Source organism: Pseudonocardia adelaidensis, from assembly GCF_039543345.1.
Taxonomy (GTDB): domain Bacteria; phylum Actinomycetota; class Actinomycetes; order Mycobacteriales; family Pseudonocardiaceae; genus Pseudonocardia; species Pseudonocardia adelaidensis.
This window is the reverse complement of record NZ_BAABJO010000029.1, coordinates 1-57,671: the sequence shown is the minus strand read 5'-3', so window position 1 is coordinate 57,671 and position 57,671 is coordinate 1. Positions and strand designations below refer to the sequence as shown.

Annotated in this window: 47 protein-coding genes (1 of these 47 running past the window's edge); 23 read left to right on the top strand and 24 right to left on the bottom strand. The window is 74.5% G+C overall.

What is annotated here, in order from left to right; translation table 11 throughout:
• The 5 genes in view from ABEA81_RS30785 to ABEA81_RS30765 are tightly spaced (at most 45 nt apart) and all read right to left on the bottom strand, a layout consistent with a single transcriptional unit that may run on beyond the window.
• Nucleotides 1-633: the 5' portion of an iron-containing redox enzyme family protein gene (locus ABEA81_RS30785; RefSeq protein WP_345609857.1), read on the bottom strand. The gene continues 390 nt to the left of window position 1, outside the view; the window shows 633 of its 1,023 coding nt (coding positions 1-633); the start codon lies at nt 631-633; the stop codon falls past the left edge of the window.
• Nucleotides 630-839 (bottom strand): CDGSH iron-sulfur domain-containing protein, encoded by a 210-nt coding sequence (locus ABEA81_RS30780; protein WP_345609855.1) that lies wholly within the window; start codon nt 837-839, stop codon nt 630-632. Before ABEA81_RS30780 ends, ABEA81_RS30785 begins: the two co-directional genes overlap by 4 nt.
• Nucleotides 832-1,479, bottom strand: a complete 648-nt coding sequence (locus ABEA81_RS30775; RefSeq protein WP_345609952.1) for a HemK2/MTQ2 family protein methyltransferase — start codon at nt 1,477-1,479, stop codon at nt 832-834. Before ABEA81_RS30775 ends, ABEA81_RS30780 begins: the two co-directional genes overlap by 8 nt.
• A 45-nt stretch (nt 1,480-1,524) precedes the next feature.
• Nucleotides 1,525-2,562: a ferritin-like domain-containing protein gene (locus tag ABEA81_RS30770; protein ID WP_345609853.1), complete on the bottom strand. Its 1,038-nt coding sequence runs from the start codon at nt 2,560-2,562 to the stop codon at nt 1,525-1,527.
• A 44-nt stretch (nt 2,563-2,606) separates the two neighbouring features.
• On the bottom strand, nt 2,607-3,563 hold the full coding sequence (locus tag ABEA81_RS30765; RefSeq protein ID WP_345609851.1) for a hypothetical protein: 957 nt from the start codon (nt 3,561-3,563) through the stop codon (nt 2,607-2,609).
• Nucleotides 3,564-3,769: 206 nt separating this feature from the next.
• Between ABEA81_RS30765 and ligD the strand changes: the two genes are divergently transcribed.
• Together ligD and ABEA81_RS30755 are read left to right on the top strand one after the other, a co-directional pair.
• Nucleotides 3,770-4,738 carry a non-homologous end-joining DNA ligase gene (gene ligD / locus ABEA81_RS30760; protein ID WP_345609849.1) on the top strand — a complete coding sequence of 323 codons (969 nt, stop codon included), beginning with the start codon at nt 3,770-3,772 and terminating at the stop codon, nt 4,736-4,738.
• 144 nt (nt 4,739-4,882) lie between these two features.
• Complete coding sequence (locus ABEA81_RS30755; RefSeq protein ID WP_345609847.1) at nt 4,883-5,815, top strand: polysaccharide lyase family 7 protein; 933 nt, start codon at nt 4,883-4,885, stop codon at nt 5,813-5,815.
• Between the two features lie 198 nt (nt 5,816-6,013).
• On the opposite strand, the gene ABEA81_RS30750 is transcribed toward ABEA81_RS30755, so the two are convergent.
• Nucleotides 6,014-6,514 carry a MarR family winged helix-turn-helix transcriptional regulator gene (locus ABEA81_RS30750; RefSeq protein ID WP_345609845.1) on the bottom strand — a complete coding sequence of 167 codons (501 nt, stop codon included), beginning with the start codon at nt 6,512-6,514 and terminating at the stop codon, nt 6,014-6,016.
• Nucleotides 6,515-6,626: 112 nt separating this feature from the next.
• Between ABEA81_RS30750 and ABEA81_RS30745 the strand changes: the two genes are divergently transcribed.
• On the top strand, nt 6,627-8,063 hold the full coding sequence (locus ABEA81_RS30745) for an MFS transporter (RefSeq protein ID WP_345609843.1): 1,437 nt from the start codon (nt 6,627-6,629) through the stop codon (nt 8,061-8,063).
• A gap of 4 nt (nt 8,064-8,067) precedes the next feature.
• On the opposite strand, the gene ABEA81_RS30740 is transcribed toward ABEA81_RS30745, so the two are convergent.
• Genes ABEA81_RS30740 through ABEA81_RS30725 form a run of 4 tightly spaced genes read right to left on the bottom strand, consistent with a single transcriptional unit; the run spans nt 8,068 to nt 10,137 of the window.
• On the bottom strand, nt 8,068-8,238 hold the full coding sequence (locus ABEA81_RS30740; RefSeq protein WP_345609841.1) for a hypothetical protein: 171 nt from the start codon (nt 8,236-8,238) through the stop codon (nt 8,068-8,070).
• Nucleotides 8,225-8,569 (bottom strand): DUF3618 domain-containing protein, encoded by a 345-nt coding sequence (locus ABEA81_RS30735; RefSeq protein ID WP_345609839.1) that lies wholly within the window; start codon nt 8,567-8,569, stop codon nt 8,225-8,227. The genes ABEA81_RS30740 and ABEA81_RS30735 overlap by 14 nt, the downstream gene beginning before the upstream one ends.
• Nucleotides 8,566-9,066: a phage holin family protein gene (locus ABEA81_RS30730; protein ID WP_345609837.1), complete on the bottom strand. Its 501-nt coding sequence runs from the start codon at nt 9,064-9,066 to the stop codon at nt 8,566-8,568. The genes ABEA81_RS30735 and ABEA81_RS30730 overlap by 4 nt, the downstream gene beginning before the upstream one ends.
• A 30-nt stretch (nt 9,067-9,096) precedes the next feature.
• Entirely contained in the window at nt 9,097-10,137 is a 1,041-nt protein-coding gene (locus ABEA81_RS30725) for an aromatic acid exporter family protein (RefSeq protein ID WP_345609835.1), read from the bottom strand.
• A gap of 216 nt (nt 10,138-10,353) precedes the next feature.
• Between ABEA81_RS30725 and ABEA81_RS30720 the strand changes: the two genes are divergently transcribed.
• Together ABEA81_RS30720 and ABEA81_RS30715 are read left to right on the top strand one after the other, a co-directional pair.
• Nucleotides 10,354-10,800: an ATP-binding protein gene (locus tag ABEA81_RS30720; protein ID WP_345609833.1), complete on the top strand. Its 447-nt coding sequence runs from the start codon at nt 10,354-10,356 to the stop codon at nt 10,798-10,800.
• A gap of 26 nt (nt 10,801-10,826) precedes the next feature.
• Nucleotides 10,827-11,123 (top strand): hypothetical protein, encoded by a 297-nt coding sequence (locus ABEA81_RS30715; protein ID WP_425570741.1) that lies wholly within the window; start codon nt 10,827-10,829, stop codon nt 11,121-11,123.
• On the opposite strand, the gene ABEA81_RS30710 is transcribed toward ABEA81_RS30715, so the two are convergent.
• Nucleotides 11,120-12,571, bottom strand: a complete 1,452-nt coding sequence (locus tag ABEA81_RS30710; RefSeq protein WP_345609831.1) for a pyridoxal phosphate-dependent decarboxylase family protein — start codon at nt 12,569-12,571, stop codon at nt 11,120-11,122. The two genes, ABEA81_RS30715 and ABEA81_RS30710, sit on opposite strands and share 4 nt — an antisense overlap.
• A 78-nt stretch (nt 12,572-12,649) precedes the next feature.
• Between ABEA81_RS30710 and ABEA81_RS30705 the strand changes: the two genes are divergently transcribed.
• Nucleotides 12,650-13,870 (top strand): MFS transporter, encoded by a 1,221-nt coding sequence (locus ABEA81_RS30705; protein ID WP_345609829.1) that lies wholly within the window; start codon nt 12,650-12,652, stop codon nt 13,868-13,870.
• Nucleotides 13,871-14,009: 139 nt separating this feature from the next.
• On the opposite strand, the gene ABEA81_RS30700 is transcribed toward ABEA81_RS30705, so the two are convergent.
• A complete protein-coding gene (locus ABEA81_RS30700) occupies nt 14,010-14,345 on the bottom strand; it encodes a histone-like nucleoid-structuring protein Lsr2 (protein ID WP_345609828.1) in 336 nt (111 codons plus the stop codon).
• 694 nt (nt 14,346-15,039) lie between these two features.
• Here ABEA81_RS30700 and ABEA81_RS30695 point away from each other — a divergent pair.
• Together ABEA81_RS30695 and ABEA81_RS30690 are read left to right on the top strand one after the other, a co-directional pair.
• Nucleotides 15,040-16,614 (top strand): acyl--CoA ligase family protein, encoded by a 1,575-nt coding sequence (locus ABEA81_RS30695; protein WP_345609826.1) that lies wholly within the window; start codon nt 15,040-15,042, stop codon nt 16,612-16,614.
• A 93-nt stretch (nt 16,615-16,707) separates the two neighbouring features.
• A complete protein-coding gene (locus ABEA81_RS30690; RefSeq protein WP_345609824.1) occupies nt 16,708-17,037 on the top strand; it encodes a DUF3817 domain-containing protein in 330 nt (109 codons plus the stop codon).
• 463 nt (nt 17,038-17,500) lie between these two features.
• Here the strand turns inward: ABEA81_RS30690 and ABEA81_RS30685 are convergent, their stop codons facing one another.
• The 5 genes from ABEA81_RS30685 to ABEA81_RS30665 are packed head-to-tail and all read right to left on the bottom strand — an operon-like array spanning nt 17,501 to nt 25,678.
• Nucleotides 17,501-18,709, bottom strand: a complete 1,209-nt coding sequence (locus ABEA81_RS30685) for a trans-sulfuration enzyme family protein (RefSeq protein WP_345609822.1) — start codon at nt 18,707-18,709, stop codon at nt 17,501-17,503.
• Nucleotides 18,710-18,718: 9 nt separating this feature from the next.
• On the bottom strand, nt 18,719-19,534 hold the full coding sequence (locus tag ABEA81_RS30680; protein WP_345609820.1) for an SWIM zinc finger family protein: 816 nt from the start codon (nt 19,532-19,534) through the stop codon (nt 18,719-18,721).
• A complete protein-coding gene (locus tag ABEA81_RS30675; RefSeq protein ID WP_345609818.1) occupies nt 19,527-22,673 on the bottom strand; it encodes a DEAD/DEAH box helicase in 3,147 nt (1,048 codons plus the stop codon). The genes ABEA81_RS30680 and ABEA81_RS30675 overlap by 8 nt, the downstream gene beginning before the upstream one ends.
• Nucleotides 22,674-22,717: 44 nt before the next feature.
• On the bottom strand, nt 22,718-24,322 hold the full coding sequence (locus ABEA81_RS30670) for an arylsulfatase (protein ID WP_345609816.1): 1,605 nt from the start codon (nt 24,320-24,322) through the stop codon (nt 22,718-22,720).
• Nucleotides 24,323-24,340: 18 nt separating this feature from the next.
• The gene (locus tag ABEA81_RS30665) at nt 24,341-25,678 is read right to left on the bottom strand and encodes an MFS transporter (protein ID WP_345609814.1); all 1,338 of its coding nucleotides are present in this window, start codon (nt 25,676-25,678) and stop codon (nt 24,341-24,343) included.
• A gap of 115 nt (nt 25,679-25,793) precedes the next feature.
• Between ABEA81_RS30665 and ABEA81_RS30660 the strand changes: the two genes are divergently transcribed.
• Nucleotides 25,794-26,567: an IclR family transcriptional regulator gene (locus tag ABEA81_RS30660; RefSeq protein WP_345609812.1), complete on the top strand. Its 774-nt coding sequence runs from the start codon at nt 25,794-25,796 to the stop codon at nt 26,565-26,567.
• Nucleotides 26,568-26,633: 66 nt separating this feature from the next.
• Entirely contained in the window at nt 26,634-27,617 is a 984-nt protein-coding gene (locus tag ABEA81_RS30655; protein ID WP_345609810.1) for a mannonate dehydratase, read from the top strand.
• 168 nt (nt 27,618-27,785) lie between these two features.
• Here ABEA81_RS30655 and ABEA81_RS30650 read toward each other — a convergent pair whose 3' ends face one another.
• Nucleotides 27,786-28,514, bottom strand: a complete 729-nt coding sequence (locus ABEA81_RS30650) for an MBL fold metallo-hydrolase (RefSeq protein ID WP_345609808.1) — start codon at nt 28,512-28,514, stop codon at nt 27,786-27,788.
• A 100-nt stretch (nt 28,515-28,614) separates the two neighbouring features.
• On the opposite strand from ABEA81_RS30650, the gene ABEA81_RS30645 reads away from it, so the two are divergent.
• From ABEA81_RS30645 to ABEA81_RS30625, 5 genes are all read left to right on the top strand, one after another.
• Nucleotides 28,615-29,046, top strand: a complete 432-nt coding sequence (locus ABEA81_RS30645) for a TIGR03668 family PPOX class F420-dependent oxidoreductase (protein WP_345609806.1) — start codon at nt 28,615-28,617, stop codon at nt 29,044-29,046.
• A gap of 126 nt (nt 29,047-29,172) precedes the next feature.
• Nucleotides 29,173-30,501 (top strand): ABC transporter substrate-binding protein, encoded by a 1,329-nt coding sequence (locus ABEA81_RS30640; protein ID WP_345609804.1) that lies wholly within the window; start codon nt 29,173-29,175, stop codon nt 30,499-30,501.
• Nucleotides 30,492-31,454, top strand: a complete 963-nt coding sequence (locus ABEA81_RS30635) for a carbohydrate ABC transporter permease (RefSeq protein ID WP_345609802.1) — start codon at nt 30,492-30,494, stop codon at nt 31,452-31,454. The genes ABEA81_RS30640 and ABEA81_RS30635 overlap by 10 nt, the downstream gene beginning before the upstream one ends.
• Nucleotides 31,451-32,278 carry a carbohydrate ABC transporter permease gene (locus ABEA81_RS30630; protein WP_345609800.1) on the top strand — a complete coding sequence of 276 codons (828 nt, stop codon included), beginning with the start codon at nt 31,451-31,453 and terminating at the stop codon, nt 32,276-32,278. The genes ABEA81_RS30635 and ABEA81_RS30630 overlap by 4 nt, the downstream gene beginning before the upstream one ends.
• Before the next feature lie 19 nt (nt 32,279-32,297).
• Nucleotides 32,298-35,093: a glycoside hydrolase family 78 protein gene (locus ABEA81_RS30625; protein ID WP_345609798.1), complete on the top strand. Its 2,796-nt coding sequence runs from the start codon at nt 32,298-32,300 to the stop codon at nt 35,091-35,093.
• Here ABEA81_RS30625 and ABEA81_RS30620 read toward each other — a convergent pair.
• From ABEA81_RS30620 to ABEA81_RS30610, 3 genes are all read right to left on the bottom strand, one after another.
• The gene (locus tag ABEA81_RS30620; RefSeq protein WP_345609796.1) at nt 35,071-36,297 is read right to left on the bottom strand and encodes an MFS transporter; all 1,227 of its coding nucleotides are present in this window, start codon (nt 36,295-36,297) and stop codon (nt 35,071-35,073) included. The two genes, ABEA81_RS30625 and ABEA81_RS30620, sit on opposite strands and share 23 nt — an antisense overlap.
• A 211-nt stretch (nt 36,298-36,508) precedes the next feature.
• On the bottom strand, nt 36,509-37,261 hold the full coding sequence (locus ABEA81_RS30615) for an IclR family transcriptional regulator (protein ID WP_345609795.1): 753 nt from the start codon (nt 37,259-37,261) through the stop codon (nt 36,509-36,511).
• Nucleotides 37,258-38,691, bottom strand: coding sequence for an APC family permease (locus ABEA81_RS30610; protein WP_345609793.1), 1,434 nt, complete (start codon nt 38,689-38,691; stop codon nt 37,258-37,260). Before ABEA81_RS30610 ends, ABEA81_RS30615 begins: the two co-directional genes overlap by 4 nt.
• Nucleotides 38,692-38,906: 215 nt before the next feature.
• On the opposite strand from ABEA81_RS30610, the gene ABEA81_RS30605 reads away from it, so the two are divergent.
• The 7 genes from ABEA81_RS30605 to ABEA81_RS30575 all read left to right on the top strand — a co-directional run bounded on the left by ABEA81_RS30605 (nt 38,907) and on the right by ABEA81_RS30575 (nt 49,399).
• A complete protein-coding gene (locus tag ABEA81_RS30605; protein ID WP_345609791.1) occupies nt 38,907-40,883 on the top strand; it encodes a primary-amine oxidase in 1,977 nt (658 codons plus the stop codon).
• The gene (locus tag ABEA81_RS30600) at nt 40,873-42,414 is read left to right on the top strand and encodes an APC family permease (protein WP_345609789.1); all 1,542 of its coding nucleotides are present in this window, start codon (nt 40,873-40,875) and stop codon (nt 42,412-42,414) included. Before ABEA81_RS30605 ends, ABEA81_RS30600 begins: the two co-directional genes overlap by 11 nt.
• A 198-nt stretch (nt 42,415-42,612) precedes the next feature.
• The gene (locus tag ABEA81_RS30595; RefSeq protein WP_345609787.1) at nt 42,613-43,818 is read left to right on the top strand and encodes a hypothetical protein; all 1,206 of its coding nucleotides are present in this window, start codon (nt 42,613-42,615) and stop codon (nt 43,816-43,818) included.
• Nucleotides 43,815-46,313: a serine/threonine-protein kinase gene (locus tag ABEA81_RS30590; RefSeq protein ID WP_345609785.1), complete on the top strand. Its 2,499-nt coding sequence runs from the start codon at nt 43,815-43,817 to the stop codon at nt 46,311-46,313. Before ABEA81_RS30595 ends, ABEA81_RS30590 begins: the two co-directional genes overlap by 4 nt.
• A gap of 57 nt (nt 46,314-46,370) precedes the next feature.
• Complete coding sequence (locus ABEA81_RS30585; protein WP_345609783.1) at nt 46,371-47,396, top strand: serine/threonine protein phosphatase; 1,026 nt, start codon at nt 46,371-46,373, stop codon at nt 47,394-47,396.
• Nucleotides 47,393-48,685 (top strand): vWA domain-containing protein, encoded by a 1,293-nt coding sequence (locus tag ABEA81_RS30580; protein ID WP_345609781.1) that lies wholly within the window; start codon nt 47,393-47,395, stop codon nt 48,683-48,685. The genes ABEA81_RS30585 and ABEA81_RS30580 overlap by 4 nt, the downstream gene beginning before the upstream one ends.
• Nucleotides 48,686-49,399 carry an FHA domain-containing protein gene (locus tag ABEA81_RS30575; protein WP_345609779.1) on the top strand — a complete coding sequence of 238 codons (714 nt, stop codon included), beginning with the start codon at nt 48,686-48,688 and terminating at the stop codon, nt 49,397-49,399.
• Here the strand turns inward: ABEA81_RS30575 and ABEA81_RS30570 are convergent.
• Both ABEA81_RS30570 and ABEA81_RS30565 read right to left on the bottom strand, forming a co-directional pair.
• Nucleotides 49,387-50,355, bottom strand: coding sequence for a glutamate ABC transporter substrate-binding protein (locus tag ABEA81_RS30570; RefSeq protein ID WP_345609777.1), 969 nt, complete (start codon nt 50,353-50,355; stop codon nt 49,387-49,389). The two genes, ABEA81_RS30575 and ABEA81_RS30570, sit on opposite strands and share 13 nt — an antisense overlap.
• The gene (locus tag ABEA81_RS30565) at nt 50,352-51,692 is read right to left on the bottom strand and encodes a hypothetical protein (protein ID WP_345609775.1); all 1,341 of its coding nucleotides are present in this window, start codon (nt 51,690-51,692) and stop codon (nt 50,352-50,354) included. Before ABEA81_RS30565 ends, ABEA81_RS30570 begins: the two co-directional genes overlap by 4 nt.
• Nucleotides 51,693-51,844: 152 nt before the next feature.
• Here ABEA81_RS30565 and ABEA81_RS30560 point away from each other — a divergent pair, with 152 nt between their 5' ends.
• Nucleotides 51,845-53,902 carry an acyltransferase family protein gene (locus ABEA81_RS30560; protein ID WP_345609773.1) on the top strand — a complete coding sequence of 686 codons (2,058 nt, stop codon included), beginning with the start codon at nt 51,845-51,847 and terminating at the stop codon, nt 53,900-53,902.
• A gap of 86 nt (nt 53,903-53,988) precedes the next feature.
• On the opposite strand, the gene ABEA81_RS30555 is transcribed toward ABEA81_RS30560, so the two are convergent.
• Nucleotides 53,989-57,501 (bottom strand): ABC transporter ATP-binding protein, encoded by a 3,513-nt coding sequence (locus tag ABEA81_RS30555; protein WP_345609771.1) that lies wholly within the window; start codon nt 57,499-57,501, stop codon nt 53,989-53,991.
• Nucleotides 57,502-57,671 lie beyond the last annotated feature (170 nt).

Sequence of the window (57,671 nt, the reverse complement as noted above, 5' to 3'; positions counted from 1 at the left end):
GGTCTCGGCGGGTGCGGCGTCGAGGTACGCGCCGTAGCCGTCGTCCAGGTCCAGGGCGCGCATCATGTCGGCGAAGAGCCGCGCGTGCATCCGGTCGGGGTCGCCCGCGCCGTACTCGTCGTGCTCGACGGTGACGAGCGCGGCCTTCGCGGGCCCGTCGAGGCGGGCGATCACCCAGGCCTGCGGGTCGGCCTCCTTGAGGTGGTAGAGGGACCGGTGCGCCACGTACTCGCGGACCTGCCAGCGCTCGCCGTCGCGCGCCAGGTGCCACGACGGCCCCTCGCCCTCCACCGGTTCGACGAGCAGCGCCTCGATCTCGCCCCGCACGTCGTCGGAGGCGGGCACGTCGGCGCGCAGCGCGTCCAGGAACAGCCGCTCGGCCGCGACCCGCGTGGTGAGCAGCCCCAGGTCCCATTCCCGCTCGTCGGGGACGCCGGCGAAGCCGCGGTAGTGCGTCTCGTAGAGGCAGTAGAGCGCGAGCTGCAGGTCGTCGCCGTACGGGTCGGCGCCGTCGACGGGTGGGAGGATCTCCGTGCCGCGGCGCAGCGCGCTGATCACGGCGGCCGAGAGCGGGCCGCGCGGCTCGGGCAGCGGCGGCGGCTCCACCGGGCGGACGGCGCTGCGGCCGATCACGAACCGTCCTCCCTCGGGGTGCGGACCTTGCGCCGGTGGCTGGTGTCGCAGAAGGGCCTGCGGCGGCTGCGCCGGCAGGTGCACAGCGCGGTGACCGGACGCTCGGACCGCACCCGGGTCCCGTCGGGCAGCACGACGTCCACCGGGCCGGGCACGAGCAGCGGGCCCTCGTCGGTGAGCACGACCTGCGGCACGCGCTCACGCATGGCGCGCACCCACGACGACGAGCTCCTCCTCGCGCTGTCCCGGCCCGATGAGGCCCCGGGACTCGAGCAGCGCGGCCCGGGCCCGCATCACCGGCCCGAACGGCACGGTCGCCTTCGCGATCACCTGGGGCACCAGGCCTGCCCGGTCGAGCGCGTCGAGGGTGAGGTCGGTGTCACTCACCGCGGAATGGACGAGCAGCACCTCCCCGTCGGGGGTGAGAACGTGGCCGACACCGGCGCAGATCCGGTCGAGCAGGGCCCGCCCGTCCGGGCCCGCGTCCCAGCACCGCGCCGTCCGGTGGCGGGGGAGCCGGGCCGTGGCGGCCGGGACGTACGGGGGGTTCGCCAGCACCAGCCCGAAGCGGCGGCCCGCGACCGGGTCGAACAGGTCGCCCCGGTGCACGGTCACCGAGACCCCGTGCAGCCGGGCGTTCACCCAGGTCGCGGCCACCGACCGCAGGGAGAGGTCGACGGCCGTGACCGTCGCGGCGCCGGCCCGTGCGGCGGCGACGGCCAGCGCCCCGCTGCCCGTCCCCACGTCGAGCACGTCCCGGTCGAGGGCGTACCCGCCCCGGCACATCACGTCGGTCAACATCGCGGTGTCACCCTCGGCCCGGTACACGCCGGGCGGGCAGAGCATCGTCACGAGCGGTTGATGCCCTGCCCGGAGCGGGTCAAACGTGCCTCACCGGCCGTTCTGCTCCGCGGCGAGGGCCGCGTAGTGGGTCTGGGCCGCGCTGATCACGCCGTCGCGGTTCTTGTGGCTCTCCTCGAACGCGATCAAGGTGCGCAGCTCGTCAGGGTCGGTCAGCTCGCGGATCGCGGCGATCGCCTTCTGGGCCGTCATCTCCTCGTAGTGCTTGATCGGCAGCTCCGCGGCGGCGATCGTGCCCATCTCGGCTCGGGTCTCGTGCACGGCCGCGGCGACGGTGTCCGCCCCGTCGCGCCGGGCCACCCGTTCGGCCCGCTGCAGGGCGGCGTCCCGGCCCGCGGTGGCGACCTCGCGCGTGCCACTGCCGAGCTGCGCCGCCCGGCCCGCGACGTCCCCCACGACCCCGCTGACCTGCTCGCCGGTGCGGTAGACGGTGTGCACCGCGCGGTTCACCTGCTCCACGGCGAACCGCGTCGGCAGGCCGACCGCGTGCGCCACGGTTCCCGCCACGCGCTGCAGCGGGGTCGGGCTCAGGGCCGCCGGCCCCCCGAGCGCCTCCTCGGCGAGGACCGTGGTGAGCCAGTCGACGGTGGCGGAGTGGGCGGTGACGAGGTCGTCGGCGAGCCGCTCGACCGCAGGCTGCCCGGAGCGCCGGGCGAGGACGCGCAGGTACCGGGCGCGGTCGAGGAGCTGGTGTTCGAGGGTGAGGTCGCCCAGCAGCGCCTCGTCGATCGGCTGTGCCTGCTCGAGCGTGCTCTTGACCAGCGCGATCACCCGGCCGATGGCGGGTGTCACGACGTCCGGCACCGCGTCCAGCTCGCGCAGGGCCTCGCCGATGCGGCGCGCGCGGCGCACCGCGTTCTCGCCGTTCTGCCGCAGCTCGCGGCCCACGGCGTCGGTGCGGGCCTGGCCCGTGCGGAGCCGGGCGATCTGCGCCTCGGTCTGCGTGAGCTGCTCGAGCGCCCGGAGCTGGCCCACGACGCGGTCGGCGGCGGCGGTCTCGGGTGCGGTCGGCAGAGCGGTGGAGGAGTTCGCCATGCCGGCCGGGTGCCCGCGGTCCGGGATCGACACGCACGGCGCCGGGGTGAATCGGCCCACGGCCGGTGCGCCGCGGCCTATGCCTCCAGCTCCTCGAGGCGGGCCCGGGCGCGCGCCGTGCGCGACGCCGCGACGCCCACGGCGCGGGCGGAGGACCTCGCCGCGTTCTCCGCGTCCCGGGCGGCCGCGGACGCGGTGCGCTCCTCCTCGCGGGCGGCCTCGAGCTCGGCCGTGAGCTCGGCCACCCGGCGGCGGGCGTCGTCGCGGGCGGTGACGGCCTCGTCCCGCGCGGTCTCGTCGGCGTCCTGCTTCTCCCGCGCAACCGACTCCTCGTCCTCGGCGGCGGTGAGCGCCTGCGCCCGCCGGTCGCGCTCGGCCCGCAACCTCTCCTGCCGGGCGCGCTCGGCCACCCCGCCGTCCTCGGCCTCCGGGGCGTCCCCGGCGGGCTCCGGACGTGGCTCCGGTGGTGCCGGACGGGCGGCCGGCACCGCCACGGCGTCCGGGTCGGCCTCCGGCCCGAAGCCGGTGTAGCTCAGCGTGCGCGTGAGCCGGCCGGACCGGACCTGCTCGGCGATCTCCGGCCGGGCGAGTGCCGCGTCGAGGATCCCCTGCAGCTCGCGCAGCACGCTCTCGGCCGCCGGGTCGCCCGCCTCCTGCGCCAGGCGCCCCGCCTCGCGGGCCATCGCGGCCACGAGCTGGTGGCGCTTGCTGGACAGCTGTCGCAACGCCGTGCCGTCGAGGGTGCGTTGCGCGTCGGCGAGCCCGGCGGCGAGCCCCAGCAGCCCCTCGAGCTGCGCCGCCCGGTGGCGGGCGAGGAGGTTCGCCAGCCACGCGGCCTTGGTGGGCCTGCGCAGCCTGCCGATGGCCTTGGCCAGGTCGCGGTCGCCCCGCTCGCGGGCAGCCGCGACGGCGGCGTCGCGCGCCCCGATGAACTCGTCGGGCGGCACCCCGTAGAGCTCGTCGGCGGCCGCGCTCAGCCCGGCGTCCGATTCGGCGTCCGTCCCCGCGGCGGCCTCGGCGGCGTGTTCCGGCACACACGAAGCTTAGTGGGCCGCGCAGGCCCGAAGATCCGCACGATTGCACACGCAACAGTTACCGTGGGGTAGCACGGCTGGCGGAACCCCCGGCCGCCCCCGTGCCCCCGGCGGCCGCCTCCTTACCCCTCGAGGGGCGGCCGCCGGTCCACCCGATCGGGATCCCGCGCGTGCGTTCCCGCGCCCGTGCGGGCAGGCTGCCGGGCGTGGCCCCGACCGTCCCGCTGCCGCCACCGGTGTCGCCGATGCTGGCCACCGCCGGGGAGCCGCCCGCGGGCGCCGGGTGGTCGTTCGAGTTCAAGTGGGACGGGGTGCGGGCCGTCACGGCCGTGGCGGGCGAGCGGATCCGCGCGCAGAGCCGACGCGGCAACGAGGTCACGGCCGCGTACCCGGAGCTCACCGACCTCGTCGCGCTGCTGGACGGCCGGCCGGTGCTGCTCGACGGCGAGGTCGTCGCGCTCGACGACCAGGGGCGGCCCGACTTCGGGACGCTGCAGCACCGGATGCACGTCCGCTCGCCCGACCCCCAGCTCGTCGAGCGCATCCCGGTGTCCTACGTCGTGTTCGACCTGCTGCACCTCGACGGCACCTCGTTGCTCGGCGAGCCCTACGACCGGCGGCGCGAGCTGCTGGAGGGGCTGGGGATCGCCGGCCCGCGGGTGCGCGTGCCCCCGGCGGCCGTGGGTGTGAGCGGCGCGCAGCTGCTCGAGGTCGCCAGGGCCCACGGGCTGGAAGGCGTCGTCGGGAAGCGGCGCGCCGCCCGCTACGAGCCAGGGCGCCGCTCGGCGGCGTGGATCAAGACGGCGTTGCTGCACACGCAGGAGGTCGTGATCGGCGGCTGGACGGCGGGGGAGGGGCGGCGCGCGCAGAACGTCGGCGCGCTGCTGCTGGGCGCCTACGACGCGAGCGGGTCGCTGCGCTATCTCGGGCACGTCGGCACCGGCTTCACGGAGGCGGCGCTGCGTTCGCTGCTGGTCGAGCTGCAGGCCCGGGAGCAGGCGACGAGCCCGTTCGACGAGGAGGTCCCGCGGGACGAGGCCCGCAAGGCCCGCTGGGTGCGGCCGGAGCTGGTCGGCGAGGTCGTCTACCGGGTGCTGACCAAGGAGGGGCGGCTGCGGCACGCGGCGTGGCGCGGGCTGCGCAGCGACAAGGACCCGGCCGACGCGACGATCTGAGCCGCGCCGGATACCCCGCGACCAGGTGATCCACATTCGAGTGACTCAGCACCACGGATCGCAGCACCGTGATTACCGTTCGACAGCGTCCGCTCCCGCACCACTCACGCCGACCCCGCGTGAGTCCGGCCGATGGGAAGTCCGATGACGTTCAGCCACCCGCTCGTCTCGACCGTGATCACCGCCGGGCTCACGACCGGGCTCGCCGTCGCGCTGTCGGCCGCCGGCGTCTCCGGAACGGCGCTCGGTGCGGTTCCGCTCCCCCCGGCGCCCCCGGTGCCTCCCGCGGCCGCGGCCGTGCCGCCCCCCGTGCCGCCCCCCGTGCCGCCGCCCCTTCCCGGAGTGCCCGAGACGGTCACCGGGCCGCCGTCCCAGGAGGGCCCGCTCGCTGCCGGGAGGGCGAACGTGCCCGCCGACCTGCTCGACCTCAGCAACTGGAAGCTCACCCTCCCGACCGGCGACGTGGGCAGCCCGCAGGAGGTGCTCGCGGAGAAGCTCTCGAAGTTCTCGAACGAGTTCTTCAAGGTCAACGACTCGCGCGACGGCGTCGTCTTCACGGCGAAGGTCGGCGGCGCCACCACGAAGAACAGCCACTACCCGCGGTCCGAGCTGCGGGAGATGCAGGGTGGGGAGAACGCCGCGTGGTCGAACCCGGGTGGCACGCACACGCTCGAGGTGCGCGAGGCGATCCTCGCCGTCCCGAAGGTCAAGCCGGAGGTCGTGGCGGCGCAGATCCACGACGGCGACGACGACGTGCTGCAGATCCGCCTCGAGGGGGAGCGCCTGACCGCGCAGGCCGACGACGGGAAGACCGAGATGGTCCTGGACCCCGCCTACCGGCTGGGCACGCCCTACGACCTGAAGATCCTCGCCGAGGACGGCCGCATCGACGTCTTCTACAACGGGGCGAAGAAGGCGGAGCTGAACAAGAGCGGCACCGGCTGGTACTTCAAGGTCGGCGCCTACGTGCAGTCGAGCCCGGAGAAGGGCGACGCGGAAGGCACGCCGGGCGCCGTGGCCGTCTACGCGCTGGAGGTGAGCCACACCGGCGACGAGGAGTCGTCCCGGCTCGGATGATGTCCGGGTCGCCCGGGCCGGCTTCCCGCAGAGCTTGCCCGGATGCTCCGAGCAGGACGTCGCGGGTCTTGCGCGCACCCGCGAGGTACCGCCCGGCCAGGAAACCGGAGCATCCGCGCGCGTTATTCGCGAGCAGGATCGTTGCTCCGGCGCGAGAACGGGAGGATCCAACCGGAGAACGCGCTGAATCGTCGGCCGTCACGTGCCGATGCTGGTGCCGGGGAACGGCTGGGTGTCGAGCTCGTCGAAGTACGCCTCGATGTCGTCGACCCAGCGGGTGACGAGCCGGCACACCTGCTGCCGGTCCTCGGCGGGCCAGCCGGCCACCGCCTCGCGCATCCAGTTCTTGATCACCGCGTGGTAGCGGTCGATCAGCTCGACCCCCTCCGGTGTCGGCGAGAGCCGTGCCACCCGCCGGTCGCCGGGGTCGACGGTCTTCTCGAGCAGTCCGCGGCCGACCAGTCGCTGCACCTGGCGGGTAGCGTGCGGCCCCTCGACCTGCATCGCCTCGGCGAGCTCCTTGACGCTGAGCGGCCGCTCCGCCTTGCGCACGAGCCCCAGGATCTGCAGGCCGATCCGGTCGAGCGTGATGCCGGCCTCGGCGCAGGCGCGGTCGGACAGCTTGCCGCGCCGCAGCATCCGGGTGAGGCGGCTGATCGATGTCGTCGCCTCCAGCAGGTCGTCGCCGTAGTCCTCCACGACCATCTCCCCTTGACGGTTACCTAAGTTAGGTAGGTAGTCTCTCCGGCAGGTTACCTACCCAAGTTAGCCAGTTCGAAGGGTTGAGATGGCACAGGCTCTCCAAGCCGCCGTGACCGATGCCGGACCGAGACCTCCCCAACCCCCACCCGCGCAGGGCTGGTCGGTCGTGGCCGCGGCGGCGTTCGGGGCGGCGGTCACCGTCATGCAGCAGAGCGCCGTGCTCCCGCTCCTCCCGCGCCTGCAGGCCGAGCTGAACGTCGGCGTGACGGCCGTGAGCTGGACGTTCACGATCAGCATGCTCGTGGGCGCGGTGGCGACGCCGCTGTTCAGCCGGTTCGGGGACATGTACGGGCGGCGGCGCATGCTGTTGGCCTCGTTCGTCATGCTGCTCGCCGGTTCGGTGGTCGCCGGGCTCGCGACCACCCTCCCGGTGCTGCTCGTCGGAAGGGTGGTGCAGGGCTTCTCGGTCGCGGTCATCCCGCTGTCGATCGGCGTCGTGCGCGGCGTGCTGCCGCAGGAGAAGCTGGCGACCGGCATCGGCACGATCAGCGCGACGATCGGCATCGGCAGCGGGATCGGCCTGGTGCTCAGCGGGGTGATCGCGGAGTACACCACCGGTTTCCGCGTCGTGTTCTGGGTGATGGCGGCGCTCGCAGCGGCCGCGCTCGGCACCGGCATGATCTTCCTGCGCGACCCGACGCCGCCGCAGGGCGGGCGCCCGGACATCCCGGGCGCGGTCCTGCTGGCGGGCGGCCTGGTCACGCTGCTGCTCGCCATCACGGAGGGGCAGAGCTGGGGCTGGGCGTCCGCCCGCATCCTCGGGCTCTTCGCCGCATCGGCCGTGCTCTTCGCGGTCTGGGTCGCCGTCGAACGGCGGACCGCGGAGCCGCTGGTCGACATCGACCTGCTGACCCACCGCGGCACGATCGGGGCGAGCGTCGCATCGATGCTGCTGGGGTTCGCGATGTTCGGCGGGTTCTCGCTGGCGCCGCAGTTCGTGCAGACCCCGGCGTCCGCGGGGTACGGGTTCGGCGCGTCCGTCCTGGAGGCCGGCCTCTACCTGCTGCCGGCCTCGCTCCTGATGATGGTCGTCTCCCTGGCGTCCGGCGGGCTGATCCGTCGCCTGTCCGCGCCGTACGTCGTCGCGATCGGGGCCGCGCTCACCGGGGTGTCGGAGCTGTGGCTCGTGGTCTCCCACGCGCACGTCACGGACGTGCTGAGCTCGATGACGCTGCTGGGCCTCGGCATCGGGCTGGCGTACTCCGCGTTGGCGACGATGGCGATCGAGCACGTCGACCCGGCGAGGACCGGGGTCGCCAGCGGGGTGAACAGCCTGGTCCGCATGCTCGGCGCGAGCATCTCCGGGGCGGTGGCGGCGGCCCTGCTCGCCGGGCACGTGCCGCCGGGCGCGGCGCTCCCGTCGGTCACGGGCTATGAACTCGGGTTCGGGCTCACCGCGGTCGGGGCCGCGGTCGCCGCCGTGTTCGCCGTCGGCTTCGGCCTGCGCGGCGGCGGCCCGGGCGGGCGGCACCGGGCCCGGCGTTGAGGGGTCAGCGCTCAGTGTCGTCGCCGTCGGTGCGCTCGGGCGGGTCGTCGTCGGCCGGTGGTTCGGCGGCCGCCCACTCCTCGCGGTTCGACCCGCCCGGGCCGAGCTCGCCGGAGACCTGGTCGGCGAGCGCCTCGTCCTCGCGGGGGCCGTGCTTGGCGCTACCGCGTTCCATCGGTGTCCTCCTTCCGGTGCGTGCGCCGGCGGCGCAGGCTGCGCAGGGACAGCAGCAGGAGGGCCGCGAGGACCCCGCCGACGACCAGCGGACGCTGGCGCACCGCGTTCTCGACGGCCGGCGCCTTCTCCGTCACGACCTCGCGGGCGTGCGCCACCTGCGCCTGCACCCGCTCGGCGGTCTCGGCGCGCTTCTCGCGCAGCCGCTGCGGCACGTCGGCGCGGTGGACCAGCTCCTCGACCGTGTCACCCAGCTCCGCTCGCAGCTGCTCGACGTCCCGTTCGACGACCTCACCCTCGCGCGGGGTGCCCTCGCCCTCCGGCCCGGTCACCGGTGCACCGCGTTCCGGACGGCGGACACGTCGCTCTGGACGCCCTGCACGGCCTGCTCCGGCACCGGGGGAGTGGCGCGGCGCAGCCTGCCCCGCCCGACGAGGGCGAGCACGCCGGCCACGAGCAGCAGTACCACCCCGATGATCAGCGCGGACAGCCACACCGGCACCACCGTGGCGAGCCCGGCGACGGCCGCCGCGATCAGCGTGGCGACCCCGAGGAGCGCCACCACGCCGCCGGCTCCGGCGAGCCCGGCCCCGGCTCCGGCGCGCTTGCCCTTGGCGGTGAGCTCGGTCCGCGCCAGGTCCAGCTCGCGGCGGAACAGCTCGGACAGCTGCGTCGAGAGCCGCCGGACGAGCTCGCCGGTCGGGACGTCGCCCAGGTCCGTGCCGACCGTGGCGGGCTGCGGCCCTCCAGGATGCGGCGCTCCAGGATCCGGCGCTCCGGGAGGGGGCGCCGAACGCTGCGCCGGCACGTCCGTCGAGTGCGTGGTCATGACCAGGGCCTACCCCGCGATCCGGGCCTGCTAACGCGTGACCGCCTCGAGCTCGGACACGGCGTCGGACACGGCGATCACGCACGCCCCGCGCGCTGCCTGCTCACCCGCGCCGTCCCGCAGCCTGCGCACCTCGGCGCCGTGGACGTCGAGCGCCGCGGCGAGCTCGTTCGGGTCCTCGGCGAGCACCTCGACCGCGTCGGCCAGTCGCTCGAGCAGGTTCGCCAGCTCGGGGTCGCCGGATACCGAGTCGTCCGGCGCGGCCACGTTCGCGAGCAGGACGCTCACCTGCAGCACCCCCTCGCACACCCGGCTCAGCCGGTTCACGACGTCGCGCCCGGCGAGCGGGGAGTCGAACCGGCGGATGTGGCGCCTGCGCGGGTTCCACCGCGCGCTCTCGCGGCCGTACCAGACGGCGTCGTCGGCGACGCGCACCGCGTGGCGCAGCCCGCGGGCACCGTCGACCCACCGGCTCGCGTCGGCCGTCGACCACCCGTCGCGCACGGATCCGGCCATGTCGCGCAGCGTGGCCGCGACCTCGGCGGTGAGGGCGGTGACCGCGTCGCGGGCGTCGCGCAGGTGCACCGGGGGCAGGAGCAGCGTGTTCACGAGCGCTCCCGCGACCGACCCGCAGAGGCTCAGCGCCACCCAGCCGGCCAGGTCGAGCGCGTTCGACGCTGCGCCGTTGAGCACCACGATCAGCCCGGTGATCGCGATCCACCACCCGTCCGGGCCGAACTGCCGCCACCGCCCCGCCAGGAGCCCGAGCACGACCACGACCGGCACGGCCGCGGTGCCGACCGGGACGAGCGTGCTCACGACGTACGCCAGCACGACACCGGCGAGCACCGTGCCCGCCTGCCGGGCGGCGCCCGTCCACGACCCGCGCACGGTGCTGGTCACGGCCAGCACCGCGGCGTACGGCGCGAGGAAGGCGTGGCTCCCGGCCCACGGCTGCGTCAGGCCCAGGGCGGCTCCGGCCGCGAGCGCCGCCTTGACCGACTGCACCACGATCTCCCGCTCGCGGCTGGGCCGGCACAGCAGGCGCCACCGTTCCCACAGGTTCGACACGTCCCACAGGTTCGACACGTCTGCGTGTGCCCGGTGCCGGGCGTGGCATGCGTGATGGTGGGGCGGCTCTCGCTCCTGCCGGGACCGTCGTGCGGCGGGTGAACCGCAGGTGAACGATGCGGTCGCCGGTCCGCGGGACGCGGCGAGCGGGCCACCGGCCGGATGGGGGCGCCGGGTGACGTTTGCTTCTCCGCAGATCGGTGGAACGTGACGGGCATGGAGGTTTCGCGCCGGCCCGCCCCCGGCCGCATCGAGTTCGTCCACCGCAGCTGGCCCGCGGACCCGGAGCAGCTCGCGCTCATCCGGCGGGAGCTCTCAGGTTGGCTCGCACCGCTGGCGCTCAGCGAGGTGGAGGTCGCCGACGTGGTGCTCGCCGTCGACGAGGCGGCCGCGAACGCCGTGCGCCACGCCTACGGCCCGGACGAGGCCGGGGTCGTGGAGCTCACGCTGTGGACCGAGGAGGCGACGCTGTGCATCGAGGTCGTCGACCACGGCAGCTGGCGCCCGCCGTCCGACCGCTCCCCGGAGGGCGGCCGCGGGATCCCCTTGATGAACCACATGTCGGAGTCGGTGCTCATCCGGTTCGACGACCGCGGTAGCCGCGTGCTCCTGCGGCACCGGATCCCGGGCAGGGACGGTGAGCGGGAACACGAGGAGGCGTGACGGCGCCGGGCGGGTACCCCGGCGGCATGATGACGCGGCGACACGAGGGCAGGCCGCACCGGACGCGGGCCGACTACGAGCGGGGCCTGCCCGACTACCACGACCCCACCGCCGGTTTCGGCGGCGCGGCGCCGACCTACAGCGCGCTGACCCTGCGGGCCGTGCTCGCGGCGTTCGGTCTCGTGTTCGCGGCGGGCGCTGCGTGGATCGGTTTCGCGAACGCACTGCCGGTGCTCGGATGGGCGATGGTGGTGGTGGCCCTGATCGCACTGGCCGACCTGGTCTGGGTGCTGTACCGCAAGTGGCGGGGTGAACCCGGCTAGCCGGTGCCTGCGACGGCGGCCGCCTCGGCGCGCAGCCGGTCCCACAGCTGGTCGACGTGCTCGGGTCCGGTCGTGACGGAGCCGATCGCCACCCGGATCACGTAGCGTCCGCCTGCCACGGTGTGGGTGAGGAACGCGGCACCGGAGGCGTTGACGCGGGCGAGCACCTCCCGGGACGCAGCGTCGTCGGCGTCCGGGCCGTCGCCCGTGACCACCCGGAGGCAGACCAGCCCGAGCGACGGCTCGGCCGCCAGCTCGAACGCCGGGTCGGCCCGCACCCGGTCGGCGAGCCCCGCGGCGAGCGCGACGTGCCCGCGGATGTGGGACCGCAGGCCCGACAGACCCGTGCCGTGCACCACGGCCCACAGCTTGAGCGCCCGGAACCGGCGCCCGAGCGGCACCTGCCAGTCGCGGTAGTCGACCACCGCCCCCGACTCGGACGCGGTGTTGCGCAGGTACTCCGGGGTGATCGACAGTGCCGCCGGGAGCGCCGCGCCGTCGCGCACCCACAGCAGGGACGCGTCGAACGCCGTGAGCAGCCACTTGTGCGGGTTCGTGGAGAGCGAGTCGGCGAGCTCCACGCCGTCGAGCAGGTGCCGGAACTCCGGGCACAGCGCGGCCACGCCCGCCCATGCCGCGTCCACGTGCACCCACACGCCGTGCTCCCCGGCTGCCTCGGCCACGGCCCGCACCGGGTCGACCGCGCCGGTGCCCGTGGTGCCGACGGTCGGGCAGACCAGCACCGGCCGCAGGCCGGCCGCGACGTCCGCCTTGAGCGTCGCGGCCAGCGCGTCCGCGTCCATGGCGAGGGACCCCGGCGCACTGTCGACAATGCGCAGCGCCTGGGCGCCGAGGCCGGCGACGCGCACGGCCTTGGCCAGCGAGGAGTGGGTCTCGGCCGTGACGTACACGCGCTCGTCGCCGGTCACCCCGCTCTCGCGCCACCCCGGGGCGGCCCGGTGGAGGGCGGCGAGCAGCGCGACGAGGGCCCCGGACGACGCCGAGTCCTGGATGCAGCCGCCCCCGCCGCCCGCGAACGTGAACGCCGGGTCGAGGCCCAGAGCGCCGGCGAAGGCGTCCATCAGGACCTGCTCCACCTCGGTGGCGGCGGGCGATGTGGACCACAGCATCCCCTGCGCCCCCAGCGCGCCCGAGAGCATGTCGCCGAGCAGGGAGTGCAGCGATGCGCTCGCGGGGAAGTAGCCGAAGAACCGCGGGTGCTGCCACAGGGTGCTCGCCGGCACCACGACCCGGTCGACGGTGTCGAGGAGATCCTCCAGCGGGGCGGGGTCGTCGGGCAGGTCTGCAGGCAGCTGCGCGCGCACCCAGCCGGGGGCCACGCCGGGCTGCACCGGAAGCTGGTCGAGCCCGGCGCGGTGGTCGGCGATCCAGTCGACGACGGCGTGGCCGAGCCTGCGGAACTCCTCCGGGTCGAGATCGGCGGTCACGGTGGTCACGCTAACCAGTGGTAGGACTCACGCCCAACACCGGCAGCGGACGGGGCCGCCGGGGCGCATGGTCGAGCGGTGACGACCGACACCGGCAGAGCCGCCGAACGGGCCCGGCTGCGGCTGCTGCAGCTGACCGCCCTCACCAGTTCCTGCGACCGCTTCGCCCTCCCCCCGATGCTCGTCGTCATCGGCCTCGACCTCGGGGAGCCCCTCGTCGCGGTGGTGGCCGTGGCGAGCGCCTACTTCCTGGCCTACGGGCTGATGCAGCCCGTGTGGGGGTTGGTGAGCGACCGCATCGGGCGCGTCCGGGTCATGCGGGTGTCGCTCCTGGGGGCGGCCCTGGCCGGGGTGGTGTCGGCGCTCTCGCCGAACCTGCTGGTCCTGGGCGTCTCCCGCACGGTGTCGGCCGGGTGCGTCGCCGCGCTGGTCCCGGCCACGCTCGTGTACGTCGGCGACATGTGGGAGGTGCGGGTGCGGCAGCGCCCGCTCGCGGAGGTGCTCACGGCGTCGTCGCTGGGCATCGCGGTGGCGACGGCCGGGGCGGGGGTGCTCGCGCAGGTGATCGGCTGGCGCGCGGTGCCTGCGCTGACCGGGATCGGTGCGGCCGCGCTGTGGGTGGCGCTGCGCCGGCTGCCGGAACCCGAGCGCGAGCCGACCACCGGGAGCCCGCTGCAGTCGATCACCACCGTGCTGCGCCACCGGTGGGCGCTCGTCGTGCTCGTCCTCGTGCTCGTCGAGGGCATGGTCGTGCTGGGCGTGGTGACCTACCTGGCGCCCGCCGTGCAGGCGCTCGGCTCGTCGGCGGCGGTCGGCGGGCTCGTGGCGGCGTCGTACGGGGCGGGCGCGGTGGTGTTCTCCCGCCTCGTCCGGGTGCTGGTCGGACGCCTCTCGGCGGCCGGGCTCGCGACGGTCGGTGCGGTCATGCTCGCCGCCGGGTGGGCGCTGCCCGCGGCGACGGTGTCGATCGCCACCGTCACCGCCGCGGGCGTGCTGCTGGGCGGGTCGTGGGCGTTCCTGCACACGACGCTGCAGAGCTGGTCCACCGAGGTGGTCGCGGGGGAGCGGGCGACGATGGTCGCCCTGTTCGCCGCCCTGCTGTTCCTCGGCGCGGCCGTCGGCACCGCCGTGCTCGCCCCGCTCGCCGACACGGGGGCCTTCGAGGAGGCGTTCCGCGTGGCGCTCGCGGTGGCCGTGCCACTGGCGGTCGCGGCCGTGCTCGCCCGCCGCCGGTACGGCGACCGCGGTGACGACCGCGGTCGCGACCCGGAGGGCGTCGACCCCGCCCCGGGCACCTGACGGGGAGCGCCGGCGCCGGTCGATCACGCGAGGCGGGGTGGCCGCTCGAGGCGCAGATCGTTGCCGAACCGATGCCGGGGCGGAGTGGTCGGCAATCAGCCGCCGGGATGGCGCCGCGGCGTTGTCGCCGCGGGTTGTGTCAGTGCGACTTGTGGTAGGCCTCGAGCACGTTGGACGGGATCCGGCCGCGCTCGGAGATCTTCATGCCCTGCTGCTGGGCCCATTCCCGAATGGCCTGGTTCTGCTCGCGGTCGGTGCTGGGCCGGGCCGTGGCGACGGGACCACCCGAACGGCGGCGTCCACTCGTGCGACGAGCTGCGGAAATGAAGGGCGCGAGGGCGTCGCGCAATCTGGCGCTATTGGCGGAGGAGAGGTCGATCTCGTACGACTTGCCGTCCATCGCGAACTCGACCTGCTCGTCGGCGACGCTGCCGTCCAGGTCGTCGACCAGGGTGACGGTCGTCTGCTTGGCCACTGGTGCTGCCTTTCAGAACTGCTCCGGGTACGCCGGACAACCCGCCGGGGCGGGCTTCGGCGCTGGAGAACGGTGGGCACTAATTTCGGGATCGATGATAAAGGAGGTCCGAGCGCATTGTCGATCCGGGTCCGATCCCTGGGTGTGTCGGGGCCGGAATGGATCGCGCGCCCGGGGAAAGGGTGCCTCCGGGCGCGGCGCGGGCCGGTGGCGGCTTCACGGCGATCTCACCGCCCGGCCGTAACGGGTGCGCGGCCGGATCCGTCGCCCGTCCCGGAACGGGGTGGGGTCATACCGGTCCGGGCTGCGATCCGGCGGCAATAACCCCATCTCCGGCAACCCCATCTCCTGCTGGATCCCGGAAGTGGGCCGGACGCGGCGGCTCGGGAGGAGGCGGCGCCGCCGCGCTGATCGTCTCGGTGACGCGCGGGGCCGGGCAGACCCACCCGCAGCGGGTGTGGTCCCAGTAGCAGCGGCGGTCGTGGCGGTGGGGCTCGGCGAGGGGGTCGGTGCTCATGATCCGGTCCTGTCGACGGCGGCGGAGGCCCGCCGCGTGTGCCGGGTTACTCGGCGGGAGCGGGACGGGTGTGAGCACCCGCGCGGAGCGGTGGCGGCGACCGGTGGATACGAGGGGGAGGCGGCGGGGCGCACGGCGGGAGATAGTGACGGCATGGATGTCGGTGTGGATGTCGCCGTGGATGTCGCTGTGGATGTCGCCGCGGACTTCTCGTTCGAGCCCCTGACGCCGGTGTCGTTCCTCGATCGGGCCGCGGCCGCGCACGGCGAGCGGGTCGCCGTGGTCGACGGCGTCCACCGCTACAGCTACGCCCAGCTGCACGAGCGGTGCCGGCGACTGGCGGGAGCGCTCGCCCCGCTCGCCGGCGGCCGCCCGGTGGCCGTGCTGGCGCCGAACACCCACGTGCTGCTCGAGGCGCATTTCGGCGTGCCGTGGGCCGGCGTGCCGCTGGTCGCGATCAACACCCGGCTCGCGGCGCCGGAGGTCGCCTCCATCCTGGAGCACTCGCGGGCGGCCGTCCTCGTGCACGACCCGGTGTTCGACGCGCTGGTCGCCCAGGCCGTGTCCGGGTTGGCCGAGCCGCCCGTGCTCGTGCCGGTGGGGGAGCGGTACGAGGAGCTGCTCGCCGCGGCCACCCCGCGCGCCGTCGCGCCGTCCGACGAGCGCGCGCTGCTCTCGATCAACTACACGTCGGGGACGACCGGACGGCCCAAGGGCGTGATGTACCACCACCGCGGCGCCTACCTGCAGTCGCTCGCCATGGCCGCGCACACCGGGCTGTCGCCGTCGGCGGTGCACCTGTGGACGCTGCCGATGTTCCACTGCAACGGCTGGTGCTTCCCGTGGGCGGTGACCGCGGCCGCGGGCACGCACGTCTGCCTGCCGAAGGTGGATCCCGGAGAGGTCTGGCGGCTGATCCGCGAGGAGGGCGTCACGCACCTGGAGGGGGCGCCGACCGTGCTCTCGATGATCGCGTACGCCGAGGGCGCCGCACGGCTCGACCGCACGGTCCGGGTGGCGACGGGTGGGGCGCCGCCGACGCCCGCGATCCTGCGCAGGATGGGTGAGCTCGGGTTCGACGTCACGCACCTCTACGGCCTCACCGAGACGTTCGGGCCGGTGATGATCTGCGACTGGCGGCCGGAGTGGAACGGCCTCGACGCGGGAGAGCAGGCACGGCGCAAGGCCCGCCAGGGCGTGGGCAACATGATCTCGTGCCGGGCGCGCGTCGTCGGCCCGGACGGCGCGGACGTGCCGGCCGACGGCGCGACGATCGGCGAGATCGCGCTCCGCGGCAACAACGTGATGCTCGGCTACCTGCGCGATCCCGAGGCGACGGCCGCCGCGGTCCCGGACGGTTGGTTCCGCACCGGCGACCTCGGCGTGATGCACCCCGATGGCTACGTGGAGCTGCGGGACCGCAGCAAGGACGTGATCATCTCCGGTGGCGAGAACATCGCGAGCGTCGAGGTGGAGCAGGTGCTCGCCGACCACCCGGCCGTGCTGGAGGCGGCCGTGGTGGCCGCGCCCGACGAGCGGTGGGGCGAGGTCCCGGTCGCCTACGTCACCCTGCACGACGGTGCGAGCGCCACGGCCGAGGAGCTGCAGGAGCACGTCAGGGGCAGGCTGGCGCGGTTCAAGGCGCCCAAGGCGGTGGTGTTCGGCCCGCTGCCCAAGACCTCGACCGGCAAGATCCAGAAGTACGTGTTGCGCGAGGAGGCGGGTCGGCGCACGGCGGGTGCGAGCGGGTAGGCCCGTCCGGCTCGTGATCACCGACTCGGCGGACACGCTCGGTGTTCCGGCCCCGGCAAACGGGTGGGATCATGCGTCCGGCAGAGTGAAGGGGTGGCTGTCGTCTCCCCGTCCACCGGTGCGCTGGCGTTCCGCGTCGTCGCGATCGCCGAGGCGTGCTCGTGGGCCGGCCTGCTCACCGGGATGTTCTTCAAGTACGTCGTCGTGTTCGACGACATCGGCGTGAACGTCTTCGGCCCGATCCACGGCGCGCTGTTCATCGCCTACGTGGCCGTCACGCTCGTCGTGGCGCGCACCTTCCGCTGGAGCCTGCCGGTCACGCTGGTCGCGCTGGTCGCGAGCATCCCACCGCTCGCCACGTTGTGGTTCGAGCGGCGGGCGCGGCGCCAGGGCGTGCTCGCCGAGCCGGTGGCCGTCGCGTAGTGCGGGGGCCACGAGGGCGCGCCGTCTCCACCCGCGGCAGGCCACCCCCGTCCGGGCCCGGACGGGGCCGGCCGCCGGGGCCCATGGCCCCACCCGGACCACCGCGATCACACCCCGGAGCCGGCGGCACCCTCGCCTGCTAGCCGGTCGATTCCTGTGGGCAAGGCCGTGGGGTCCGTCTCCGGGCCTCCCGGCGGCGCCGCGCAGTGCGGGGCCGCCCCTCGCAGCTCGCGGCGATCAAGGGCAGATGGCTGCTCGGCAGGGGTGATCAAGGGCAAATGGTCGCTCCCGGAGATCATTCGGCCACCATTTCGCCGTGTGATCGGCGATCCGGTGCGCGTTTCGTGCGCCTCGACCACGCCCCCGGGTCGAGCGCTCCCCGGTCGCCCTCGACCACCGAGAACCCAGGAATCAACGATCCAGGTGCGGGCGAACGGGCCGGTCGTGCCGCGGCGTCGGCGGGTCACGCGGGTCCGACCGTCGCCGTCAGGGCCTGGTCGAGGTCGGCCACCAGGTCCCGCGGGTCCTCCAGGCCCACCGAGAACCGCAGGTGGCCGTACCGGCGGAACTCCTCCGGGTAGAACCGGGCCCGCTCGTCGTCGCCGGACACGTGCACGACCAGCGACTCGTCGTGCCCGAGCGACACCGCCGACGTGATCACCCGCAGCGCCGCGACGAAGCGGTTCTGCGTGTCCGCGTCGCCGGCGGGGTGACTCTCGACGGCGAACGCGAGCATGCCCCCGAACCCGCCGTCCAGGGTGCGGGCGGCGAGGGCGTGCTGCGGGTGCGACCGGAGCCCCGGGTAGGCCACGTAGGCCACGCGCCGGTCCTGGTCGAGGAACTCGGCCACCGCCTGCGCGCCCGCGCAGTGGGCGCGCATCCGCATCGGCAGCGTCACCGATCCGCGCATGATCAGCCAGGCGTTGAACGGGCTGATCGCCCCGCCGACGTTGACCATCGCCTCCGCACGCACGGCCTCGACCAAAGCCGTGCCCGCCTCACCCGTGCCGATGACGGCGCCGCCCATCGCGTCGCCGTGGCCGTTGATGTACTTGGTGAGCGAGTGCACGACGACGTCCGCGCCGAGCGCGAGCGGCCGTTGCAGGACGGGCGTGGCGAAGGTGGCGTCCACCGAGAGCAGGGCGCCGGCGGCGTGCGCGAGCTCGGCGACCGCGGCCACGTCGGTGATGCGGGTGGTCGGGTTGGCCGGGGTCTCGACGTGGACGAGGCGCGTCTCCGGCCGGATGGCGGCGGCCACGGCGTCCGGGTCGGAGGAGTCGACGAGCGTGGCCGTGATCCCGTACTTCTGCGGCAGCAACTCGGTGAGCAGCCGGTACGTACCGACGTAGGTGTTGTCGGAGCACACGACGTGGTCGCCGGAACGCAGCGCGGCGAAGAAGAGCGCGTGGATCGCGGCCATCCCGCTGGCGAGGGCGACCGCGGCGGTGCCGCCGTCGAGCGCGGCGAGCTTCTCCTCCAGCCATCCCTGGTTGGCACCGCCGTTGCGGGTGTAGAGCGGCGTGCCGGTGCCCGACCAGGACAGCTCGGACGGGTCGTCGGGCAGGGAGTAGGAGTTGGCCATGACCAGCGGGCGGCGGATCGCCCCGCTCCCGGCGTCGACGGCGTTGCCGCCGTGCACGGCGAGGGTGGCGAGGTGAGGGGAGTTCGACACGACTCCTTCTTAGATCTCCGTGCCCAGCGCACGGTAGGCCGGGCGCAGCAGCTCGGCGACCTGCTCGCCGCGGACCTCGATCGGGAACGGCGGCACCTGGTCGAGCAGCGCGTCCGGTGGTGTGCGCGGCCCGGCGAGCTGCTCGGGCAGGTCGCCCGCCTCCCAGAACCGGTGCATGACCGCGGCGAGGTCCTCCCCGTGCGCCGGCGGCGACGCCGCGGAGCGCCGGGCGCGCAGCTCCTCCAGCAGCGCGTCCCGGTGGCGGCCCCGCAGCGCGAGGATCTGGAACGGGTCGGCGTCGAACCGCTCGGCGAGCACGTAGCAGACCGCCGCGAGGTGCTTGCACGGCACGGCGAAGTCGGGACAGGTGCAGTCCATCGCCAGGTCGCGCTCGGTGGCCGGGAAGAGCGAGAGCCCCACCGCCTCGAACACCCGCTCGATGTCGCGCGGCATCTCCCCGTTGAGCAGCGCCGCCGCGTACGAGGCGTCGTCGGTGAGCGCCTGCGCCACCGCCGCCCACTCCGCCTTGCCGAACGCCGGCACGCCCACCCGCACCTGGTACGGCGCCGACCGCGAGCCCTGGACCCGTGCCGTGGCGCCGCCCACGTCGAGGTCGAGGGAGACGATCTGCCCGGCGCGCGCGTAGCTGCGGCCCCGCGAGAGCCGCCCGCCCATCCCCAGCGACTCCAGGACGGAGAGGAAGCGCTGCGACCACCACGTGCGCGCCACCGGGCCGCGGGTGCTGTTGATCTGGATGCCGCCCTCGACCTTGCGCGGGCGGGTGGGCTCGGCGTCGCGCCACCAGAAGGGATCCGGGTCAGGCATCGGGGTCCTCCTGGTCGGCCTCCTCCTGGAGGGCTTCCCCGCCGAGCGTGAACAGCTCCCGCAGCGACTCGGTGGACAGCTCCGTGAGCCAGCCCTCGCCGTCGCCGACGACCATGGAGGAGAGGGCCTTCTTCTTGGTGATCAGCTCGTCGATGCGCTCCTCGACGGTGCCGGGGCACACGAACTTGCGGACCTGCACGTTGCGGCGCTGGCCGATGCGGAACGCGCGGTCGGTGGCCTGGTTCTCGACGGCCGGGTTCCACCAGCGATCGAGGTGGATCACGTGGTTGGCGGCGGTGAGCGTGAGCCCGGTGCCACCCGCCTTGAGCGAGAGCAGCATGATCGGCGGCCCGTCGCCCGCCTGGAAGCGGGTGACCATCTCGTCGCGCCGCTTCTTCGGGGTGCCGCCGTGCAGGAACGCGACGTCGGTGTCGAAGCGCGCCGAGAGGTGCGGGACGAGCATGTGGCCGAACTCGGTGAACTGGGTGAAGCACAGCACGCGGTCGCCCTCGTCGAGGATCTCGGCGAGGATCTCCTCCAGCCGGATGATCTTGCCGGAGCGCCGGCCGATCGTCGATCCGTCGTGCAGCAGCTGGGCGGGGTGGTTGCAGACCTGCTTGAGCTTGGCCATCGCGGCGAGGACGTTGCCGCGCCGCTCGATGCCCTCGGAGTCCTCGATCTTCTCCAGCATGTCGTCGACCACCGTGCGGTAGAGCGATGCCTGCTCCCGGGTGAGCCGGTAGTGCTGGGTGACCTCGATCTTGTCGGGCAGGTCGTCGATGATCGTCGGGTCGGTCTTGACCCGGCGCAGCAGGTAGGGGCGGGTGACGCGGCGCAGCAACGCGGCCGCGTCCTTGTTGCCGTGGCGCTCCACCGGGATCGCGTAGCGCGTGCGGAAGACGTCGGCCGAGCCGAGCAGGCCGGGGTTGAGCACGTCCATGATCGACCAGAGCTCGGAGAGCCGGTTCTCCACCGGCGTGCCGGTGAGGGCCACGCGGTGCTCGGCGGTGAAGCGGCGCACGGCGCGCGCGTGCGTGGCCCGGCTGTTCTTCACGGCCTGGGCCTCGTCCAGCACCAGCCGCCGCCACGACACCTGGGCGAGGTCGTCGCCGTCGCGGGCCGCGGTGGCGTAGGTGGTGACCACGAGGTCGGCCTCGGCGACGGCCGCGACGAGCTCATCGCCGTGGGCGCGGCCCGCCCCGTGGTGGGCGAGCACGCGCAGGTCGGGCGCGAACCGGGCCGCCTCGCGCTGCCAGGTGCCGACCAGCGACATCGGGCAGACCAGCAGGGTGGGCGCGCGCCGCTGCCCCGACTCCGGCTGCGCTGCCCGCTCGTACGCCTCGAGCGCGAGCATCTGGACGGTCTTGCCCAGCCCCATGTCGTCGGCGAGGCAGGCGCCGAGCCCGAGCGCGGACAGGAACGCGAGCCACGACACCCCGCGCTGTTGGTAGGGCCGCAGCTGGGCGTGGAAGTTCGGCGGGGGCTCGATCGGGCTGATCGTCTGCTCCGCGGTGCCGGCGAGCAGCTCACCGATCCAGCCGTCGGCCCGGACGTCGGTGACGGGGAGCGGGAGCTCCTCTCCATCCCAGTCGTCGCCGTCCCAGTCGTCGGGGTGGCGCTGGGCGAGCGCGAGCACCTCGGCGGCGGTGGGCGCGCCTGCGTGCCGGCGGCCCTTCGCCCGGCGCAGGAACTCCAGGCCCTTGCGCAGCCGATCGGCGTCGACGCTCACCCACCGGCCGCGCAGCCGCACGAGCGGCGCCTTGGTGGCGACGAGATCGCTGATCTCCTCCTCGGACAGCTCCTCGTCGCCCACCGCGATCGACCAGCGGAACTCCGCCAGCTGCTCGCGGCCCAGCCCGCTGCGGGTGAGCACGCGGTCGGCCGGGGTGCTGCGGGCGGACAGGGTGAGCCCCACCCGGCGGGCGCCGTCCCAGCCGCGCGGCAGCTGGACACCGAACCCGGCCTCGACGAGCAGCGCGGCGCGGGACGTGAGGAACTCGTGGGCGTCCTCGACGGTGAGGTCGAGGTGGCCGGGCCGGGCCCGGCGCAGCGCCCGGGCGAGCGCCGGGTACACCAGCGCCGCCCGCCCCAGCTCGGCGAGCATCAGCTCCTGGGGCTCGGCGAGCAGCCGCTCCGCGCCGCCTGCCCACACCTGCTCGGCCGGCACGAGCAGGCTCGGGTCGGCCGTGGACTGCAGCAGGAACTCCAGCACCCAGCGGGTGCCGTCGCCGGTCTGGTCGAGCGGGTCGGGCGCGGCATCGGACGGGTCGTGGAGCGTGCTGATCTCGGAGAGCCGGAAGCAGGCCCGGCCCTCGCCGGTGGTGTCGGCGCCGACGGTGTCCCACTCGGCCACGGCCTCCTGGAGGGCGGAGACCTCGGTGGCCGCGACGGCGTCGTCGATCCGGCCGTCGGCGGTGAGGAGGGCGGCGAGCCAGGCCTCGGTGGCCGGTAGCGGCCCGCCTCGCGGCGGCACCAGCGCGACCGGCTCGGGAGCGCGGGCGAGCCGGTCGCGCACGGCGGCGTCGGTGAGCACCTCGAGCGCGTCGGCGAGCAGGTCGTGCGGGTCGGGCCCGGCGTCCGGTGTCCCCTTCGCCGACACCACCTCCGCCCGTCCCACCGGCGGCAGCGCGCCCACCAGCGCGTCGAACGCGACGGCGTCGAGCCCCTGCACGACCGGGCGCCAGCGGGCGAACGCCCGGCCACCGTGGCGGCGCAGGGTGGGCAGCACCCGGCCGCGGGAGGCGAGGTCGGCCGCGAGCGCCGCCAGCGCGCGGAGGTGGGCCACCGAGCTGCCGTAGCGCGCCTCGTCGGCCGGGTCCTCCAGCTCCGCGGCGTCGACGGCGAGCGCGGGCACCGACCACGCGCGCAGCGTGGGGCCGCCCCGCGGCGGCGCGGCCCGGCCCCGGCTGCGCACGAGCTCCGGCGAGGCGAGCGGCCCACCAGGTCGCGAGGGCAGCAGGAGCGTGGCCGTGGCCGGCTTGCCCGGGTGCAGGGCCGCGAGCGCGGACACCGGCGCCGCGAACGGGTGCGGCCGCGCGGGGCGCAGGGAGCGGCTCGACGCGCCTGCGGGCCGGTCGCCGTCCTCGGCCCAGAGCAGCACCCCGCGGCCGGGGGACCAGAGGGCGTGGACGGCGAGCACGGGTTCAGGTTACGGAGCGGCACCGACGGTCCGGTGCGCGCCGGTCACTCCTCCGGCAGGCCGTGCCCCCGCCTGCGGTACAGCTCGAGAACCCGCTCGCGCGGGATGACGCCGCAGCGCCGCGCCCACTCCTCGTAGGCCCCCGCCAGGTCGGCGACGAGACCGGGGTGCTCGCCTGCGAGGTCGTCGTGCTCCGCCCGGTCGGCCTCGATGTCGTAGAGCTCCCACGGCCGGCCGTGCTTGCGCACCAGCTTCCAGCGGCCCCGGCGGGCGGCGCTGTTGCCCTCGTGCTCCCAGCACAGCGTCCGGTCCTCGACCACCTCACCCCGCAGCAGCGGCAGCAGGCTGCGTCCTTCCGCGGGCGGCACCGGGTGGCCGTCCCGCTGGTCCGGGTAGGTGGCGCCGGCCGCGTCGAGCAGGGTGGGCAGCACGTCGACCAGCTGGGACGGCGCCGTGCACACCGCGTCGGCGCCGGCGAGCCCGGCCGGCCAGTGGACGATGAACGGGGTCGAGATGCCGCCCTCGTGCACCCAGTGCTTGTACTCCCGGAACGGCGTGTTGGACAGGTTGGCCCAGGCGCGCCCGTAGGTCTGGTACGTCGTCTCCGGTCCCGGCATGAGGCCGGGGTGGTTGCCGGGTACGACGTCCTCGCCCTCGCGGGTGGTCATCTTCATCGGCACGAACGCGGTGACGAACTCCATGGCCGTCTCCGGCGGCAGCTCCTCGGCGCACCCGCCGTTGTCGGAGAGGAAGACCACGATCGTGTCGTCGAGCCTGCCGAGCTCCTCGAGCCGGGCGAGCACCCGTGCGATGCCCTGGTCCATGCGGTCGACCTGCGCGGCGTAGACCTCCATCCGCCGCGCCTCCCACTCCTGGTCCTCCCGCGAGTCCCAGGCGGGCACCCGGGGGTCCGGGTCGGACAGGCGCGATCCGGACTCCATGATCCCCTCGCCGACGAGCCGGTCGAGCCGTTCCTCGCGCAGCCGCTCCCAGCCCTTGTCGAACCGGCCGCGGTACTTCGCGACGTCCTCCTCGTGCGCGTGCAGCGGCCAGTGCGGCGCGGTGTAGGCGAGGTAGAGGAACAGCGGGTCGTCACCGCGGTCCCGGTCGTGCTCGGAGACGAAGCGCACCGCGTTGTCGCTGATCGCGTCGGTGTAGAAGAAGTCGTCCGAGAGGCCCTCGTCCTCGACGTTGCGCTCGTCGCGCTTCAGGGTGCGAGGCTGGTAGTACGAGCCCGCGCCCTCGAGGGTCCCGTAGACGTGGTCGAAGCCGCGGCGGGTCGGCCACGCACCGTTGGGCGTGTCCATGTCGCTGGCCAGGTGCCACTTGCCGCTCAGGTAGGTGCCGTACCCCGCCGCGCGCAGCGCCTCGGCGACCGTGACGCACTGCTCGGACAGGTTGCCCGGGTAGCCGTCGGGGGAGTCGTCGAAGTTGAGGATGCCGACGCCGACCTGGTGCGGGTGCAGGCCGGTGAGCAGCGAGGCGCGGGAGGGGCTGCACCGGGCGGTGTTGTAGAACTGCGTGAACCGGACGCCCCCGCGGCCGAGCCGGTCCAGCGCGGGTGTCTCGATCTCGCCGCCGTAGCAGCCGATGTCCGAGAAGCCCATGTCGTCGGCCAGGATCAGCAGGATGTCGGGGCGGCGGGCCATGCGGGTCTCCTTCTCGGTTCAGCGGGCGCGGGCGGAGTCGGGCGTGTCGGCGTCGAGGGCGCGCCGGCGTGTCTCCGGGGACAGCAGCAGCGACACCACGGTGATCAGCGCGATCACCGCGACGTACGCGGCGACCGGCCAGGACGCACCGCCGGAGGCCGCGACGAGCGCGGTGCCGACGAGCGGCGCGACGGCACCGGAGGGCAGCACACCCACCTGGTAGACCACCGACATGCCGCTGTAGCGCACGCGCGTGGGGTACAGCTCGGCGAAGAACGCCGCCTGCGGTCCGTACATCCCGCAGGCCGCGATGCCCCAGCCGATGACGAGGGCGATCCAGATCAGCGACGTGTCGCGGGTGTCGACCAGCATGAAGAGCGGGAACGCGGTCAGCAGTGCGACGAGCGCGCCCGCGAGGTAGACCGGACGCCGCCCGATCCGGTCGGACAGCGCTCCGGCCAGCGGGATGACGACCATGCCGACCAGGGCGGCCACCAGCAGGCCCTGCAGCACCACGCTGCTGGGGAGGCCGAGCACGAGCGTCGTGTAGGTGAGCAGGAACGCGTTGTAGATGTTGAACGTGACGCTCTCGCTGAAGCGCGCGCCGATGGCGAGCAGCGTGGTGCGGGGGTGCCGGCGCAGCACCTCGAGCAACGGGGTCGTCGCCTGCTCGCCCGCCTCCTTGATCGCCTCGAACGCGGGCGGTTCGGCGATGCGCAGCCGGATGAACAGGCCGACCGCGATGAGCACGGCGGAGAGCAGGAACGGGATCCGCCAGGCCCATGCGACCAGCGCGTCGTGGCCCAGCCACCCGACCGCGGTGACCACGCCCGTGGACAGCAGCAGCCCGATCGGCACACCCATCTGCGGCCAGCTGCTGTAGAGGCCGCGGTGCTGCGCGGGCGCGTGCTCGACGGCCATCACCGCGGCGCCGCCCCACTCGCCGCCCAGCCCGATGCCCTGCAACATCCGCAGCACGAGCAGCAGGACCGGCGCCCACATCCCGATCTGGGCGTACGTCGGCAGCAACCCCATCACGAACGTGGCCCCGCCCATGATCATCATCGTGAGCACGAGCATCTGCTTGCGGCCCAGCCGGTCGCCGAAGTGCCCGAAGACGATCCCGCCCAGCGGTCGCGTGACGAAGCCGGCCGCGAACGTCCCGAACGCGATCATCGTGCCCAGCAGCGGGCTGACCACCGGGAAGAACTCGGAGTTGAAGACCAGCGCGGCCATCGTCCCGTAGAGGAAGAAGTCGTACCACTCGACGACGGTGCCGATGAGGCTGGCTCCCGCGATCTCCCGGATGTGGGCCGGGCCCGAGCCTTCGCCGGAACCCTCTCGGTGGCGCACCATTGCGGACCTCCCGGAGTGAGGAGTAGTGTCCCGTTTCGCGGGACAGCTGACCCGTTCTGTAGGACGGTGATCGTGCGTGCCGTCGAGGGCGGGTGTCAAGGGGGCGGGGACGGAAGTGAGCGAACTGCTGCGCCGCGCCGTGCAGGTGCTGGAGGTGCTGCGCGTCTCCGACGACGCCCTGAGCATCAGGCAGGTCGCCGACCGGGCCGGGCTGTCCAAGTCGACCGTGCAGAGGCTGCTCCGCGAGCTGGTCGACACCGATCTCGCCGGCCAGGACCCGGTGACCCAGCGGTACCGGCTGGGGCCGCGCACGCTCGCGCTCGGCGTCGCCTACCAGCGCCGGCTGAACCTGCGCCAGGCCGCGCTCCCGCACATGGGCCGGCTGCGCGACGCCGCGGGCGAGACCGTCGGCCTCACGGTCGCCTTCGGCGGCGACCAGATGATGCACATCGAGCAGCTGGAGAGCGTCTCGGAGCTGCGCGCGACCTTCGACATCGGCCGGCCGCTGCCGCTCTGGAGCGGTGCGCCGAGCCGGTTGTTCCTCGCCGCCCGCCCGGACGAGGACATCCGCCGGATCCTCGACCAGCACGACCCGAGCGAGATCACCCCGATCAACCCACCCGAGCCTGCGGCGTTGTTCGCCGATGTCCAGAACGTCCGCGCGCAGGGGTACGCCGTCGCCGTCGAGGAGACGCTGCCGGGCGTGAGCACGCTCTCCGCGCCGATCCGGGCGGCCGGCGCCGACCTCGTCGCGACGCTGTCGCTGACCTCGCCCAGCAGCCGGCTGACCGAGGACGCGATCCGGTCCCTGCTGCCGGAGCTCCTCCGCACCGCCCGAGCGATCAGCGCGGACCTCGGCCACCTCCCGCCCGGCTCCGGCGGCTGGTGATCGGCGGTACGGTCAGGCCATCGGAAACGGAAGCACGTTCCGGGTAGCGGAACGGGGAGGGGATCGATGAGGATCGCGGAGATGCTGCCGGCCGACCGGGCCGACGGGAGCCTCTGGCCGCTGATGCGCCAGGCGGGCGTCACCGACGCGGTGGGCACGCTGCCCGGCGACCCCCGGCCGCAGCCGGGGCACGAGGCGCCGTGGGACTACCTCCCGATGGTCCGTACGAAGGACCTCTACGAGCGCAACGGCTTCGACCTCGGCGTGATCGAGTGGCGCCCGCCGTTCAACCTCGCCAAGCGGGGCCTGCCCGGTCGTGACGAGGAGATCGAGAACGTCTGCACCCTGCTGCGCAACATGGGCAGGCTCGGGATCCCGGTCTGGTGCTACGAGTGGATGACCGACCGCAACTGGGTGCGCACGAGCACCGCGATCCAGTCGCGCGGCGGGTCCACCGTCACCGGGTTCGACCGGGCCGTGTTCGAGGCCGGGCCGCCGCCTCCGCTCGGCACGATCTCCGAGGAGCAGCTCTGGGAGAACCTGGAGTACTTCCTCGCCCGGGTGCTGCCCGTCGCCGAGGAGGCGGGGGTGCGGCTCGCCATGCACCCGGACGACCCGCCGATCTCGCCGCTCGGCGGCATCGGGCGCATCATGTCGAGCGTCGACGGGTTCCGGCGGCTGCTCGAGATCTCCGACAGCCCGATGAACGGCATCACGTTCTGCCAGGGCAACTTCCGGCTCATGACCGAGGACCTCCCCGCGACGATCCGCGAGATCGGGGACAGCGGGAAGATCTTCTTCGTGCACTTCCGGGACGTGGAGGGCACGGTCGACAGCTACGTCGAGACCTGGCACGACGCCGGGCCCACCGACATGCGGGCCTGCATCGACGCCTACCGCGGCATCGGGTTCGACGGCCTGATGCGCTCGGACCACGTGCCCACGCTGCACGGCGAGGTGGGCGCGCAGGCGGGGTACGGGGTGCTCGGGCGGCTGTACGCCGTCGGCTACATCCGGGGCCTGATCGAGGGCTCGGCCGGGCGCTCCTAGCCGGACCGGACCGGGCCGGGCCGGGCCGGGCGGTCGCGCCCGGCGCGGCCCGGATGTTCGATCAAGGGCAGATGGTGGTGGCTCGATCTCTGGGAGCGGCCATCTGCCTTGGTCACCCGCCTGGAGCGCGCCGCCGCCGGGGGCCGGCCACGGCACGGCGGCGCGTGGCTACTCCGGGGTGTGCGGCTTGACCGTCCGTGCGAGGAACCGGCGCACCGCCTCCCGCGCGCCGTCGACGATGTCCGGGCCGTGGGTGAAGCCCACGCGGTCGTACTCGAGCTCGCCCAGGACGTGCGCGGTGCGCCTGGTCATCCGGAAGTCGGTGCAGAAGAACCGGGGCGGGTAGCGCATGCCGAGCACGTTGAAGATCGCGTCGCCGGTGATCAGCGTGCGGGTGGGCTCGTGCAGGAGCGAGATGTGCCCGGGGGAGTGGCCGGGCGTCGCCACCACCCGCAGCCCGCCCGCGACGTCGAGCAGCTGGCCGTCCACGAGCTTCTCGCCCACCGGCACCGGCGGGAACCGGCCGTTCTGCAGCCGGGCGAAGATCCGTCCGATCGCGTACGAGCGGTCGTTCGGCGGGCTCGTGCCGGCCTCGGCGAACCCGGCGTCCTCGGCGTGGACGGCCACCGGGGCGCCGGTGCGGGCCGCCATCTCCTGCGCCCCGCCGGCGTGGTCGAGGTGGGCGTGGGTCAGCACGATCCGCTGCACGTCCGCGGGCCGCTTCCCGAGTGCGGCCAGCCCGGCGACGATCCGCGCGGGTGCGCGGTCGAGGCCGGCGTCGACGAGCGTGACGGAGCCGTCGTCGTCGACGAGCGCGAACGAGTTGACGGCCCACGACCCGACGGTCGGGATGCGGAAGACACCCGGTGCGACGGCCACGGCGGGAGGAGGAGCCATGCACCCGGAGCCTACTCAGGAACGGGGCGGACCCGGGGCGGTCGGCGAAGCGCGGGCCCGCCTGCTCGCCGCCGGCGCATGCTCGCGCGACACTCTGGAGGTGCCCGCGCTCGATCCCGAGACGACCCGGTCCCGGTTCGCCGCCGCCCCGGTGGCCCGGCTGGCCACCTTGCGCCCCGACGGCACGCCGCGGCTGGTGCCGATCACCTTCGTGCTGATCGACGGGCTCGTCTGCTCGGCGGTGGACGAGGTCAAGCCGAAGACCACCACCCGGCTCGCGCGCCTGGCCGACGTCGCGCGCGACCCGCGGGTCGGCCTCGTCGTGGACCACTACGCGGACGACTGGTCGGCGCTGTGGTGGGTGCGTGTCGACGGCACCGCGGCGGTGCACGACGGCGGGGAGCTGCGCGAGCGGGCGCTCGCCGCGCTGGCCGCGAAGTACCCGCCGTACGCGGCGGCGCCGCCGGCGGGCGCGCTCCTCGTGGTCACGCCGACGCGATGGACGGGCTGGTCCGCCGCCGACCAGCGGTGAAACCTTTCACTACTGATCGTTCCCGGCTGCGGCGCCGAAGGTTCGACTTGACGGAGGTCACATGCGCCCATAGGGTCGCCGCAGCGTCTGAAACGTTTTAATTCCCGTCCCGACAAAGAGGTCCTGATGAGGAAGCAGACATCCTCGCGCCGTCACCTGCGGGTGATCGCGCTCGCGGCCGGCGTCGCGCTGGCCCTCGCCGGATGCAGCGCCGGCAGCCTCGGTTCCAGCGGCGGTGGGGATGGGGTCTCGCTGACCTTCCTCGTCGGCAGCAACCAGAGCACGGTGAACGCCGCGGAGAGCGTGGCCAAGGCGTTCATGGCGCAGAACCCCGGCATCACCGTGAACGTCGAGACCCGGCCCAGCGGGTCCGAGGGCGACAACATCGTCAAGACCCGGCTGGCCACCGGCGACATGGCCGACCTGTTCGTCTACAACTCCGGCTCGCTGTTCCAGGCCATCGGCCCGGAGCAGAACCTCACGCCGCTCACCGACCAGCCGTGGGTCGGTGCGCTCGAGCAGAACTTCAAGCGGGTCGTCTCCGCGGGTGAGCAGGTCTACGGCGCCCCGTTCGGGCCCCAGCTGACCGGCGCGATCCTCTACAACAAGAAGATCTACGCCGACCTCGGCCTGCAGATCCCGCGCACGTGGGACGCGTTCATGGCGAACAACGCCGCGATCAAGGCCGCGGGCACCGTCCCGGTCATCCAGACCTACGGCGAGACCTACACCTCCCAGCTGTTCGTCCTCGGCGACTTCCACAACGTCGCGGCCGCGGAGCCGGACTTCGCCGAGCGCTACACCGCGGGCCAGGCGAAGTACGCCTCGTCCCCCGCGGCGCTCAAGGGCTGGGAGCACCTGCAGCAGCTGCACGACCTCGGCTACTACAACGAGGACTTCCCCACCGCCAAGATGGAGGAGGGCATGCGGAAGCTCGGCGACGGCGAGGGCGCGCACTACCCGATGCTCACCAACGGCATCCCCACCCTCACCGCCGCGTCCCCCGAGGGCGCCAAGGACATCGGCATCTTCCCGATCCCCGGTGACGACCCCGCGAAGAACGGGCTGACCGTGTGGTCCCCGAACGGGGTCTACATCCCGAAGACCACCGAGGGCGCGAAGCTGGACGCCGCCAAGAAGCTCGAGGCGTTCATCGCGAGCCCGGCGGGTTGCGACGCGCAGTCCGACGGAGCCACACCCACCGGCCCGTACGCGGTGGACGGGTGCACGCTCCCCGCCGACGTCCTCCCGGCCACGAAGGACTTCCAGACCTACATCGACGCCGGGACCTACAGCCCCGCGCTGGAGTTCCTGTCGCCGATCAAGGGCCCGGCCCTGGAGCAGATCACGGTCGAGGTCGGCTCCGGCATCCGCTCGGCCGCCGACGGCGCCGCCCTGTACGACCAGGACGTCCGCAAGCAGGCCCAGCAGCTCGGGCTGCCCGGGTGGGACTAGCGGCGGCCCACCCGGAGAGCGACCAGATGGCCATCACCACCACGAGGAGCAGCGCCGCCCCCACCGGGGCGGCGCACTCCCCGCCCGCGGGGCGCAGGCCGCGCAGCCCCTACCCGACGTGGTTCTACCTGCCGGCCGCGATCATCTACACGATCTTCTTCCTGGTCCCGACGTTCGCCTCGTTCTACTTCAGCCTCACCCGCTGGAGCCTGTTCGAGTTCGAGTTCATCGGGATGGACAACTTCGTCCAGTTCTTCCGCGAACCGGCCCTCGTGACGGGCCTGGTCAACACGATCGTCTACGGCGTCGTCACGTCGGGGCTCAAGGTCGTGCTGGGCCTGCTGCTCGGCGTGCTGCTGACCTCGCAGATCATCGCCCGTGGGTTCCTGCGCTCGGTGGTGTTCTTCCCGGTGCTGGTCAGCACGATCGGCGTCGGGATCACTTTCCAGGCACTCATGGACCCCTTCGGCGGCCCGATCAACGAGGCGCTCGCCGCCATCGGGATCCACGGGCCGGGCTGGCTCACCGACCCGTCCCTCGCGCTGCTGTCGGTGGCGCTGGTCGACGTCTGGAAGGGCGTCGGGCTGGCCACCGTGATCTACATCGCCGGCATCGTCTCGATCCCCCAGGAGTACTTCGAGGCGGCACGGGTGGACGGCGCCGGGCCGTTGCAGCAGTTCCGGCACGTGCTGCTGCCGCTGGCGCGGCCCGCGACCGTCACCGTGATCATCCTGTCGCTGATCGGCGGCCTGCGGTCGTTCGACCTGATCTGGGCGATGACGCGCGGCGGACCCGGCTTCACCTCCGACGTGATCGCCTCGGTGATCTACAAGCAGTACCAGGCCGGGTTCTACGGCCTGTCCACCGCCGGGAACGTGCTGCTGTTCGTGCTGGTCACCGCGATCGTCCTGCCGCTCTCGCGGTTCCTGAACCGCAAGGAGGTGGAGTTGTGAGAACCGCGACCAGGTACTGGCTCGGCACGGCCGCGATACTCGCCTTCGGCGTGGTGTTCATCATCCCGTTCGCGTTCATCCTGGTCACCGCGATGAAGACGCAGCAGGAAGCGGGCCTGCTGGAGTTCACATGGCCCACGCAGATCGCATTGCTGGACAACCTGCGCGATGCGCTGCAGGCGCGCGACTACATCCTCATCATCGCGTTCATCAACAGCACGATCCTCACCGTCTCCAGCGTGGCGATCATGGTGATCATCGCGGCGATGGTCGGTTTCGTGCTGCAGCGGCGCCCGAGCCGCTGGACCGGGTTCGTCAACTTCCTCGTGCTGTCCGGGCTGATCATCCCGCCCGCCGTCGTGCCCACGATCTGGGTGCTGCAGGGGCTGGGCCTGTTCCGGACCATGCCCGGGCTGATCCTGGTCGAGGTCGCGTACGGGATGTCGTTCTCGATCCTGCTGTTCCGGGCGTTCATCGCCACGGTGCCGCGGGAGCTGGACGAGGCCGCGATCATCGACGGCGCCGGCCCGCTACGGCTGTTCTTCCGCGTGATCTTCCCGCTGCTGCGCCCGGTGGCAGTCACCGTGGTCGTCGTGCAGTCGGTGGTGGTGTTCAACGACTTCACCCACCCGCTGTACTTCCTGCCCGGCGAGCAGAACGCCACGGTGCAGCTCACGCTCTACAACTTCCAGAGCCAGTACGAGACCCAGTACAACCTGCTCTTCATGAACATCCTCCTCATCACCATCCCCCCGCTGGTGATGTACCTGTTCTTCAACCGCCAGATCGTCGCCGGCATGACCGCCGGCGCCATCAAGGGCTGAAATCCACAAGGGAGAACCTGTGCCGTCCGTCGTCCGGATCACCGCCGAGCACGCCACCGACAGGACCACCGTCGCCACCCCGCGCCCGCGCCTGTCCTGGGTGACCGAGTCCGACAGCCCCGGGTGGCTCCAGGCCGGCGCCGAGGTCGAGCTGGACGGCGGCGCGAGCGTGCGGCTCGACGGGCGCGACTCGGTGCTGGTCGACTGGCCGTTCGAACCCCTCGCGGCCGGCAGCGTGCACAGCGTCCGGGTCCGCGTCACCGGCGAGGACGGGGCGAGGTCGGAGTGGAGCGAGCCGCACGAGATCGCGGCCGGCTTCCTGCCCGATGGCGGATGGGTGGCGAGGCTCGTCGGGCTCGCCGACCCGGCCGGGCACGCGCAACCCGCGCTCGTGCGGGCCGGTTTCACGGTCGACGGCCCGGTGCGCCGCGCCACCCTGTACGCCACGGCGCACGGCGTCTACCAGGTCGAGGTCAACGGCCGTGAGGTGGACGACGAGGTGCTCAAGCCGGGCTGGACGGCGTACGAGCAGCGGTTGCTGCACGAGACGACCGACGTCACGGCGCTGCTCGCCGACGGCGACAACGCGGTGGGGGTCTGGCTCTCGGGCGGGTGGTACTGCGAGCGCTTCGGCTTCCGGAACGCGGAGCTGCACTACGGGGCGCAGCCCGCGGTCGCCGTCCAGCTGGTGATCGAGTACGCGGACGGGGGCACCGAGACCGTGGCGAGCGGCCCGGACTGGCGCGCGACGGCCGAGGGGCCGATCACGGCGGGCGGCATCTACGCGGGGGAGTCGTTCGACGCCCGGCGCGCGCTGCCCGGCTGGTCGGCGCCCGGGTTCGACGACTCGGGGTGGGCGCCGGTGCGGGTGGACGAGACGAGCCTCGTGCCCGAGGCCCGCAACTCCCCGGCGGCCCGGCGCACCCAGGAGGTGCCGGTCCGGGAGGTGCTCACCACGCCGAGCGGGGCCACCGTCCTCGACTTCGGCCAGAACGTCGTCGGGTGGCTGCGGATCACCGTCGCGGGTGAGCGCGGGCAGGAGATCGTGCTGCGCCACGCCGAGGTCCTCGAACACGGGGAGCTGTGCACCCGGCCGCTGCGCCGGGCCGAGGCCACCGACCGCATCACCCTCGCCGGCGGCGGCCCGCAGACCTGGGAACCCCGCTCGACGTTCCACGGGTTCCGCTACGTGCAGGTCGAGGGCTGGCCCGGTGAGCTGGACCCGGCGGACGTCGTCGCGGTCGTGGTGCACACCGACATGCGCCGGACGGGGTGGTTCGAGAGCTCGTCCGAACTGGTCGACCGGTTGCACGAGAACGTGGTGTGGGGGATGCGGGGCAACTTCCTGCACGTGCCCACCGACTGCCCGCAGCGCGACGAGCGGCTCGGGTGGACCGGCGACATCCAGGTCTTCTCGCCGACCGCCACCTACCTGTTCGACTGCGACGGCTTCCTGTCCTCGTGGCTCACCGACCTCGCGCTGGAACAGCGCGTGCAGGACGGCGTGGTGCCGTTCATCGTCCCGAACGTCCTCGAGCGCGCCGCCACCCCGGCCGCGGCGTGGGGCGACGCCGCCACCGTGATCCCGCACGTGCTGTACGAGCGCTTCGGTGACCGCGGGGTGCTGGCCGCCCAGTACGACAGCATGCGCGACTGGGTGGAGGTGCTGCTCGCGCTGGCCGGGCCCCGGCTGCTGTGGGAGGGCCGCTTCCAGTTCGGCGACTGGCTCGACCCGGCGGCCCCGCCGGAGCGCCCCGGCGACGCCAGCACCGACCCGGACCTCGTCGCGAGCGCACACCTGTTCCGCTCCACCGACCTGCTCGCCCGTGCCGCCGCGCTGCTGGGCCGCGAGGACGACGCCGCGCACTACCGGAAGGTGGCCGAGGACGTGCGGGCCGCGTTCGTGCGCGAGTACGTCACGCCGGCCGGGCGGATGATGTCCGACACCCAGACCGCCTACGCGATGGCGCTGGTCTACGGCATCGTCACCGAGCCGGGCGAGCGCCGGGTGATGGGCGAGCGCCTCGCCGAGCTGGTGCGGGTGGCCGGCTACCGGGTGGCCACCGGGTTCGTCGGCACCCCGATCGTGCAGGACGCGCTCACCGGCACCGGCCACCTGGACGCGGCCGCGAGGATGCTGCTGCAGACGCAGTGCCCGTCCTGGCTCTACCCGGTGACGATGGGCGCCACCACGATCTGGGAGCGCTGGGACAGCATGCTCCCCGACGGCACGGTGAACCCCGGACAGATGACCTCGTTCAACCACTACGCGTTCGGGGCCATCGCCGACTGGCTGCACCGGGTGGTGGCCGGCCTCGCGCCCGCCGCGCCGGGCTACCGCGAGCTCGACATCGCCCCGCACCCCCTGCCCGGCCTGGAGTGGGCGCGCACCGCGCACGAGACGCCGTACGGGCGCGCATCCGTGGGCTGGGAGCGGCGCGGGGACACGATCGTCGTCGACGCCGTGGTGCCCGCCAACACCACCGCCACGGTGCGCCTTCCCGGCGGCGCCGAGCCGGTCGCCGTCGGCGCGGGGACCCACCGCTGGGAGGTCCCGGCACCGGCCACGGACAACGGACGGGGGCCGGTCACGCTGGACACCCCGCTCGCCGAGGTGATCGACGACCAGGCGGCGTACGACGCGCTGCTGGGCGCCGTGCGCGCGCGGGACGAGGCGAAGGTGACCGACCTGCTCGACCAGACCAGGTGGCTGCCGCACATGTCGCTGGGCCATGCGCTCGGCCGGATGCCCGCGGAGATCCGGGAGGACGTCCGCGCCGCGCTGGAGGCGGTCAGCCGGGGCCGGGCCGGGTAGCGGTCCGGCCGCCGCTGGTCGCGATCACGCCGGCCACGGCGAGCACCGCGATCGCGGCGAGCACGACGAGGAGCGGTGCCGTCCAGCCGCCGGTGGCGGAGTGGACGGCGCCCAGCACCGGCGGCGCGGCCGCGGCCACCGTGTAGCCGCCGCCCTGCACGAGCGCGGAGAAGTGCCGGCTCTCCGCCGCGTCGCGGGCGACGCGCACGATCAGCGAGAAGATCGCGACCAGCCCACCCGCCTGGGCGAACCCGCCGACGACGCACCAGACCGCCCACAGCTGCGGCGCGAAGGTGAAGCCGAGCGGGACCGTCGTCCACGCCGCGCACACGACGAGGACGGTCGGGACCGGGCCGGTGCAGCGCAGCAGCACCGGCACCCCGAACGCGCCGCCGAGCGCGGCGATCTGGAAGATCGACGCCGCCGCGCCCGCGGTGGCGGCGGGCATCGCGAGCTCGTCGCGTAGCAGCTGCGGGAGCCACGCCGTCACGCCGTAGTACGCGAACGCCTGCCCGGCGAACGCGGCGGTCAGCAGCCAGGCGACCGGGCGGCGCCACCAGGCCGCCGGCGTCGCGGTGGCCGGCCCGTCCGGGACGGGCGCCGGCATCGGCTCGGGGCCCCGCGTCGCCCACCACCAGACCGCGGCGGACCCCACGGCCAGCACACCCCAGCTCGCCAGCGCGACGCGCCAGCCGGTGGCGTTCGCGATCGGCACCGTCAGCGACAGGGTCAGCATCGAACCGACGTTGAGCGCCGCGGTGTACGCCCCGAGCACCGCACCCGCGTGCCGGCTCAGGTCCCGCCCGATGACCACGGGGATCGCCACGTTGCCCGCGGTGATCGCCAGCCCGAGCAGCACCGTGCCGGTGATCGCGGCCGGCAGCCCGTCGAGGGAACGGACCACGACGCCCGCGAACAGGACCCCGAGCGCGACGAGCACGCCCCGGGCGAGGCCCACCCGGGCCAGCAGGGCCGAGGCCAGCGGGGTGGCGAGCCCGAAGCACAGCACCGGGAGGCTCGTGAGGAGCCCGGCGGTGGCGGCGTCGATCCCGAGGTCGGCGCGGATGGGGTCGACCACCGCGGTCACGGCGACCAGCGGGCCGCGCAGGTTCAGCGCGAGGAGCAGGATCGCGGTGATCAGCAGCGCCGCCGGAACCGCGGGGGAGCCGGTCGCGGGCAGGGAGCGGGGGCGGGCGGCCGTCACGTGGCTCCATGCTCCTGTCCGGAACCCGCGGAGTCACGTGGAGGTGAGGCGACAGACAGTGGAGGCCGGCGTCGCCGCCCGGCACGCTCACACACGGACTTCGGTGCTCACACATGAACTGCAGTTGGTGTGCCGGCACGCAGGTTGGTGTGCGACCTGCGTGGTGTCGAGGCCGAGGCGCCGCGGTGCCGCACGCCTGAGGCGGGGCTCGTCAAGCGAGCAGGGGGCTCAGCCGCTCGGCGTGCTCGCGCAGGAGCGCGACGAGCTCGTCGTTCGGCTCCGCCACCCGGTGCGGCGGGCCGGCCAGCGCGAGCCCGGCGACGAGGTCACCGGTTGCCGGTCCGCGGACCGGCACGGCGAGGCAGCCGCGGTCGGGGCGCAGCTCGCCGCACTGGCGGGCGAGCCCGCTGGTGGCGACGGTGGCGAGCTGCCGGTCGAGCGCACCTGCGTCGACGACGGTGTGCTCGGTGAAGCGGCGCAGGTCGCGGGCCACCGCGCGCCAGTCGGGCTGCTCGGCGAGCAGCAGCTTCCCGAGGGCCGACGCGTGCGGGTAGCGGGCGATGAGGGTCGGCTCGGCCGGGGGGTGGTCGGGATCGGTGTCGACGAGCGTGACCTGCCCGGTGGTGAACGACGCGAGGTGCACGCCCCAGCGGACGAGCCCGCGCAGGTGCTCCACCACCGCGCGGGCGGCCGTCGGCGGGGTCGTGACGACGGGCAGTGCGAGGCGCGCCGCGCGCCGGCCGAGGGCGAACCCGCGCAGGTCGGGTAGCCGCACGAGGTACTCCTCGCCGACGAGCAGGTTGAGCAGGCGGTAGGTGGTGGCCTGCGGCAGCTTGAGCGCGGCGGAGATCTCCTTGGCGGTGACGCCGGGACCCGCCGCCACCACCTCCTCCAGGACGGCCAGTGCGCTGCGGACGGCCCGGGGCTGGCGGCCCGAGAGCGGGAGCGGGTCGAGCCCGGTCACGCGGCGCGCCCGGTGTGGACGTCGGCCGTAGACGGTTCGTCGTACACGCCGATCGCTGCGAGCTCGCGCGGCCTGCGGACCCGCAGCACGGCGTACCAGGCGAGCGCCGCGAGCACGAGCGCGCCGAGCACGACCGGCACCGCGCCGCCGAGCGCCGAGACGACGAAGGCGCAGCAGACCCCGGCGAGGACCGGCACGGCGGCGGCGGTGACGATCAACGGTGCGACGGTGAGCTCGCCGATCCGCCGCAGGAAGAACGGCGCCGCGAGCGCCACCAGCAGGTACGCGACGAGGTAGCCCGCGGTCGCCACGCTGATCAGCCCGCGCAGCGCCGTGAGGCCGGGCACCCCGGCCATGAACATCGCCGCGGGCACCGCCGCGCCGACGGGGATCGCCACGGCGATGGCGACGTGGGGGGTCCGGTAGCGGCGGTGCGTCACACCGATCCGGCGCGGCACGATCCCGTCGCGTGCCATCGAGAACAGCACGCGGACCAGCGCGTTCGTGGTGGCGAGGGTGCACGCCACGAAGGAGGTGGCGATGCCGAGGTCGAGCAGGACGGCCAGCCACGGCGTGCCGTGCGCCGCGGCGAGGGTGACGACCGGCTCCGGCTGGCCGCCCAGCGCTCCGGCGAACCCGACGACCTGCGTGTGGGCGGCGAGCAGGGTGAGCAGCCCGACCAGCCCCGCCGTGCCGAGCACCGCCCGCGGGACCGTGACGAACGGCCGCCGTGCCTCCACGCCGAGGGTGGTGGCGGCCTCGAACCCGATGAACGCGCCCATCGCGGGCAGCACCCCGGCCACGACGCCCGCGAGGCTCCAGCCGGGCGCGGCACCGGCCGGTGCGGGCGGCGCAGGCGGACCGGCCAGCAGCACCGCGAAGATCACGAGCATAAGCCCGATGGAGACCGCCTCGACCGCGAGCACGATCCGGGCCGACACCCGCACACCGCGCAGCACGAGCGCGGCGGCGAGCGCGGCGAGCACCACGACGGCCAGTGCGCCCACCGCGGACGGCGGGCTCCACCCCAGCCTGCTGAGCAGGGCGCCGGTGTAGAGCGCCGCCCCGGCGAGCACCGCCATGAGGAGCACGGCGTACCCGGCGAGCAGCGCGGCCCCGCACGCGAACGCCGCAGCGGGGCCGAGCCCCTTCGCGGTGAGGCTGTACAGGGAGCCGGCCGCGGCCATCCGGCGCGTGAAGGTCGCGATGCAGGCCCCGACGGCGAGCGCCACCGCGGTGGCGAGCACGAACGACCAGACCGTCGCCGTGCCCCCGGTCGTGGCCACGATCGCCGGGACGGTGGCCATCCCGGCGGCGGGCGCGGCCGTGGACACGGACTGCGCGAGCACTTCGAGGGGGCGGAGGTTGCGCCGGTCGAGCCCGTGCACCGGCGAGCGGTGCCGCAGCGCCGCCAGTGGCCCGTTCCGCATCACGCACCTCCCGTGATCGGACGGACGCTAACCCGGCCACCGCCGCCGCGACAGGCGGGAACGTGTCGAATGAGAATCGGGCAGCCCGGATTCCCGCGGCGTGAGAGCGATCACAGCCGCGTTTCGCGGCTGCGGAGACCCACCTTTGACGGCGACGACGTCCAGCGGTGACCGTCCCTGACCAGGCTCTCGCCAACGACGCAGGGAGGATCCGCATGACCACCGTCGAGGACCGGCGCGAGGCGACCAGCACCCCGACCCACCCGCTTGCGATGACCACGAGCGCGGAGGTCGACCGGGTCCGGGAGACCCTCGTCGCCGCGGGCCTGCTCACCGAGACCGTCCGCTTCGCGTTCTTCGCGCCCGAGGAGCCGCCCAAGTCGGAGGTGCTCGACCACACCGACGGCGCACCGGTCGACCGCCGGTTCCGGGCCGTGCTCCTCGACCTCGCGACCGGGCGGTCGTGGGACACGGTGGTGTCGGCCACGCGCGGCGAGGTGGTGTCCTCCCGCGAGCTGGACCCGCCGGTCGACGGCCAGCCGCCGATCATCGACGCCGAGTTCGAGCTGATCGAGGACATCCTGAACGCCGACGACGGCTGGACCGCCGCGCTGCGCAGGCGGGGTCTCGACCCGGCCGCGGTGCGCGCCGTCCCGCTCTCGGCCGGCGTGTACGACCACCCGGACGAGGTCGGCCGCCGGATCGTGCGCTCCTTCGGCTTCCACCAGGACCACGAGCGCGACCACCCGTGGGCGCACCCGATCGACGGCCTCGTCGCCTACGTCGACCTCACCGACCGGCGCGTGACCCGCGTCGTCGACGTCGACGCGCCCCCGGTCCCGGCGACCTCGGGCAACTTCGACGACCCCCAGGTGCAGGGGCCGGCGCTCGACTCGCTGAAGCCGATCGAGATCACCCAGCCCGACGGCCGCAGCTTCACCGTCGAGGACGGCCGGGTGCGCTGGGGCAGGTGGGACCTGCGCATCGGGTTCAACGAGCGCGAGGGCCTCACCCTGCACCAGATCGCCTTCGACGGGCGACCGGTCTGCTACCGCGCCTCGATCGCGGAGATGGTCGTGCCCTACGCCGACCCGGCCCCGACGCGGTTCTGGCAGAACTACTTCGACTGCGGCGAGTACATGTTCGCCCGCTACGCAGACTCGCTGCAGCTGGGCTGCGACTGCCTCGGCGACATCCACTACGTCGACGCCGTGATCGCCGACGACCTCGGCAACCCGAAGACGATCACCAACGCGATCTGCATGCACGAGGAGGACACCGGTGTGCTCTGGAAGCACTCCGACATGTTCACCGGCTCCCGGGAGGTGCGCCGGCAGCGCCGCCTGGTGATCTCGTTCTTCACCCCGATCGGCAACTACGACTACGGCTTCTACTGGTACCTCTACCTCGACGGCACCATCCAGCTCGAGGTCAAGGCCACCGGGATCGTGTTCACCGCCGCCTACCCCGACGGCGGCAACGACTACGCCACCGAGGTGGCGCCGGGGCTGGGCGCGCCGTACCACCAGCACCTTTTCTCGGCACGCCTGGACATGACGGTCGACGGCGTGCGCAACGCCGTCGAGGAGGTGGAGGCCGAGCGCGTGCCGATGGGGGAGGGCAACCCGTATGGCAACGCGTTCCGGCAGCGGCGTACCCGCCTGACCCGGGAGTCGCAGGCGCAGCGGCGCGCGGACGGGTCCGTCGTGCGCACCTGGCACGTCGTCAACCCGGAGAAGCGGGGCGCGCTCGGCCAGAGCGTCGGCTACGCGCTGCTGCCCGAGGGGCGGGCCACGCTGCTCGCCGACGAGGCCTCCTCGATCCACGCGCGGGCCACCTTCGCCACGAACCACCTGTGGGTCACCCGCTACGACCCGGCGCAGCGCTACCCGGCGGGCGACTTCGTCAACCAGAACCCCGGCGGCGCGGGCCTGCCCGCCTGGGTGCGGGCCGACCGCGAGATCGACGGCGAGGACATCGTCGTCTGGCACACCTTCGGCACCACCCACTTCCCGCGGCCGGAGGACTGGCCGGTCATGCCCGTCGACCACACCGGCTTCACGCTCAAGCCGGTCGGGTTCTTCGACCGCAACCCCGCGCTCGACGTCCCGCCCGCGTCCTCGGCGCACTGCCACACCGGCCCGGCGGACGTGCACGGCCCGGCGAAGGAGCGTGGCGGCGATGGCGACTGACGCGACCGCGACCCCCGGGACCAGCCCCGCGACCACGACCGGCGGCTTCCACCGCACGCTCGGCCTGCGCGACGTCATCGCCCAGAGCCTGTCGGTGATCGCGCCCGCGATGTCCGGGGCGTTCCTCACCTACCTCGCCTCGACGAAGGCGGGCGGCGCGACGCCGCTGGCCTACGTGCTCGGGACCCTCGCGATGCTCGCCGTCGGCGGCACCGTGGCGATGTTCGCGCGCTCGCTGTCCTCGGCCGGGTCGATGTACACCTACATCACCCGCGGCGGCGGGAAGGTGCTCGGCTTCCTCGGCGGGTGGTGCTACGCCGCGGCGTTCCTGGTGCTCGGCGGCGCGGTGCTGTGGGGGTTCGGGTTCTTCACCGCGAGCCTCGTCGCGCTGCTCACCGGCGCCGACCCGGCCTGGTACTGGTTCTCGCTGGCCGGGCTCGTCGTCATCGCGCTGATGAGCCTGTTCGACATCCAGGCGTCCACCCGCACCCAGCTCGCGATCCTGCTGGTCACGATGGTCGCCCTGCTCGCCGTCGCCGTGGTCGTCATCGCCATCGGGTCGCCCGCGGTCAGCGTGATCGACGGGACGACACCCGTGGCCGACCCGGGCCGCAGCCTCGACCTCGCGGCGTTCTGGCCATCGGCTGCGGGCGTGTCGTGGACCGGGGTGCTCTTCGGGCTGTCGTTCGCGATGCTGTCGTTCACCGGGGCAGAGGCGAGCGCCGTGCTCTCGGAGGAGACCCGCGACCCGCGCCGCGCCATCCCGCGCGCGATCATCGGGTCGATCGTCGCGGCCGGGCTGTTCTACCTGGTGATCACCTACGCCACGGCGGTCGGGTTCGGGGTGCAGCAGGCCACGAGCGACTGGCCGGCGTCCGTCGCCGGGCTGGCCGCCGTCGCCCCGAACGAGGCGGTGGCTGCGGTCGTGCTGGCCTGCGCGGCGCTGGCCAGCCTGTTCTGCGCGCTCGGGGTGCACATCGCGGTGTCGCGGGTGCTCTTCGCGATGGGCCGCGAGCGGGTGCTGCCCGCTTGGCTCGGCGTGCTGCACCCGCGGTGGGGCACCCCGTACCGGGCGATCGCGCTCGACCTCGCCGTCTGGGTGCTGCTCGCCGTCGCGTCGGTGCTGCTCACGAGCCGGGAGAGCCAGGTGGCGCTGGCCGGTGGGGTCGACAGCGGCCTCACCGGAGGGGTGTTCCTCTTCACCTTCCTCGCCGGCGTCGGCACGCCGCTGGTCATGGCCGTGTACCTGATGCTCGGGATCGCGGGCGCCGCGCAGGGGCGGCGCAGCGGCAAGCCGTGGTTCGCCGTGACGGGCGTGCTCGCCGCGCTGGTCGGGGCGCTCGCACTGGTCGGGGGGCTCTACTACTCGTTCGAGCCCGCCGCGCCCGACGCCCCCATCGTGCTGCAGGTCGCGATGGTGCCGTGGGTCTGCCTCGCGATCGCCGTCGCCGGCCTCGCCGTCGCGGCCTGGACCCGGCACTACCGCCGGGAGGTGTGGGCCGACATGGGTCGCATCTTCGACGAGGTCTAGCCGCCGGGGATCGTGAATGCCAGCCACCATGCCGGCACCCGGGTGTCTCACGCCGCGCCCGACGATCTTCCGGCGACAAGGGTCGGTGTTCGGACCGCCCGTTGCCAAACCGTCGCTCTGCGCGGTCCCCCGACGGACCTGATCGCGCTACCCTGCCGACACGATGGGGTGCTGTGTGGCTGGGGGGCGTGACAGCGGATGACGGGCGGAAGCGGCCGGGTGCCCGCCGGTGGGGTGGAAGCGGAGCTCGAGGAGCGCAGTGCCGCCGAGGGGCGGATCGCGACGTCGCTGGTGGAACTGGAGCAGCATCCCGGCCACGCGCTGCTCTCCGCGGGCGGGCTGACCGGCCGGACGGAGCGGGAATGGGCGCGGGCGAGCGCCGACCTCGCCGGACTGTGGCGGGACTTCGACACCTACCGGCGGGTGGTCGCCTCCGCCCGCGACGCGCTCGCCCGCGGCGCCGACGACCCCGAGCTGCACCGGCTGCTGCGCGAACCGTCCATCGAGGTGGGGCGCTCCGTGGTCGAGCGGCGGCTCACCGGCGCCGTCGAACGCGTCGACACCATCACGCTCGGCGAGCTCGCCGACCGGATGGAGGCAGCGTTCGACCGGGTCCACGACCTGTTCGTCACCAGCCACGACCTGCACGAGACGTTCCTGACCGCGATCGGTCCGCTCGCCGAGCGCCTGCGCGCCGCCCGGCAGCTGGCGGCCGACCTGGAGGACACCCGCGTGGGGGAGCTGACCGCCCGGGTCGAGGAGCTCACGGCCAGGTACACCACCGACCCGCTCGCCCTCGCCGACGCGCCACCGGACGCGGCGCTCGCCGAGCTCGGGGCACGGGTCGACACCCTCACGGCCGACCTCGGCCGCGCCGCCGCCGCCCGCGACGCGTGGGACGCCCGCCTCGCCGGCGTGGACGCCGCGATCAGCGCGATCGAGACCGCCCGCGCCGCGGCGGAGCAGGTGCGGCTGCGCGCCCAGGAGCTCGTCGTCACCGCCCCGCTCGACGCACCTCCGGACCGCGCCACGGCGTTGCGCGGTGTGCTCACCGCGTTGGTCGACGGCCGCCTGCCGACCCGCCGCACGTGGCCCGCCCGCGCCCGCGCCCTCAGCGACCTGGAGGCCGAGGTGGCCGCGGCGGCGGCGGAGGTGCGCGCGGCCCACGCGCTCGCCGACGGCCTGCTGGAACGGCGCACCGAGCTGCGCGGCCGGTTCGAGGCCTACCGGGCCAAGGCCGGCAGGCTGGGGCTCGCCGAACGCCCGGATCTCCTCGCCGTCGACGGCGACGTCCGCCGTCTGCTCTGGACCCGCCCCGCCGATCTCGCCGCCGCCACCCGCGCGCTGGTGTCCTACCAGCAGCTGCTGGCCACCGGCGACAGCTCCACGGGCAGGTCGGCATGACCCCATCCCAGGCCTGCGGCCGGCCCGGCTGCGACGGCACGATCGACGGCGGTTACTGCGACACCTGCGGGCTGGCCGCGGCTCCCCCCACCCCGCAACCGTCCTCGGCTGCCGCGACCGGTCCGCAACCCTGCGAGCGCCCCGCCTGCGGCGGCACGATCGACGGCGGGTACTGCGACACGTGTGGCCTGGCGGCCGCGGGCGAGCCGTCCGGGCGGTCGTCGACAGGGCCGTCCACCGCCCCGGTCAGCGGGCCGAGCAGCTGGTCGAGCGGCACCGGTGGCAGCCGCCCCTCGCGCCGCGGCTCGGGCCGCACCTCCACCACCGCGCGCAGCCGCCTCGGCGCCGGGCTCGTCGACGTGCCGGCGGTGCCCCGGGTCGACCCGAAGAACGCCCTGCTCACCGACCCCCAGGTGCCGGAGGACAAGCGCTTCTGCAGCACCTGCGGCAAGCCCGTCGGCCGGTCGAAGGGCGATCGTCCCGGCCGGCCCGAGGGCTTCTGCCCCCACGACGGCACGCGGTACTCGTTCACGCCGAAGCTCACCCCGGGCACCGTCGTCGCCGGCCAGTACGAGGTGCAGGGCTGCCTCGCCCACGGCGGGCTCGGGTGGATCTACCTCGCCACCGACCTCAACGTCGACAACCGCTGGGTGGTGCTCAAGGGCCTGCTCGACTCCGGCGACGCGCACGCCATGGCGGCGGCCGTGGCGGAACGGCGGTTCCTCGCGCAGGTGAGCCACCCGAACATCGTCACGATCCACAACTTCGTGCAGCACCCCGACGAGGACGGCACCCCCGTCGGGTACATCGTCATGGAGTACGTCGGCGGCTCGTCGCTCAAGCAGCTGATGGACGACCGCCGCCGCCCCGACCGCACGCTCGACCCGATGCCGGTGCCGCGCGCGATCGCCTACATGCTGGAGATGCTGCCGGCCCTCGGCTACCTGCACGCGAACGGCCTGGCCTACTGCGACTTCAAGCCGGAGAACGTGATCCAGTACGAGCGGCAGCTCAAGCTGATCGACCTGGGTGCCGTGATCCGGTTCGACGACCTCACCAGCGACGTCTTCGGCACGAAGGGCTACCAGGCGCCGGAGATCGGCGCCGAGGGCGTCGTCGACAACGGCCCGTCCGTCGCCTCGGACGTGCACACCGTCGGCCGCACGCTGGCCGTGCTGGCCCTCGGCATGCCGCCCACCCGCCGCGGCGTGCCGACCCCGATCCCCGATCCGGGGGAGCACCCGGTGCTGGCGCGGCACGAGTCGTTCCACCGGTTGCTCCTGCGGGCCACCGACCCCGACCCGCTGCGCCGGTTCGAGTCGGCCGACGAGATGGCCGACCAGCTCGGGGGCGTGCTGCGGGAGGTGCTCGCCACCGACCGCGCGGAAGGCGTCGACGACGGGTCGGGCGACCGCGGCCCGGTGCCCCCGGCGGTCTCCACGGTGTTCGGCCCGCCCCGCGGCACGTTCGCGCCGGGGCTGCTCACGGGCCCCGGGCTCGGCGCCGACGACAGCGCCGGCCCCGACAGCGCCGGCCCCGACAGCGCCGACCCCGACACCGCCGACCCCGACACCGCAGCACCGGACACCGGAATCCCGGGCCGGCCGGACCCGGCGCAGGTGGCCGCGCTGCTGCCGGTGCCGCTGGTCGACCGGGACGACCCGGGGGCCGGGCTGCTCACCGCGTCGGCGCCCAGCACCCCCGCCGACGTCGAGCGGGTGCTCGCCGCGGCACCGAAGGCCAGTCGCGCGCTGCAGCTCGCCCTCGTGCGCGCCCACCTCGAGGCGTCCGACCCGGCGGCGGCCACGCAGACGCTCGACGCGCTCGCCGCCGAGGACGCCGACGACTGGCGGCTGGACTGGTTCCGCGGCGTCACGGCGCTCGTCGAGGGCCGCGTCGACGCGGCGTGCACGGCCTTCGACACCGTGTACTCCACCCTCCCCGGCGAGGCGGCGCCGAAGCTGGCGCTCGCCGCCGCGTCGGAGTGCGCGGGCCACGACGAGGCGGCCGGCCGCTACTACGCGCTGGTGGCCCGGCCGGACCCCGGGGTGGCCGACGCCGCGTTCGGGCTGGCCAGGGTGCGCGTGCGGGCAGGCGACCGCAGCGGTGCGCTCGAGGCGCTCGATGCCGTGCCCGAGGCGTCCAGCGCGTTCGTCGTCGCCCAGCTCGCCGCGGTCGAGGTGATGCTCTCCGGCCGCTTCGGCGTCCGGCCCGGCGAGGAGGAGCTGCGGTCGGCGGCCGCGCGCGTGGAGGACCTGCGCCTCGACGAGGCCACCGGGGAGCGGGTGCGCACCCTCCTGTTCGAGCAGGCGGTGCAGCTCGCCCCGAACGGTGCGGGTGGCGACGCGCTCCTGAGGTGCCCGTGGGACGAGCGGTCGCTGCGGCTGGCCCTCGAGACGAGCCTGCGCGCTTCGGCCCGGCTCGCGTCCGACCCGGCGCACCGGGTCGTGCTGGTCGACCGGGCCAACGCCGTGCGCCCCCGGACGTGGGTGTAGTCGATGCCGGAACGGACCAGCCCACCGGTCGCCGTGTGCCCCCGGTGCGGAGACGCCGTGGACGACCACCGTTTCTGCGAGAACTGCGGCCACGACCTGTGGCTGCGCCGCGGCGGCGCCGCCCGGGTACCGACGGGCCCCTGCCCCGGGTGCGGCGCGAACGGCCGCGCGTCCGACCACGGGAACGGGTCCGGTGGCGTCGACGGGGCGGGGGAGGTCTACTGCGGCAACTGCGGGTTGCGCCGCTCCGACGGCACCGAGCACGTCGAGGCCGACCTCGGCCGGATCGCCGGCGTGAGCGACCGCGGGCTCTCCCACGCCCGCAACGAGGACGCGATGGCCGTCGGGGTGCTCGAGACGACCACGGCGGCGCCCGGCGCGCAGGCGCTCGTCGCCGCGGTGGTCTGCGACGGCGTGTCCACCGTGGACTTCCCGGAGCTGGCCTCGCGCGCGGGCGCCGACGCCGCGCTGGAGCGGTTGCTGCACCCGAGCGGGCCCGACATGGCGGAGGCCGTGGCACAGGCCGCGGCCGCGGTGGAGGCGGTCGCAGAGGGCAACCTGCGCAACCCGCCCTCGTGCACGCTCGTGGCAGCCGTCGTGCAGCCCGGCGCCGGGGACGGTCCGGGGCCCGGCACGGTGATCACGGTGGGGTGGGTCGGCGACAGCCGGGCCTACTGGCTGGCCGCGCCGGACGCGGCCGAGCCCGCGCGCGTGCTGACCGTGGACCACTCGTGGGCGGCGGAGATGGTCGCCGCGGGAGCGCTCGACATGGAGGCGGCGCTGGCCGACCGGCGGGCGCACGCGATCACGCGGTGGCTCGGGGCCGGGGGCGAGCCCGAGCCGGACATCGTCACCATGCGCCCGGCCGGGCCGGGGCTGCTCCTGCTCTGCTCGGACGGGCTGTGGAACTACCTGCCGGGTGCGGTGGAGCTGGCCGAGGCGGCGTTGCCCGCGCTCGCACGGGGCGGGCCGGCTGCCGTCGCCCGCGCCCTCACAGCCATCGCCCTGGAGGCGGGCGGGCGCGACAACATCACGGTGGTCGCCGTGCCGGTCGAGCCCCCGAACGAGAGGAGGCACGGATGACCGACGCTGCCACGACCGGATCCGGGACGTTCACCGTCGAGGTCGACCAGAACAGCTACCTGCCGGTGGACGCCACCCGGGTCGACGCGATCGTCACGGTCGGCGCCGGGGACGGCGCGGCCGGTCCGGCCCCGGCGTCCGACGTGCTCGAGGTGATCGTGATCGACTGCTCCACGTCGATGACGGGGAGCAAGATCCACGCCGCGCGGCGGGCCACGGTGGCGGCGATCAACGCCCTGCGCGACGGCGTGTCGTTCGCGGTGGTGGCCGGCAACCACGTCGCGCGGCAGGTCTACCCGGCCGACGGCACGGTCGTGGCCGACGAGACGACCCGGTGGGAGGCGAGCCGGCTCGTCGACCGGCTGCGGGCCGACGGCGGTACCGGGATCGGGAACTGGCTGACGCACGTGGGCGCACTCGCCCGCGCGCACCCCGGCTCGATCAAGCACGCCATCTTGCTCACCGACGGCCAGAACGGTGAGTCGCCGGAGTACTTCGCGAACGCGCTGAACGGCGTGCTCGGCGCCTTCACCTGCGACTGCCGCGGGGTGGGCACCGACTGGCGGGTCGACGAGCTGCGCACGATCGCCACCGCGCTGCTGGGCACCGTGGACATCGTGGCCGACCCCGACGACCTCGCGGCCGACTTCGAGTCGATCATGGGCGTGGCCATGGGCAAGAGCATGGCCGACCTCGTCCTGCGCCTGTGGACGCCGCGGGACGCGAGCGTCCGGTTCGTCAAGCAGGTGGCGTCCACCGTCGAGGACCTGACCGGCCGCCGCACCGAGGCCGCCCGGCAGAGCGGCGACTACCCGCTCGGCTCGTGGGGCGCCGAGACCCGCGACTACCACCTCGCGATCGACGTCCCGGCGGGGGCGGTCGGCGACGAGATGCTCGCCGGGCGGGTGAGCGTCGTGCGGTCCGGATCCGGTGAGGTGCTCGGGCAGGGCCTCGTGAAGGCGATCTGGACCGAGGACACCGGGCTGTCGACGCGGATCAGCCGCGGCGTCGCCCACTACACCGGCCAGGCGGAGCTGGCCGAGGCCATCCAGGAGGGCCTCGCGGCGCGGAAGGCGGGCGACGAGCCCACGGCCACGGCCCGGCTCGGGCGCGCGGTCGCGCTCGCGGCGGCGTCGGGCAACGACGGCACCGCCCGGCTGCTCGAGCGGGTGGTGGAGGTGGTCGACGCCCCGTCGGGCACCGTGCGGCTGCGCAAGGCCGTCGCCGACGTGGACGAGATGACGCTCGACACCCGCTCCACCCGAACCGTGCGGGTGCGGGGCGAGTAGATGACCACCTGCACCGAGGACCACAGCAGCGCCACGGGCGAGTACTGCGACGTCTGCGGGCTGCGGCTGCGGGGCGCATCGGCCGATGTGCCCGCCGCCCCGGCGCCCGCCGGACGGTGCCCGAGCTGCGGGGCCGCCCGAGAGGGCCGCTTCTGCGAGGTCTGCGGGTACGACAGCGCACTGGGGCCGCCGTCCGATGCACCCGCCGCCCCGGCGCCGGAGGGGGCCCCGGCGGCGTCGCAGCAGGCGTCCCAGCACGTGCCGCAGCAGGCATCCCAGCCGGCGGGCGGGACGTGGACCGCGGTGGTGCGCGCCGACCGCGCCTGGTTCGAGGACGTCCTGAGCCGGCAGGGGCCGGACGCTGGCTCGCTGCAGTTCCCCGCGTTCAGCACCGAGCGGCGGTTCGTGCTCGACGGCCCGCAGCTGTCGATCGGGCGCCGCAGCCGGTCGCGGGGCATCGAGCCGGAGATCGACCTGTCCGCCCACCCGGTGGACCCGGGGGTGTCGTCGCTGCACGCGCTGCTCGTCCGCCGCGTCGACGGGGGGTGGGACGTGGTGGACCTCGACTCCACGAACGGCACGATCGTGGGCGACGGACCGGACCCGATCCCGCCCAACACGCCCGTGCCGTTGGCGGACGGCGACGTGGTCAAGCTGGGCGCCTGGACCACGATCACGCTGGTGGGCCCGGGCCACTCGGATCAGTCCCGGTAGACCGGCGGCGGGGGAGGCGGCACCGGGTCGAGCCGGCCGGTGTACCAGAACCGGTTGCTGGCGGCGAGGCTGCCGTCAGCGCGGGCGGCCTCGAGCACCCCGTTGACGAAACGGACGAGGTCGGGCTCGTCGGGTCGCATGCCCACCGCGTAGCGGGCGGTGTCCAGCGCCCGTCCGACCACCCGCGTGTTGGGGTCCTGCGCGGCGAGCCCCGCGAGGATCACGTCGTCGCTCGACACCGCGGCGACCCGGCCGCGCTGCATCTCCAGGACGCAGTCCGGGATCCCGGGGAGCGTCTCGACCTGGAGCCCGAGGTCGCGCAGCACGACCTCGGTGGTGGAGCCGAGCGAGGTGCAGACGGTGCGTCCGCCGAGGTCCTCGACCTCCCGGATCCCGCTGCCCAGCGGCACCAGGAGGCGTTGCGAGGCCGGCATGTAGGGGGCCGAGAACTCCACCGTCCGCTGCCGCTCGCAGGTGACGGTGAAGTTGTTGACGACCACGTCCACCTGGTCGCGTTCCAGCGCGGTGGCCCGGTCGGCGATGTTCAGCACCACGAACTGCACCCGTTGCGGGTCGCCGAAGATCGCCTTGGCGATCGTGTGGACGACGTCGATGTCGGAGCCCTCGAGGGTGCCGGTGAGCGAGTTGCGGTACCCGGTGAGGAACTTGCCCTGGTCGACGCCGGCGATGAGCCGGCCGCGCTGGGCGATGGCGGCCATCGTGGAGCCTGCCGGCATCGCGCCGGGCGCGGGCAGCGGCCCCCGCGGGCGGAGGCTCTCGCGCACCTCGGTGCAGGCGGGCGCGGGCTGAGCGGGTGCTGCGGCCTGCGGCGCGGGCGCGGGCCCGGCGGGCGCGCCGGTGGCGGCCGGTCCGCCCAGCAGCGCGGCGCCGAGCGCGAGCACGACGCCCACCACCAGGTAGATCGCCGGTCTGCGGGCATCGACGGGGTGCCTCACCGGTACTCCTCCGCCCGTTGCCCGATCCCGTAGGCGGCCGCGGCCGCCGCCACGAGGGCCAGGACGGCCGGCCCGACCGCGAGCCCGGTGAGCGCGGCCGCGGCGGCGTCGGACGCGGCCCGGAACGCCGCCCGCTCGGCGTCGATCGTCTCGCCCAGCACCCCGCCCAGCCGGTCGAACGCGGCGCCGGAACCGCCCGGGTCCTCCCCGGTGGCCGACGCGACGGCCTCGCGGTAGAGGCCGCCGTCGTCGAGCTCGCGCAACGTCCGGTGCGCCGTACGCCACTCGTCGGCGGCGGTGCGGACCGCGGCGATCCGGTCGTCGGTGGCCGGCTCGGCGGCGTCCGCGGCGGCGGCGAGGAGGCCGGGCTCGGTCGTGGTGCCGAGCACGCCGTCGATGGCGGTGGTGAAGCCCGTGTCGGCGGCGCCGCCGCCGCGCGCCACCAGCACCAGGCTCTCGTTGCTGCGCGCCTGCAGCACGGCGGCCCTGGCGTCGTCCAGGGTGTCGGCGACGCCGCTGTGCCGCTCGGCGTCGCCGAGCCGGCCGCTCGCCACCGACGTGGCGACCACCCACCACAGCAGCATCACGACGACGGCGGCCGCCGCGGCCGTGAGCCCCACCGACAGGACGCGCTGCGTGCGCCGGCGTTCCCGCACCGCGGCGTCCACCACGGCGGCGAGCGCGGCGAGTCCGATCAGCAGCACGGCGAACGGTGTGCTCGCGGCGCGGCCGAAGGCGTCGGTGAGAGCTGTGGCCTGCAGCGCGCGCAGCTCGTCGGCGGCCGGCAGTATCTCGCGGGCCATCAGCCGGGAGGCGCTGTCGAGGTTCGACTGCCCGAGCGGGTAGCCGAGCCGGTTGAGCGTGCGCGCGGACTCCACGAGCCCGGTGTAGACGGGGAGTTGCGCGGAGATCGGGGCGATGGCCGGGGCCGCGGGGTCGTCGGCGGGCAGCAGGCCCGCGGCGTGCACCAGCCGGGCCGTGGTGTCGGCGATGTCGCGGTCGTAGCGGGCGCGCAGCTGCGCGGGCTCCTGCCCGCCGGACACGAAGCCGCTCGTCGCCATCGCGTCGGCGTCGGCGAGCGACCGGTACATCTCGGCGGCGTCGGCGTGCACGGCGGCGATGCGCGTGCCGCCGTCGCGGACCGCTCCGGTGCGCGCGGAGCCGTCGACGAGGCTGAACACGCCGGCGAGCAGGCACCCCAGCACGAGGACGGCGCCGACGCGACGGAGCCGGTCGGGCGTGGTGGGACCGGTGGCGAGCACGCGGAGCCGCCGGCGCAGGCCGCTCCCGGCGCCGCTCGCCGGTGGGCGGGTGGTGCTCTCGAGGTCCAGGCTCACTCGTCCCCCCACGCGCTCACGGCCCGGACGCTCAGCGTAGAGCCCATCGCCTTACCAGAGGGTCAAGATCCGGTGAGGATCCGGACGCGGCCGAAGATCGCAACTGGCGCCTTCCTAAACTCGGATGACCGATCGCGGAGGGGGAGGACTGCATGACGCCGCGTGAGCAGCCGGGTGGGCACCCGGTCGTGAGGCCCGGTGTAGCGGCGGGCTACCGGCCGGAGCTGCAGGGTCTGCGCGCGCTCGCGGTCCTCCTCGTCGCCGTCTACCACGTGTGGGTGGGCCGCGTCTCCGGCGGTGTCGACGTGTTCTTCCTGGTGTCCGGTTTCCTGCTGACGGGGCAGCTCGTGCGCGCGGCCGAACGCGGCGACCTCGACGTCCGCCGCCGGTGGACCCGCAGCCTCGCGCGCCTCGTGCCCGCCGCGGCCGTGGTCCTCGTCGTCACCACGGTGGCCGCCGTGCTCGTGGTCCCGGAGGGCCGCTGGGGCCAGACGGTGCGCGAGGTCGTGGCAGCGGCCCTGTTCCTGGAGAACTGGCAGCTCGCGGCCGACTCGGTGGACTACGCCGCCCGGGGCAACGTGGAGAGCGTCGCCCAGCACTTCTGGTCGCTGTCGGTGCAGATGCAGGTGTTCCTGCTCTGGCCACTGCTGTTCGCGGTGGTGGCGCTGGCCTGCCGCAACGCGGCGCAGCCCGACCGGGCCGGCAGCCTCCGGCGCACCGCGACGATGGCGCTGCTCGGGGTGTTCGCGGCGTCGCTGGTCTACTCGGTCGACCTCACGATCACCAACCAGCCGCTCGCGTACTTCCACACGCTGACCCGGCTGTGGGAGTTCGCGCTCGGCGGGCTGCTCGCGCTGCACGGCGACCGGGTCGTCCTCTCGGCGCGGTCCCGGGTGGCCGCGGGGTGGACCGGTGTGGTCGGGCTCGTGGCGTGCGGTGCGCTGATCCCCGTCGCGCAGGCCTTCCCCGGCATCGCCGCGCTGTGGCCCACCGGCTGCGCGGCGCTCGTGCTGCTGGCCGGCCGCACGGGCGCGTCCCTCGGCGCCGACCGGTTCCTCACGGCGGCGCCCGCCCGCTACCTCGGTGACATCAGCTACGGGCTGTACCTGTGGCACTGGCCGCTGCTGGTGCTGTACCTGCAGGGCAGCGGCGAGCAGTCCGCCGGGTTCGGCACCGGCGCGCTGATCATCGGTGCCGCCACGGTGCTCGCCGCGATCACCCACGAGTGCGTCGAGAAGCCGCTCGCCCGCCGCAGCGGCGGCACCCGCCGGCAGGTCCGGACCACGGTGGCCTGCACCGCGGCCGTGCTCGCCGTGGCGCTCACCTGGCAGGTGGCCGCCGCGCTGCGCGTCGACCCGGAGGCCGCGCTCGGCGACGACGCCCATCCCGGTGCCCACGCGCTGCTCTCCGACGAGGAGGTCTCGCCCGCGCCGCTGCTGCCCTCGGCGGTGGCGGTCACCGAGGACTGGGTGCGCATCGAGCGGTGGGACTGCAGCCCGATGGCGGGGTTCCCGATGGACGCGTGCGCGCAGCCGCTGCGCGTCGCCGAGGACACGCAGGAGCCCGTGCAGCCCGAACGCCGGATCGTGGTGGTGGGCGACTCGCACGCCCAGCAGCTCACCGGCGCGCTGCTGCCGATCGCGGAGCGGCACAACTGGCAGATCATCGCCATCGTGCGCGGCGCCTGCCCGTTCTCCACGGCGTCCGAGGTGGTGCCGGACGAGCCGGACTGCCTGGCCTGGAACGCCGCCGCCGCCGACGAGATCACCGCGCTGCAGCCCGACGCCGTCGTCACGCTCGCCAGCCGGGACGCCCGCATCGGGCACACGGAGCAGACCCCCGCCGGCTTCGTCGAGCAGTGGCGCAAGCTCGACGAGCAGGGCATCCCGGTGCTCGCGCTGCGCGACAACCCGCGATTCGACCACTCGGTGCCCGACTGCGTGCAGACCCGGCCCGAGGACGTCGACGGCTGCGGCGTGGACCGCGCGGAGATCTACGCGCCCACCCCGCCGTGGGCCGACCTGCCCGACGTGCCGGCGAACGTCACCTTCGTCGACATCGCCGACGCGGTGTGCGACGCGGAGCGCTGCCCGCCGGTCATCGGCAACGTCCTGGTCTACATGGACGACAACCACCTGACGGCCACGTACAGCACGTCGATGTCCGACCTGCTGGCGAGCCGGATCGAGGAGGGCCTGGGCTGGCCGTGAGTGGATACGAGGGCTGAACCTACCCACCCCGCCGGCTCCGCCGGCTACCGTCCCCCAGAGCACTCGTATCCACTCACGGGTTCTGGTCAGCCGGCCAGGTGGCCCCAGCGTTCGGCCAGCTCGGACCATGGCCCTGTCGCCGCCATCCGCCCGTCCTCCAGCACCACCACCGAGTCGGCGCGGGCGAGGGCGGAGCGCTTGGAGCTGCAGCCCACCACCGTGGTGCCGCGGCGGCGCAGCGCGTCCCACAGCTCCACCTCGGTGCGGGCGTCGAGCGCGGAGGACACGTCGTCGGCGACGATCAGCTCGGCCTCGGTGGCGAGGGCCCTGGCCAGCGCGAGCCGCTGCACCTGCCCGCCGGACAGCCGGACGCCGCGGTGGCCGATCAGCGCCCCGTGCCCGCCGGCCTCGTCGACGTCGGCCTCGAGGCGGGCGTCGTCGAGCGCGCGCAGCAGCCGCCGGTCGTGGTCGAGCGCGATGTTGTCGGAGAACGAGCCGGACAGCACGCGCGGCACCTGGCCGACGTAGGCCACCTGACCGGGGCGCAGGAACAGCTCGGGGTCGTCGACCTCGCGGTCGTTCCAGCGGATGCTGCCCTCGTGGTCGACCAGCCCGGCGAGGCTGGCGAGCAGGCTGGACTTGCCCGAGCCGACGCGACCCGTGAGGAGCACGAGCGAGCCGGCCTCGATCGTGAGGTCGACGTCCCGCACGCCGACGGTGCCGTCGTCGTGCACGGCGGTGACGCGGTCGAGGCAGAGGCGTTCGAGCGGCACCCGGCCGGGTGCCGGGGGCGCGGGGGCCGTGCCGGCCGTGAGGTCGACGCCGGGCGGTACCCGGGTGATGTCGGCGCCGCCTGCGAGCTCGGACGTGGCCTGCAGCCAGCGGTGCGCCACCGGCGCCTCGGTGACGGCGGCGCCGAACACCACGCCGAACCAGCCGGACCCGCTCACCACGGTGGCGACCAGCAGGGCGGTGGCGAGGTCCCAGCCGCCCGCGAGGTGCACCGCCCACGCCGTCACCACGCCGAGCTGCGTGAGCAGCGCGGGCGCGCCCTCCAGCAGCATGCGCACCCGCTGCTCGCGCACCGCGGCCGCGACCCGGTGCCCGTCCACCCGGCGCAGGTGCGCCTGCACCGCCGCCGTGGCCGCGGCGAGCTTGACGGTGCGCGCGGCGTCGAGCACCGACACCAGCGTCGCCCCGAACCGGGCCCGTGCGTCGCCCGCGACACGTGCCGACGACCCCGCCAACGGGGCACCGAGGGCCGACACCGCCGCGGACACGAGCAGCACGGCGCCGAGGACACCTCCTGCGAGCGGGTTCTGGCTCGCGATCGCCGTCGCCAGCACGACGAGGGTTCCGTTGACGACGTCGACCCAGCGGTCGACGTAGAGCACGAGGCGGTCGGAGTCCAACGCCCTCGCCACCACCTCGCCCGCGGGGGTGCACGCCAGCCGTCGCTGCATGGTCTGCCCGCACAGCACGGCGAGGCGCATCCGCAGCGTGACGGCCGACCACCACTGCGGGTAGGTGCGGAAGGCGATCGCAAGGGCCAGCGGCGCGAGCAGCAGCGTCGTGGCCAGGGCGGCGGCCGAGCTCCACGGCGACGTCCCGTGTTCGAGCGCGCTCACGAGCCGGCCCCACAGCCAGCCCGTGACCGCCCCCCACACCCCCAGCAGCGACGCCACGAGGAAGGCGATGCCACCCAGCACGCCCCAGCGGGGGTGGGCGACCATCGTGCGCAGCACCGTGCGGGCCAGGGGTGCACGTACCCGCGGGGGAGCGGGTTTCGGCGGGCGGCGGACCGCGGTGGCGAACCGGGGAGCGGCGGGCTCGACGGCGGGATCGCCGTCGCCGGCCGCGGCGAGCAGGTCGCGGAACGGTCCCGGCTCGGCCGCGAGCCGGGCGCGATCGCCGTGCTGCACCACGCACCCGCCGTCGAGCACCGCCACGGCGTGGCAGCGGCGGGTGGTGGAGAGCCGGTGTGCGATGACGATGCCGGTGCGCCCCGCGAGGAGCCGGTCGGCGGCGCGGGTGACGCGGCGCTCGGTCTGCGGGTCCATGCGCGCTGTGGCCTCGTCGAGCACGACGACCGCGACGTCCCGCACGAGCAGCCGGGCGAACGCCACCAGCTGCTCCTCGCCCGCGGACAGGGTGGTGCCGCCGGCACCGAGCCGGGTCTGCAGGCCGTCGGGCAGCGCGGCCACCCACCCGGACAGGCCGAGCGCGTCGACGGCGGCGTCCACCGCGGCCCGCGGGACGTCACCGAAGAGCGTGATGTTCTCCTCGAGCGTGGCCGCGAGGATCTCCGTGCGCTGGGTGACCACGCCGACGGCCCGGCGCAGGTCCGCCAGGTCGGTGGTGGTCACGTCCTGCCCGGCGAGGAACACGCTGCCCGGTGGCGGCTCCACGGCGCGCGACAGCAGCTTGGCGAGCGTGGACTTGCCCGCACCGGTGCGCCCGACCAGCGCGCACGTCGTGCCGGCGGGCACGGTGAGGTCGACCGACCGCAACGCGAAGCCGCCGGGATAGCCGAACGTGAGGTCCCGGACCTCCACGGCCGCCGGTCCTGCCGGCACCCGGTGTCCGCCCTCCGGTTCCTGCGGCGCCGCGAGCAGGCCGCGGACGCGCTGGAGCGCGCCCAGGCCGGCCTGCACCTCCGGCATCTGCATGCTGATGTTGTTCAGCTGCCCGCCGAACGTGGTGAAGAGCAGCCACAGCGTGACGAGCTCCGCCACCCCGAGCGAGCCCCCGCCGACGAGGGCGGCGCCGGCCACGGCGAGCGCGGCGAGCATCCCGTGCAGGACCAGCCCGGTGCGCAGCCCCACCCGCGTGGAGGCGGCACACGTGGCCGCGACGCGGCGCAGTACCTCCCGCGAACGCAGCGCGTACTGCCGCACGACGTGCGCCTGACCGAGCGAGGAGCGCACGTCGTCGCGCCCCGCTACGGCCTCCTCCAGCTGGGCTGAGTGGTCCGACCACGCGGCCTCCTCCGCGAGCTTGCGCTCGGCGATGGCGGCGGTGAGCGGGCGCACCACGGCGACCACCAGCAGCCCGACGACCGGGAAGGCGATCCAGGCCGGCCACCAGGTGAGCCCGGCGGCCACCCAGGCCAGCACGGACCGCAGCGCGGCGTGCCCGAGCTGCCAGCCGGTGCGCCGCACCAGGACGCCGAGCTGGCGGGGGTCGTCGTCGACGCGGTCGAGCACCTCCCCGACGGCCTGCTCCTCCAGCGCCGGCAGCGGCTGGTGGAGCGCGGCGTGCAGCAGGTCGGCCCGCAGCCGGCCCTCGGCGTGCCCGACGACCCCGGAGAACGCGGTGCGGCCAGCCGTGTCGAGGACGGTGGCGCCGACCAGCAGCGCGCCGAGCAGCCCGACGAGCCCGACGCCGGGGTGTTCGGCCACCCGGCCCGCCACCACGGCACCGAGCGTCTCGGCAACGGCGGCGATGACGACGACCGTGCCGACCACGGTGCTGGTGCGCCCGGCGAGGCGGCGCCAGGTGAGCGGCGGCGCGGGATGGTGCCGGGCCCGTCTGTGCCGGCTCGACTGCTGCCGGTTCGGATGGTGCTGCTGCCGCTCGCGCAGCCCGCTCTCGTTCATGCCCGGCCCGTGCCCCCCGCCGGCCCTCGCGCCGGCGGTCGAACGCTAGTGCCCCCCGCCGGAAGTCCGCCGAACAATTCGGCGGCCCAGCCCCACGCTGCGCGCACCGGCCGACGTCCCGAGTACGCCCGGTACGAGGGCCGCCGCCCGGCACACGCAGCGAGAACCTG

What these genes read in the sequence shown, in the direction of transcription:
- ABEA81_RS30730 (WP_345609837.1), bottom strand. Translation starts at nt 9,066, where the DNA reads ATGACCACGCACTCGACGGACGTGCCGGCGCAGCGTTCGGCGCCCCCT.
- ABEA81_RS30575 (WP_345609779.1), top strand. Translation starts at nt 48,686, where the DNA reads ATGACCACCTGCACCGAGGACCACAGCAGCGCCACGGGCGAGTACTGC.
- ABEA81_RS30555 (WP_345609771.1), bottom strand. Translation starts at nt 57,501, where the DNA reads ATGAACGAGAGCGGGCTGCGCGAGCGGCAGCAGCACCATCCGAACCGG.
- ABEA81_RS30610 (WP_345609793.1), bottom strand. Translation starts at nt 38,691, where the DNA reads ATGCGGAACGGGCCACTGGCGGCGCTGCGGCACCGCTCGCCGGTGCAC.
- ABEA81_RS30780 (WP_345609855.1), bottom strand. Translation starts at nt 839, where the DNA reads ATGCGTGAGCGCGTGCCGCAGGTCGTGCTCACCGACGAGGGCCCGCTG.
- ABEA81_RS30640 (WP_345609804.1), top strand. Translation starts at nt 29,173, where the DNA reads ATGAGGAAGCAGACATCCTCGCGCCGTCACCTGCGGGTGATCGCGCTC.
- ABEA81_RS30590 (WP_345609785.1), top strand. Translation starts at nt 43,815, where the DNA reads ATGACCCCATCCCAGGCCTGCGGCCGGCCCGGCTGCGACGGCACGATC.
- ABEA81_RS30740 (WP_345609841.1), bottom strand. Translation starts at nt 8,238, where the DNA reads ATGGAACGCGGTAGCGCCAAGCACGGCCCCCGCGAGGACGAGGCGCTC.
- ABEA81_RS30670 (WP_345609816.1), bottom strand. Translation starts at nt 24,322, where the DNA reads ATGGCCCGCCGCCCCGACATCCTGCTGATCCTGGCCGACGACATGGGC.
- ABEA81_RS30720 (WP_345609833.1), top strand. Translation starts at nt 10,354, where the DNA reads ATGGAGGTTTCGCGCCGGCCCGCCCCCGGCCGCATCGAGTTCGTCCAC.
- ABEA81_RS30580 (WP_345609781.1), top strand. Translation starts at nt 47,393, where the DNA reads ATGACCGACGCTGCCACGACCGGATCCGGGACGTTCACCGTCGAGGTC.
- ABEA81_RS30600 (WP_345609789.1), top strand. Translation starts at nt 40,873, where the DNA reads ATGGCGACTGACGCGACCGCGACCCCCGGGACCAGCCCCGCGACCACG.
- ABEA81_RS30595 (WP_345609787.1), top strand. Translation starts at nt 42,613, where the DNA reads ATGACGGGCGGAAGCGGCCGGGTGCCCGCCGGTGGGGTGGAAGCGGAG.
- ABEA81_RS30655 (WP_345609810.1), top strand. Translation starts at nt 26,634, where the DNA reads ATGAGGATCGCGGAGATGCTGCCGGCCGACCGGGCCGACGGGAGCCTC.
- ABEA81_RS30680 (WP_345609820.1), bottom strand. Translation starts at nt 19,534, where the DNA reads ATGCCTGACCCGGATCCCTTCTGGTGGCGCGACGCCGAGCCCACCCGC.
- ABEA81_RS30775 (WP_345609952.1), bottom strand. Translation starts at nt 1,479, where the DNA reads ATGCTCTGCCCGCCCGGCGTGTACCGGGCCGAGGGTGACACCGCGATG.
- ABEA81_RS30560 (WP_345609773.1), top strand. Translation starts at nt 51,845, where the DNA reads ATGACGCCGCGTGAGCAGCCGGGTGGGCACCCGGTCGTGAGGCCCGGT.
- ABEA81_RS30665 (WP_345609814.1), bottom strand. Translation starts at nt 25,678, where the DNA reads ATGGTGCGCCACCGAGAGGGTTCCGGCGAAGGCTCGGGCCCGGCCCAC.
- ABEA81_RS30605 (WP_345609791.1), top strand. Translation starts at nt 38,907, where the DNA reads ATGACCACCGTCGAGGACCGGCGCGAGGCGACCAGCACCCCGACCCAC.
- ABEA81_RS30715 (WP_425570741.1), top strand. Translation starts at nt 10,827, where the DNA reads ATGATGACGCGGCGACACGAGGGCAGGCCGCACCGGACGCGGGCCGAC.
- ABEA81_RS30650 (WP_345609808.1), bottom strand. Translation starts at nt 28,514, where the DNA reads ATGGCTCCTCCTCCCGCCGTGGCCGTCGCACCGGGTGTCTTCCGCATC.
- ABEA81_RS30755 (WP_345609847.1), top strand. Translation starts at nt 4,883, where the DNA reads ATGACGTTCAGCCACCCGCTCGTCTCGACCGTGATCACCGCCGGGCTC.